Below are 57,671 nucleotides of genomic sequence, written 5' to 3' on the forward strand. Positions count from 1 at the left end.
TCGTCGGCTCTAGAACCTGCGCCCATCTGGTTCAATCGGCGGCTGGCGTCATGATCTTCGCCGAGCCACGCTTTGCCACTGCAATACTCGATGAACGCGACCTTGCCGGCCTGGCTGACGCCAACGACGAGCTCGACCGCATCGTTGCTCGGCTTCTCTCCCGCCGTCCTGATATCAAGTTGTTGTTCCTCGTCGGCTCATGTCCCTCTGAGGTCATCAAGCTTGATCTTGCGAGAGCCGCATCACGACTCTCCAAAATCCACGCGCCAAGCACGCGCGTTCTGAATTACTCTGGCAGCGGAATAGAGACGACATTCACGCAAGGCGAAGACGCGTGCCTTGCGTCGCTCGTTCCCGAGCTACCGGCTCAACATCTCTCGAGCGCCAAATCCCTGCTCGTCGTAGGTTCGCTCGCCGACGTTGTCGAAGATCAATTTCGCCGTATCTTCGATCAGCTCGGCATCCCGGTTCACTTCCTGCCGCCCCGGCGCGCTGAAGACCTTCCTCCGATCGGCCAGAACACATACTTTCTTCTCGCCCAGCCGTTTCTCGGCGAAACCGCGAAAGCGCTGGAGGAACGGGGCGCGAAGCTTCTGCCGTCGATGATGCCACTGGGCGCAGAAGGGACGACTGAGTGGTTGCGGGCTGCCGCCATTGCTTGGAAAATTCCTGACGATCGGTTCTACGGCGTTGTTGCACCTCTCGAAGAGCGTGCGCGAGCCGCAGTGAAAAGACGCGAGCCGACAGTCTCCCGCAAATCGATTTTCTTTTTCCCGGATTCCCAGCTCGAACCCGCGCTCGCCCGCTTCGTCTCGCGCGAGCTCTCGATGCGCCCGATCGAAGTGGGATCGCCCTATCTTCACCGCCAGCATACGGCCATCGATATCGGCAGGCTCCCGCAAGACGTTGTTTTGAGCGAGGGCCAGGATGTCGAACGCCAAATCGATCGCTGTCGGAAAGCCGATCCGGATATCGTCGTCTGCGGTTTGGGACTCGCCAATCCGTTCGAGGCCGAAGGCCTGACCACGAAATGGTCGATCGAGTTCCTGTTCACGCCCATCCAGGGATATGAGCAGGCCGGAGATCTCGCTGAATTGTTCGCGCGCCCGCTCGTGCGGCGAGCCAGGCTGGAGGTCTAGCCCATGCAGCTGACGCTCTGGACATACGAAGGACCACCGCACGTCGGCGCGATGCGCGTCGCCACTGCGATGAAGGGCGTGCACTTCGTTATCCATGCACCCCAGGGCGACACCTACGCCGATTTGCTTTTCACGATGATTGAACGCAACAGCGCGCGCCCGCCGGTGACATACACGACGTTCCAGGCGAGAGATCTCGGCGGCGATACCGCGAACCTCTTCAAGACCGCCGCACGCGACGCCTATGAACGCTTCAAGCCAGACATTCTTCTTGTCGGCGCATCCTGCACTGCTGAGCTTTTGCAGGACGATCCCGGTGGGCTCGCATCGGCCCTCGATTTGCCGGTGCTGGTCGTCCCGCTCGAATTGCCCGCCTACCAGAAGAAGGAAAATTGGGGCGCCGCCGAAACGTTCTATCGCCTTGTGCGGGCATGTGCGCGGCCGAAGGCAACTCCGACGGACAAGCATCCCGACGAAGCGAAACGATCCTCATCCTGCAATATTCTCGGGCCGACCGCCCTTGGCTTCCGGCATCGTGACGACGTCACGGAAATCCGGAAGCTCATCGAAAGCTTAGGCGTAAAGGTGAATTGCGTCGCACCTCTGGGCGCAACGCGAGATGATTTGGCGAGGCTTTCAGAGGCCGACTTCAACGTTGTTTTGTATCCCGAAGTCGCAGAAACAGCCGCCCGCTGGCTGCAAAGGACTTTTGGCCAACCGATGCTGCGCATGCCGCCGATCGGAGTTGGGGCCACGCGACAGTTCATCGAGGAACTCGCTCGTCTGGCAAATATCACGCCGAACGCCATCCGCGCGGCGGAAAATTGCCGACTGCCTTGGTACTCGCAGTCGGTGGACTCGAATTATCTAACCGGAAAACGTGTCTTCGTTTTCGGCGATGCCACGCACGCCATCGCTGCCGCCCGCATCTGCCATCGAGAGCTCGGTTTCTCTGTCGTGGGCCTAGGAACCTACAGCCGCGAATTCGCCCGCGAAGTACGCGACGTCGCCGCCGAATTCGGATTAGAGGCCTTGATCACCGACGATTATCTGGAAGTGGAGACCGCGATCCAGGAACTCCATCCAGAACTCGTCCTCGGCAGCCAGATGGAGCGCCATATCGCCAAACGCTTCGGTATCGCCAGCGCAGTGATCTCGGCCCCGATGCATGTGCAGGACTTCCCGGCCCGCTACTCGCCGCAGATGGGTTTCGAAGGTGCGAACGTCCTGTTCGACAGCTGGGTTCACCCCTTGATGATGGGACTGGAAGAGCACCTGCTGACGATGTTCCGCGATGACTTCGAATTCAACGATGCGAGCACGCCGTCGCATCTGGGTCACGCGTCCCCCACGTCAAAACCTGCGCCCAGGAAGAACGAAGAAAGCCACGCCGGCACGCAATCGCCACTCGCGTGGGAAGCAGACGCGGAGAACGAGCTCAAGAAAATTCCCTTCTTCGTCCGCGGCAAAGCGCGGCGAAACACGGAGCGCTACGCAGCCGAACGCGGCGTTGCGACGGTAACTCGCGAGACATTGTATGATGCAAAAGCTTACTATGCCCGCTGATATCAGCGTGGTCCCGGTCAAGTTCGTCATCATAACGCTCGACAGTCATCTGGTCGGGGCCCTGAACCGCGCGCTGCCGACGTTGCGCGCCGCCGTGCCGGGACTCGAACTCTCCCTTCACGCCGCGGCCGAATGGGCAGACAACCCACAGTCGCTCGAACGCTGCCGCGCCGACATCGCAAGCGCCGACTTCATCGTCGCCACGATGCTGTTCATGGAAGATCACATTCAAGCCGTGCTCCCTTGGCTCGAAGCGCGCAGCCCCGAATGCGACGCGATCGTCGGGGGAATGTCGGCCGGTGAAATCATTCGCCTGACGCGGCTCGGTGAATTCCGCATGGATAAACCCGAGCGCGGCGCCATGGCGTTGCTGAAGAAATTGCGGGGATCAAAGAAAAAGGGAACCAGCATCGGCGCCCAACAGGTCGCCATGCTTAAGCGCATTCCCAAGATTCTGCGTTTCATCCCCGGCATGGCGCAGGACGTGCGCTCCTATTTCCTCGCTCTTCAATACTGCATGGCGGGAACAGCCGAGAACATCGCCAACCTGGTCTTGTTCCTCATCGATCGCTATGGGCGGCGCGATCGGTCCGCGCTTCGGGGCAAGCTGAAGGTCTCTCTGCCGCTCGAGTATCCCGAGGTCGGGATCTATCACCCGCGACTGACCAAGCGCGTCACTACCCATGTTCATGAACTTCCCTCGCCCGAGAAACCAAGTCGAGGGACAGTCGGCCTCCTCGTGATGCGCTCGCAAATTCTCGCTGGCGACACGGCGCACTACGATGGCGTAATTGCTGCGATCGAGAAGCGGGGCCTACAGGTCATCCCGGCATTTGCGACTGGCCTCGATGCCCGGCCGGCCATCAAAGCGTTCTTCCAAGGTTCGCACGCGATCGACGCTCTCGTTTCGCTGACCGGATTCTCCCTGGTCGGCGGCCCCGCGTACAATGACTCGAAAGCCGCCGAGGACGTTCTCGGCGACCTCGATATTCCTTACCTTGCCGCTCAGCCCCTCGAATTTCAAACACTCGAGCAGTGGGGCGCGTCAGACCGCGGTTTGCATCCTGTCGAGGCCACGATGATGGTGGCCATTCCTGAAATCGATGGCGCAACAGGGCCGATCGTATTCGGCGGTCGCTCGGACGGATCCGGCCGGCCGTGCCAAGGTTGTAACGTCGGTTGCACGTTCTCCGTGAACGACGACGCACGGCGGATGCACGTATGCGCTGAACGTGCCGAGATGATTGCATCGCGCGTATCGAAGTTGGTCGAGCTTAAAAAAGCCTCTCGCAGAGATCGCAAGCTCGCAATCGTCCTCTTCAACTTTCCGCCGAACGGCGGCGCCACGGGCACGGCCGCCCATCTTGCCGTTTTTGAATCGCTTTGGAATACGCTCAAGGGCCTTGCCCGTGCGGGCTATCAAGTCGAGCTACCTGCGAACGTCGATGCGTTGCGCTCCGCGATCATCGAAGGCAATGCGTCTACGTACGGCATGCCCGCGAACGTCCTCGCCCGGGTTCCGACGGATAGCCATATCCGCCGGGAAGCTTGGCTGGATGAACTTGAAAAGCAGTGGGGGCCAGCCCCCGGCAAACACCAAGCCGACGGCCGATCGATCTCCATTCTCGGATGTCGCTTTGGCAATATTGTCGTCGGTGTTCAGCCTGCGTTCGGATACGAGGGCGATCCGATGCGGCTCCTGTTCGAAAAGTCGTTCGCACCAACGCATGCGTTCGCTGCGTTCTATCGCTATCTGCGCGAAGACTTCGGCGCCCACGCGTACTTGCATTTCGGCACGCACGGCGCGCTGGAGTTCATGCCGGGCAAACAAACCGGGCTCTCCGCCAGCTCGTGGTCGGACCGCCTGATCGGCGACACGCCGAACTTTTACCTGTACGCCGCCAACAACCCGTCAGAAGGCACGATCGCCAAACGCCGCTCGGCCGCGACGATCATCACCTACCTGACGCCGCCCGTGGCTCACGCTGGACTTTATCGCGGCCTTATCGATCTGAAATCGTCCCTCGATCGCTGGCGTAGCCTGTCGCCCGAGGAAGCGAACGAAAAAACCGGCCTTGCCGAACTCATTCAATCGCAAGCCGCAGCGCTCGACCTCGTTGCCGCCGAGCCTGCCTGGCCCCGCGATCCGAGCGCCGAAATCGTCCGTCTTCAAAATGAAATCACCGAGCTGGAGCAAACGCTCATTCCGCAAGGCCTTCATGTCGTCGGCGAACCCGCCTCCCTAGAAGAACGGACGTCTCTCCTCAGCGCCATTGCTGAGTCCTCCCTCGGCATCGAGCTGCCCGCTGCTGCGGCAACCGCTCTGGCCACCGGCTCCTCACCGGAAGCAGCGTTGCGCGCCGGAGAGCTGAGCAGATCGAGCGCACACCTCGAAATGTTCAAGCAGCTCGCCGACACCAACCGCCTGCTGTCGCAAGACCACGAGATTGCCGGCATCATCGCGGCGCTCGACGGGAAATTCGTGCGGCCGGTGCCGGGTGGAGACCTGCTGCGATCGCCGCAAATCCTACCGACGGGCCGCAATCTTCACGCCTTCGATCCGTTCCGCATTCCCAGCGCCTTCGCCATTGCCGATGGCGCGCGACAAGCCGACCGCCTCCTGCATCGCCATCATAAAGAGACGGGAAGCTTGCCCGAATCCATCGCCATCGTTCTATGGGGCACCGATAACCTGAAGAGCGAAGGCGGTCCGATAGCGCAGGCCCTGGCATTGATCGGCGCCAAACCTCGCTTTGACGGATATGGCCGCTTGACCGGCGCGGCGCTCATTCCGCTCGCCGAACTCGGCAGGCCGCGCGTGGATGTTCTCATGACGCTCTCGGGCATCTTCCGCGATCTGCTTCCGCTTCAGACCAAGCTTTTGGCCGAAGCGGCGTTCCTGGCAGCGAAGGCAGACGAAGCCAGCGAACAGAACTTCGTGCGCAAGCATGCGCTGGATTATCAGCTCCAGAACGGTTGCGATCTCGAAACCGCCGCGCTTCGCGTCTTCAGCAACGCGGATTCTGCCTACGGCTCGAACGTCAATCATCTGATCGACAGCGGTCATTGGACTGACGAGAACGACTTGGCCGAAACCTTCGCAAAGCGGAAATGCTTCGCTTACGGTTGCAGCGGCGGACCCGTCCAGCACGCGCAATTGTTCAACAGCATTCTCGCGGACGTCGACCTTGCCTACCAGAACCTAGAGTCCGTCGAACTCGGCGTCACGACCGTAGACCACTATTTCGACAACCTCGGCGGCGTCAGCCGCGCCATCCGCCGCGCCAAAGGCGACGCGATACCTGTCTACATCGGAGACCAGACCCGCGGCGAAGGCCAAGTGCGAACGCTCGCCGAGCAGGTCGCTCTCGAAACGCGCACACGGATGCTCAATCCGAAATGGTACGAGGCCATGCTCAAGCATGGCTACGAGGGCGTCCGCCAAATCGAGGCGCACATCACCAATACGGTTGGCTGGTCGGCGACGACGAGTCAGGTCGCGCCGTGGATCTACCAGCGGCTGGCGCAAACATTCGTGCTCGATGACGCCATGCGTCAGCGTTTGGCGGAACTCAATCCAACGGCATCCGCCAAAGTCGCCAACCGTCTTCTCGAAGCCCAGGAGCGCAACTACTGGGCACCCGACAGCGAGACGCTCGAAGCATTGCGCAAAGCAAGCGAAGAACTCGAAGATCGCGTTGAAGGTGTCGGACTGGAGGTTGCCGCATGACTGAACTACTGCGAACGGTTCCGATGGACGCGATACCGCTCAGGCGCGGCGATGGAGCGGGCAGCGTGCAAGTCGCGCTTGATCCGACCATCCAAATCGGCAATGCCAAGGTCTTTTCCGTTTACGGCAAAGGCGGGATCGGCAAGAGCACCGTTTCCTCGAACCTCTCTGCCGCATTTTCGAAACTCGGCAAACGCGTCCTTCAAATCGGCTGCGATCCCAAGCACGACTCGACGTTCACGCTGACAAAGAAGCTCGTTCCGACCGTCATCGACGTTTTGGAATCGGTAAATTTCCATAGTGAAGAACTCCGCGTCGAAGACTTCGTATTCGAAGGCTACAATGGCGTCATGTGCGTCGAGGCCGGTGGTCCGCCCGCCGGTACGGGTTGCGGCGGCTACGTCGTCGGCCAGACCGTCAAGCTCCTCAAGGAGCATCACCTTCTGGAAGATACCGACGTCGTCGTTTTCGACGTCCTAGGCGACGTTGTCTGCGGCGGCTTCGCCTCGCCTCTGCAGCACGCCGATCGCGCGCTTATCGTTACCGCCAACGATTTCGACTCCATCTTCGCGATGAACCGCATCATCGCGGCGATTCAGGCGAAGTCGAAGAACTATCCCGTTCGTCTCGCAGGCGTCATTGCCAACCGAAGCGCTGCTAGCGATCAGATCGACCGGTTCACAAGCGCGACAGGTCTACGTCGCCTAGCGCTCATTCCCGACCTCGACGTCATCCGCCGTAGCAGGTTGAAGAAATCCACCCTCTTCGAGATGGATCTCTCGCCTGAACTTGAAGCCGTACAGAACGAATACCTGCGGCTCGCGGCCACCCTTTGGGCGGGTACCGAACCGCTCGACGCTCACCCGATGAAAGATCGCGAAATCTTCGACTTCCTGGGATTCGACTGATGGAACCGCACTCCTACATTCGACGCCGCAACGAGATCGAAAGCTACTTCGACGGCACAGCCTTCGAGGCCTGGAAGCGGCTCACGTCCGAAGCGCCCTTGGGACGCATCCGTCAAACGGTGCGAGCCGGACGCGAGGAAATGCGCAAGACGCTCCTGAGCTGGCTGCCGGAAGATCTCCGCGGCGTTCGCATCCTCGACGCCGGTTGCGGAACGGGCGTCCTCGCGCAGGAAGCCGCAGCCCGCGGCGCCGACGTCACCGCGACCGATCTTTCGAAATCGCTGATCGAGATCGCCCAGAACCGCCGGCCGAAACTGTTCGGCTGCGGTCAACTCGAATTCGTCGTCGGCGACATGCTGGAGCTCGATGTCGGCACGTTCGATTACGTGGTCGCCATGGATTCGCTGATCCATTACGCCCCGGATCACATGATCGCGGCATTGGCGAAGCTGTCTCAAAAGGCCCGGCGCGGCGTGCTTTTCACATATGCTCCGAAAACGCCGGCTCTCGCCGTCATGCATGCGATCGGGCGCGCCTTCCCGCGTTCAGACCGTGCCCCGGCCATCGAGCCGATCAGCTCATTCCAGATGGAGAAGCTGCTCGAATCCGAGCCGAAACTGTCCGGTTGGTACGCATGCCGAACCAAACGAATCGCCAGCGGTTTCTACAAATCTCAAGCAATGGAGCTCCTCGCCGAATGAGCACCATCAATGACAAATTGGCGCGCAAGTGGCTTTTGCTGAGCCCCAAGCTGCTTCCGTTTGCAGACGCCGCATCTACCGAGCTGCCGCTCTCGCGCCTCCTCCGGCTGTCCCTCTTCCAGGTCTCGGTCGGCATGGCCCTCGTCCTGCTGAACGGCACGCTGAACCGGGTGATGATCGTCGAACTCGGCGTCCCGAGCTGGCTCGTCGCGCTGATGGTTTCGCTTCCGCTGGTCTTTGCCCCATTCCGTGCAGTGATCGGCTTCCGCTCAGACAACCATCGCTCGATACTTGGGTGGCGGCGCGTGCCCTACATCTGGTTCGGCACAATGCTCCAGTTCGGCGGCTTGGCGATCATGCCGTTCGCTCTCATCATTCTATCTGGCGACTCGAATGGACCCGTGTGGGCAGGCCACGCCGCATCAGCCTTAGCATTCCTTCTTGTCGGCGCAGGAATGCATACGACCCAGACAGCTGGGTTGGCTTTGGCCACAGATCTGGCACCTCCCGCCACGAGACCGCGTGTCGTCGCCTTCCTCTACGTCATGCTCCTGATTGGCATGGTCGCCAGCGCCACCGTCTTCGGCCGCGTGCTGACCCAGTTCAACGAGGTCCATCTCATCCAGGTCATCCAGGGAACCGCGCTCCTGACGATGATCCTGAACATCATCGCGCTCTGGAAACAGGAAGTTCGCGACCCTTCGCGGGCAGCTGCTTCAGACGATCAACCATCCTTCCGCGAATCGTGGAGATCGTTCCGCGAAGGCGGCCGCTCGAGCCGTATCCTCCTGGCTGTCGGTTTCGGAACCGCGGGCTTCAGCATGCAGGACATTTTGCTCGAACCCTACGGCGGCGAAATCCTGCACTTGTCGGTCGGAGCCACAACCGCCCTTACTGCACTTCTCGCATGCGGGACGCTCTGCGCCTTTGCGATCGCCGCACGCGCCCTGAAGCGCGGAGCTGACCCATATCGCCTTGCGGGATACGGAGCACTCGTCGGCGTCATCGCGTTCTCGGCCGTCATTTTTTCGGCTCCGTTTGAATCGCCCACCCTCTTTCGCATCGGCGCGACCCTCATCGGATTTGGAGGAGGCCTCTTTGCAGTGGGCACGCTGACGGGTGCCATGGCCCTCGCCGAGAACGGTGCCAGCGGATTGGCGCTCGGTGCTTGGGGCGCTGTTCAAGCGTCGGCCGCGGGCGTCGCCATCGCCCTCGGTGGCGCAATTCGCGACGCCGTCGCCGGCTTCGCAACTCAAGGCGCACTTGGACCAGCCTTGACCAGCCGAAGCGTCGGTTACGGCATGGTCTACTATTTCGAGATCATCCTGCTCTTCATCACACTAGCCATCGTTGGACCGCTCGTACGTTCCACGGCCACTCTGCCGCGGGAAAAATCGAGGTTTGGTCTAGCTGAATTCCCCGGGTGAGATGCCTTTTGGAGGTTCCACTATGAAAGGCCAGATTACACAGAACATCGACGTCGCTCAGGTCGTTCTCTACACATTCTGGGCATTCTTCGCGTATCTCATCTTTTGGCTGAGGCGTGAGGACAAGCGCGAAGGCTATCCGCTGGAGTTCGAACGTCCCGAAACCGCTCCGTATCTGAACTTCCCGCCGATCCCATCGCCTAAAAAATTCTTTCTCGCGAACGGCGAAGTCGTCCTCGCACCGCGCGGCGCCGAGAGGCGAGAACCAGAGATCCGCGCCGAACCGATCGCCCCATGGCCCGGCGCGCCGCTCGAGCCGACCGGCGACCCGATGTCATCATTCGCGGGTCCTGGTGCCTACGCGCTCCGCGCCGATGTTCCCGATGTGGCTTTGGACGGGCTTCCCAGGATCGTTCCGCTCCGCGTCGCGAGCACCGAAAGACCCGTGCATCACGATCTACCGAGAGTGGAAACCGCCGACGGCGAAGCGTCCACCGAATACAAACATTTCGAGCTCGATCCCAACGATCCTGATCCGCGCGGAATGGAGATCATCGGCGCGGATGGACTTTCCGGCGGCATCGTTGCGGACGTCTGGATCGACATATCCGAGGTCATCATCCGATACCTCGAGATCCAGCCGAAAGGCGGCAGCCGCAACGTACTGGTGCCGATCACATTCACGCGCATCGACGGCCGCAAAGGCGCGGTCTACGTCAATGCCGTTCTGTCTACGCAATTCTTGAATGCGCCGACAACGCGCGATCCGCAGAAGGTGACGCTGCGCGAGGAAGACAGGATCTGCGGCTACTACGGCGGGGGACTTCTCTACGCCACGCCGCGTCGGAGGGAGGCATTGCTGTGAGCGACCATACTCAGCGGCCAATCCCTGGCCTGCCAGAACAGCTTCCAAGCGGAGAGCACGTGCTCTGGCAGGGCTCGCCGAGTTGGTTGGGCATAGCGATGCGCGCCTTGCATGTTCGCGCCGTCGCTATCTACCTCGCACTCATCGTTCTGTGGGGAACGACGTCGGCGATTGCCAACCAAAAGCCCCCAATGGATGTGTCGATCTTCGCGTTGAAGCTCTTGGCGATATCCGCCTGCGCACTCGGCGGGCTGATGCTCTTCTCCGTGCTCGTTTCTCGGTCGACCATCTACACGATCACCAACCGCCGCGTTGTAATGCGTATCGGCGTCGCGTTGCCTGTGACGCTGAACATCCCGTTCAACACCATCCAGTCGGCCGACCTCCGGCTCTTTTCAAACGGGAGCGGCGACATTCCCTTGCAACTGGCGACTGAGCGCCGACAGCCTTTCGTGGTTCTGTGGCCGCACGTACGGCCTTGGCATACGGCGAAACCGCAACCCATGATCCGCGCCGTTGCCAATGCCAAGGACGTGGCGGCCATCCTGACGTCTGCTTTGGGCGCTCCAGCCGCGGCCAAGCCGGCCGTTTTGGTCCGCATGCCACGCACGGTGATCTCAAAACCAAGCGAGCATTCCGCCGGCGAAAAGACCGTGGCCGCGTGAGGAGTTCCGTATCGTGACGCACAATACCGCCAAAAAGATCGAGCTGCCGCCGGCACCCCTGATGGTCGCATTCACACTGTGTTTTGCAGCGCTGATCACGGCCGCTGTAGCGAGCCGCTTCGATATCGGCACGACGCATGTGGAGCACGTGGGCGTCCAGCAGAGTCGTGATCTCCTCTTCGACGATGCAAACACCGGATCGGTTCAAATCCGCGATGCCCAGAGCGGCGTCCTCATCGACGAGATCGTACCAGGCAAGGACGGCTTCGTGCGGATGGTCATGCGCGGCCTCGCTCGCGACCGCATCATGGCCGGCGGATCAAAAAGCGCGCCCTTCACTCTCGCTCGCTGGGAGGACGGACACCTGACCATTTCCGATCCGTCCACCGGACGACGCGTCGAACTCGTCGGCTTCGGAACGACCAACGAGAATGCATTTGCGAAATTGCTCGTGCAAAGGAGTAGCCAGCGATGATCTGGAGCAGCCAGTGCATCAACGTCCCATGCACCATTGAGATCGAAAATACCTTCGAGAGCCTGCACGCACACGTGAGCCTCGACGGCGATCTCGCCATGAACCCCGGCGACGAGGTCCTCGTCCACGGCGAACCCGTCCGCGTGCCATACGGCCAGAAGCTGACGCTGCGCCGCTTCGCGACGGTAACGCGCGCCAGCCCATTGGAACAGGCCTGGACGCGCCTGCTTGCACGCTTGGAATTCACGGAACTCTACGAGGTGAGTTTCTCATCTGGGAGGCAGCTATGACGATAGAAACGATCGGACGTACGAACACCGCGACCATGGAAGCTCAGAAGGACACCCTTCTCACGCCAAGATTTTACACCACCGACTTCGACGAACTCGACGCGATGAGCATCGAGGGAGTTCGCAGCGAGTGGGATCCGCTGATTGCGGAAATGCGCGCGGACCCGAACAAGGGCCATTTCCGGCGCAACGCGGAGTGGACCAAGATCGACCTCGAGAGTCTGCCCAAGGGTTTGCAGAAGGAATTTCTCGACTTCCTCGTCAGCTCCTTGACCGCTGAGTTCTCCGGCTGCGTGCTTTATGCAGAAATGAAAAAGCGCGGAAAGAACCCCGACATCGTCGAGCTGTTCCGCTTCATGAGCCGGGACGAAGCACGGCACGCGGGCTTCATCAATGATGCCCTGCGCGATTTCGGCGTGGGGGTTGATCTGGGCTTCCTGACGAAGACAAAAAAATACACGTTCTTCCGTCCGAAGTTCATCTTCTACGCAACTTATCTCTCGGAAAAGATCGGCTACGCGCGCTACATCACCATCTATCGCCATCTAGAGCGGAATCCTGACCGGCGCTTTCACCCGATCTTCAAGTGGTTCGAACAGTGGTGCAACGACGAATTCCGCCACGGCGAAGCATTCGCCTTGCTGATGCGCGCCAATCCGAAGTTTCTGACCGGCCTTAACAAACTCTGGGTCCGCTTCTTCCTTCTTGCCGTCTACGCGACGATGTACGTCCGGGATCACGCGCGGCCTGAGTTCCATAAGGCCATCGGCATCGATCCCACCGACTATGACTTCCGCGTCTTCCGGATCACGAATGAAATCTCGCGTCAGGTTTTCCCTGTCGTGCTGGACATCGATAATCCGAAGTTCTTGGCCGGGCTCGAAAGCCTTCGGGTGATCAACGACAAGCTGTCCGATCTCGAAACGCGCAAGGGAATTGGCGCGCGCATGAAACGGTCCGGCCTCAAGTGCGCCGCCGCGTTTGCGTTCCTCAAGCTTTTCCTTATTGCGCCGGCCGAGAACGCAATTCCCGACACGAGCCGTATGTCGCCAGCCTGGTAAGCCGGAGTTTCCGTTGGACCACGTGATCGCCATTGCCTTCGCAGTCTTCATCTGGTGGTTCAGCACCGGTGCAATTCTCTATTTGCTCCGGATGCCGTCGGAGACCTACGGCTTGAGCGTGGTGACGGCCTCGGCCGTTGCCTTCCTGGGTCTTGTTGGGCTTTGGGTGACAAGCGACGACACCACGGCCGCGTCGGCGTTCTGCGGCTTCACGTGCGCGCTCGCCGTTTGGGCCTGGCACGAAATCAGCTTCCTGACGGGATACGTCACCGGCGTGCGCGTGACCCGTTACGTTCCCGGCGACGATGAGTTGCCGCGCTTCATTCAAGCCACTCAGGCGCTCATCTATCACGAGTTGGCCATACTCGTAACCGCAGCTGCAATCGTCTGGCTGACGTGGGGACAACCAAACCAGGTCGGAACCGCAACCTTCATCATCCTGTGGCTCGCGCGCCTTAGCGCCAAGCTCAACATCTATCTCGGCGTACCGAATTTGACCGAGGAATTCCTGCCGCCGCGCATGAGCTACCTCAAGAGCTACTTCCGTTCGCGCTCGATGAACTTGCTGTTTCCGATATCGGTATCCATCGCGACCATAGTGACATGGCTTTGCATCGATGCCGCGCGCGATCCCAACGCATCGGCCTTCCAAGTTGCGGGCCACTCGCTGCTCGGCACGCTCATGTTTCTCGTCGTGATCGAGCATTGGTTTCTTGTTCTGCCATTGCCAGTCGCCGCGCTTTGGAATTGGCAATCAAACGCCGAATCGAGCGCCACGCTTCAGTCGTCGAGCGACCAACCTCTGGCGGCAACCATGCCCAGCAATGATCAACTGCAGATGCTTGCTCGCCGAACTTATCACTGAATGACAGAGATCCACTCCGGGAGGAAAAAGATGTACCAGGCCTCGTTTCAAAAACACCTCGACAAATTGCATTGCGAAGGCCGCTACCGGATATTCGCGGATTTGAAGCGCCGCCGTGGCGCATATCCGCTCGCCCAACTGCGCAACGCCAGCACCGAGCGCGAGGTGGCCGTTTGGTGCTCGAATGATTATCTCGGCATGAGCCAACATCCACTCGTGCTCGCCGCCATGCACGAGGCGATCGATACGGTCGGCGCCGGCTCGGGGGGAACCCGCAATATCGCCGGCACCACCCACTATCATGTCGAACTCGAGGAAGAGCTCGCCGACTTGCATGGCAAGGAAACGGCTCTCGTCTTTACGTCGGCCTACATCGCCAACGACGCGACGCTGTCCACCTTGGTAAACCTCCTGCCTGGCCTGGTGATCTTCTCCGACGAGAAAAACCACGCTTCGATGATCGAAGGCATTCGCCGCGGCCAAGGCGAAAAACACATCATTCGTCACAACGACCTCGCCGATCTCGAAGCGAAGCTGCGCAAATATCCCAAGAACACGCCCAAGCTCATCGCATTTGAGAGCGTGTATTCGATGGACGGCGATATCGCGCCCATCGCCGCCATTTGCGATCTGGCGGACAAATACAATGCGATGACTTACCTCGATGAGGTGCACGCCGTCGGCCTTTACGGACCGAGAGGCGGCGGCATTGCCGAGCGCGAAGGCGTGATGGATCGCGTCGACATCATAAACGGCACCCTGGCAAAAGGGTTTGGTGTCATGGGCGGCTACATCGCCTCGAGCCGCGCCTGCTGCGATGCCATCCGGTCTTTCGCGCCTGGCTTCATCTTCACCACGTCGTTAGCCCCGGCGGCCGCGGCTGGCGCCGTCGCCGCGATCCGCCATCTCAAGGTGAGTACGCTCGAACGTGCACGTCATCAGGAACGGGCAAAAACCTTGAAGCGCCGGCTTACGGAAGAACGGCTGCCGCATATCGAAAACCCGAGCCATATCGTCCCGGTGATGGTCGGTGATCCCATCCATTGCAAATCGATAACGGACACGCTTCTCGCCGAGCATGGCATCTACGTTCAGCCCATCAACTATCCGACGGTACCAAGGGGCACCGAGCGGATGCGGTTGACGCCTTCCCCCGTGCACACGGACGAACAAATGTCTCGTCTCATCTCAGCGCTCAAATCTCTGTGGAGCGCCTGCCCGGTTGCCGAGGGAAAGTACATTCGTCTCGCCGCCGAATGATCTCTGCAAAAGGCGCAACAAGTCTCTTCGCGTAGACAAAGGAAAGGTAATGAAATGCACAGATGGGCTTTGGCGGCTTTGATTGTTGCCGGTCTTCCAAATGCGTCGTTCGCGCAAGATGCGGAAGCCGGAAAGACGGTGTTCCACAAATGCCAGGTCTGCCATCAGATCGGCAAAGACGCGGTCGGACCCAACCTCGTCGGCGTCGTCGGTCGAAAGGCCGGCACCGAGGGGACCTACAATTATTCGAATGCGGTCAAGAATTCCGGCATCACGTGGGATGACGCGAACTTGGATTCCTGGCTCCAAGGCCCCAGCAAAAAGATCCCCGGAACGAAGATGTTGTTCCCCGGCCTCAAAGACGCCACCGACCGCGCCAACGTGATCGCATATCTCAAAACGCTGAAATGATCTAAGCGCCAACCTAAAACAATGAAGCACCGCAGGCCTGGCCTAGCGGTGCTTTTTAGTTTGCGCAGCTCCTTCTAGTGCTACCGAACCTCCGTCAAGGATTTGTCGGAGCCGGAGCTGGTGCCGGCGTGGCGGCGTTCGGGCTCGGCGCTTGAGGTTGGGCTGGTGCAGACACGCTCGGCGACGGCGTCTCGTCTGCGACGGGAGGCCCAGCGCTGTGCCTGCCAATGTAGCTCCCCACAGCCGCCGCGAAAACGGCGACGAACAAGAAGCCGACCAAAGTCAGGGCAGCGACACCTGCTCCGCTCGGCGAGTTAGTTGCTGGTCTCATCACTCGACTCCCTTTGCTACAATTATCGCTGACCACCAGTCCGAACTCGTGATCCGTACTGAAAAAAAGCGAGCGGCTGCCGGATGACCGGAGTCGCTCGAGTTGGGACAACTGCTCAGTGAACCTGTACTTACGTTAGGCTTAGGGATACGCGGTCGGAGCCAATCCGTGCCTGATACCCCATTCGAACCAATTATCCACGACCGTGCCTGTTAGAAGAATTCCGATTCCACCGCACAACGGGCAGAGGACCGCAAACCACCAGGCCCACCTGTGAATGGATTCGACGGTCGCGTTGAAACCCATCGTCCATCGCCAGAAGAGAGCCGCGCGTTCCGCTGCAGTTCCGCGGTCCGTGATCTGCTCGATCTCACGCTCGCCGCCATACCGGCCAACCGCAAGGATGGTCGCCGCATGCATCGCGAACAACAACGCCGATCCATAAAGGAAGGCGATCGAGAGCATGTGGAACGGGTTGTAGAAGAGATTGCCGTGATCGAGAGAAAACTGGTTCGTCCAATCCAAGTGCCGGAAAATCCCGAATGGCGGCGCCACGCTCCAGCTCCCCATGAGAATGGGACGGATATAGCCGAGCGACAGGAACAGCCAGATCGCCGCCGCAAAGGCCCATGCCACGTGCGTTCCCATCTTGAGCTCGCGAGCGCGCTTATACATGCGCACCCACCACAGAAGAATGGAAGTCGTGAGGAAGAACCCGGCCATCAGCCACCAGCCGCCCTCTTTCAATGGCGGAAAGATCGTGAGGCCCCACTTGGCATCCGGCGGCTCGAGCGACAGCCAGAACAAGCGTCTGACGAACTCGATCGGATTCCAGTTCACCGATGCGAGCATGTTGAGACCGATGATCTCGATCGCGATGATGCCCGACACGATCGACATAACTCCGAGCGTGCCGAGGTAGACCGGCCCGACCTGAGCATCACCGATCTTGCCCGCCCAATACGAGAAGAACGGTTGTCCTTGGCGGGGCCAGCCGCGCCGTACGTGGACCCCGAATTCAGCGGGTCCGCGTACTTGAACTTGAGTGAAGATGTTTTGATACTGCGCCATGGCTTTCACCTCTACCTCACGCCCAGATCGGGAGCTTGAGCCACCAATCCCACCAGTCGGCCCATACACTGCCTTCCGCCCAAAGCGGACCGCTGATCACGATGCAGATCGCGCTGAACAGAACGGCCGACAGCGCGAGGAACAATCCGAGCCGATGAATTCCGAGTGTTCCGATCGAATATCCGATCGTGTCGCGGAAGAACGTGTTCTCATGGTCCGGAGTCTTCACCGGCTCATCCTCGGTTTCATGACGGCCGGGATTCACGGCGGAGAGGATCACGCCTCCGTGCAGAGCAAGCGCAAAACACGTCGTGAAGAAGAACGTGATCGCGATCATATGCGCGGGGTTGTAGTGGAAATTGCCGTACGCGTAGCCGGTATTCGAAACCCAATCGAGGTGACTCATGATGCCGTACGGAAAGCCGTAGGACCATGAACCCATCAGTACAGGCCGGATCACCACGAGCGTGGCGTACGCCAGGATCGCGAAGCCGAAGGCAAAGGGCACGTGATACCCGATACCCAGCTTGCGGCAGATTTCAACTTCGCGCAAAGCCCAGGAGACGAACGACCCGAGCGCGCAAACCGTTACGATTTGCCAGATGCCGCCTTCTTTCAAAGGCGCGAAAGCCAATCCGTATTTCGCATCCGGCGGATTGATGCTCAACCTGAAGAGGCTCCAAGTCGGTCCTTGCGAAACGCCATAGAGGATCATAGCGACGCCGACGAGCACGAACAGAATCGTCGTAACGCCAAAGAATCCTACGTAGAAGGGCCCGACCCAGAAATCAAAAAGATCCCCGCCTATGAGCGTTCCGCCACGTACGCGATATTTTCTTTCGAAGCTCAACATAGCCATTGCTCGGTCCTCCCGAAGGAAAGCAGTCCAGCGCGCTTAGTGACATCGCGGGAGAGGACGGATGTCGGTGCATAGCCGGCACCTCGTCCTCCATGATCTGCGCACGTCGAGAAGAATGCTCAGGCCGGAGCGCGATCCGGAACTGTTTGCTGGATCTCCGCCTTTGGCGCAGTGCCGCGATGCGGGCCCTCGAGCCAATTGAAGCGATCCGTGCTGAGCAAGATGAAGTGAATGATCAATGCCAGCGCAAACAGAAACGTGAAGAGTGCGATCAGCGTGCGGCGCGGATCGAACAAAAGCCAAAGTCGCCACATATCGACCTCTCCTATGCCAACAATGATTTCACAAAGCTCACAGCGTCGGTGACGCCGCCAGCGGTCGCGTAGTTCACAGCATCGTGGATTCCGTCCAGGGACGCATAGCCGTTAGGACCTGGCAGCCAGGGACGCCACATCCAAACGAGGATGTGAGCGACGACCGCGATCGCCGTGAACAGGATGAAGCTAGTCATAAAGATACTGTGGAACTCTTTCGCTTCCTGTTCGGTCAAGCCGGACAATGATCCGCCTCGCCTTTCGTCTATAGCCATTTGTTTTACTCCTCATGCATGCTTCAGATTCCACCGCACTTCTTGCGCGGCAGAGACGACCGCGATGTAAGTCGCGATCTCCGCCCAGCAGCACCGGGCGAACGTTTTGGCCTATCCCATGAAGGCATAGGCCGTGCAGGTACGAGCCGCGCTCCAGGCGCCAGCGATGATCGATTTTTGTGTTTCTCTTTTTGTCTTCGACATCCAGTTCCACGGCATCAGTCGTTCGAAGACAGCTGCCGCGAGTAAGACAACGAAACTGACAGCGAAGATGAGGTAGTATTCCAGCGACTGCCTGCCGCCGGCTTTCGCATGCCCATGCGGAACATCCATCGTTGATATCGCCATCTCGTCCTCCTGCGTGCCTTTTGCAGTTACCGCAAATTTCGTGTGCGAAATCTCATGCTCGCTCCGTGAGAGAAGCGTGGCATTCGCGGATACGCCGCGCTGTAATGCTGTCTTCGCCGACGAGTCGCGCTTCGCGTTCGACGGCATCGCGAATCCGCTTCGCCGCCGAAATCCGAGTCAGAACCGGATGTGATTCCACGATCAGCGTGAGCGCATCCCGCGCCTCGTCATCCCAGGAAAGTTCTCGATGTGCCTTCACCGGTGTCGCATCGACTTTGTCGAGATCCGTCCCGAGAGGCAGAATATGGAAAAGCGCGTCGAACAGCGCGTTGCAGACTTCCTGCACGATGTAGGTCGCGCCCGAGTATCCCATGAAGGGCGTACCGGTGTGCCTGCGAATGATGGCGCCCGGGAACGACGCCGGGATATACATCGACCTGCCGCCGCTTTCGGCCAGATACATGCGTTCGTTGTAGCTTCCGAACAGGATCAGCGGCATCTTCTCTCGGATCTCGCGCCTGACCTGTTCGTTGTCGGACTTTGTTCCCTGCTGCCGCGCGACGGCAAACGAGCAAGGAAGTCCCATCTCGGCTTCGAGGAAGTTTCTGACGCCTCGGGCATACGTTTCGTTCGCGACGATGCCGAAGTTGGCCGTTCCGAAGAAATCCTGAGTGACCGATCTCCAGAGATCCCAGAGCGGCTTGATCGTCGTGTGCTTTTCGCGCGTGATGAAAGGCTCTGGATCGAGCCCCAGGAGCTCGCCGAGCGACCGCAGGAATTTCGTCGTGGAATGCAAGCCGATCGGCGCCTGCAGATATGGCCGCTCGAGCGTCTCGCAAAGCAGCCGGCCGAATTCGCGATAGAGACACACATTCACTTCGGCATCGGCGAGCTTGGCGACGTCCGCCAAATGCGAGCCGAGAGGGAAGACCATGTTGACTTCCGCACCGATACCCTCGATGAGCCTCCGGATCTCCGCCAGATCGCTCGGCATGTTGAAGGTGCCGTAAATGGGCCCGATGATATTGACTTTCGGTTTCTCGCCCTCGGCTCTCGGCTTCACGGCCGGTATTTTCTTCCGCCCGAATTCCGTCCATAGCCAATTGATGGCGCGATTGGCGCTCTGCCACTGATCTTCATCGATCGTGCGCGGCAGAAAGCGCTTGATGCTGGTGCCTTCCGGCGTCACGCCGCCGCCGATCATTTCCGCGATAGATCCCGTGACCACAACGGCCGGCAACGACGGATCGAGCGCCTTGTGCGCGCGCTTCATCGCCTGCTCGGTCCCGTGTTGCCCAAGTTCATCCTCGGACAAGCCGGTGACCACGATCGGCAACTCATGCGGCGGCAGCGCGTCCGTGTAGTGCAGCACCGACGTCACGGGCAGGTTCTCGCACCCGACCGGTCCGTCGATGATCACTTGCAAGCCTTTGATCGCGGTAAACGCGTAGACCGAACCCCAGTAGCCGCCGGCACGATCGTGATCGGAGATGAGCATCAGATCATCTCCTCGGCTTTGCGCTTCTTGGCTTCCTTGTCGAGCCGCCGCTTGTATTCGGCTCTGAATTGCGGGTTGTCGCGGGGAACGTCTTCCCAGATGCCCGCCGATACGCCGGATCCGACATCCTCGAAGAATTCACGCATGGTTTCGAAGCGCGCCTTATTGGCCAGCGCCGCATTGACGACCTGCGCCAGCGACCCAGCCCCCGCAACACCCATGAGAGGCCGTGCCGAAATGAGATTGGTGAAGTAAAGCGCCGGGATCGCCATCTCCTTGGCTTTCTGCACCACGGGTGTCGTCCCGATCGCAAGATCAGGCTGGAATTCACGCAGGGCCGCGAGATCCTGATCGAGCGATGCCCGGTAGCTGACGATGATGCCGCGCGCCGATAGCCATTCGCGATCTGCTTCGGACCACGCCGTCCGTGGGCATGCCGTACCGACATACCGGACATCGGCACCACTCTCGACGAGCAGCCGCGCGACCAGCGGTTCAGATCCTTCGTATCCCGAGATCGTGATGCGCCCCTTCACGGGCATCTTCGCCAAGGCCGCTGCAATGATCGGTAGTACAGTGGCCTTCGTTGCATCGATCTTCGCCGCAGGCACGTTCATTGCTGCGCCGACCGCATCGAGCCACGCTGCCGTTCCCTCTCGTCCCACCGGCGCCGAGCCGATGACCGCGCGGCCCGCAGCTTCGAATTCACGGATCGATGCGGTGTAGAATGGATGGATGGCGGCAACGGCCGAACAATCGAGTGCACCGTAGAGCTCACGCCATTCGCGCGTGGGGACCTGCGGGCCGGCCGCGAGGCCGAGCGGCTCGAGCAGCATGCCGATGCCGATCGGATCGGCCGGAAACATCTCACCGAGCAACGCGATCGTCGGCTTCTCATGGCGGCCGGCGCGAGGCGCCTTGACCGGTCCAGATTCGATTTCCGAGCGCGCATACTTGAGCATCGCACCGGCGAGGACATCCTTTGCCTCAGCGTGTGTAGGAACGCCGAAACCAGGAACATCGATGCCGATGATCCGCACACCATTGATCTCCGCCGGCAGAAGCTGAAGGGGAATGCCTGACGCGGTGGGAACGCAAAGATTGATGATGACGACGGCGTCGTACTTTTCAGGATCGGCGACCTTGTGAACCGCGTCGCGGATGTCCTCGAAAAGCTTGCCCGTGACGAGCGTTTCCGAATTGAATGGCACATAGCCCACAGTGCGGCGCGCACCATAGAAGTGCGAAGTAAAGGTCAGCCCATATACGCAGCACGCGGAACCGGAAAGAATAGTTGCCGTTCGCCGCATGCGCAGTCCGACACGCAGCGATCCAAAGGCCGGGCACATGCTCTGAGGCTGATCGTGCGGCCCCTGCGGGTAATCCTTGGCATATTGCGCGAGCGTTTCGCTCTTGCCGGACGCTTCCGCCATGCGCCGCAGTTCATCTTTTCCTGAGTGACATCCAACGCCATCATTGAGCGCGACAGGCGCGCATGCCTCAGCTGGCGCCGCCTCTTCGATGACCGACAAAGAAGCGGACGACGCCAAGTCGTAGACGACTTCTGACGTCGACCGCAGTGCTGAGCTATCGTGCTCGGAGGAAGTCATTGCACACTTCTTTTTAAGCGTTGTCAGATCGTCTCGTAGATGACCTCAAGCGATGGCTTGCTCGCCGCGGAGGCGCCGCACATGTCCTCGGAGGTCGCCGGTTCAAGTACGTAGTCGCGGCCCGTCGCCTCTCCGGAGAAGAGTCCGAGCAGCTGATCCTGATTCAGGGGCTTTGGCCTTAGCGGCGGGGCATTCGCGACGTTGAACGCCAACTCTTCGAACAGCGGCGCCCAGCGGCCACCCGGTCGGCCGATGATCTCGTAGCTTGCGCTCTTTCTGCGAATTTCCTCGTGCGCTGGAATGGCAGCAAGCACTGGAATTCCTGCGGCATCGCAGAACGCTCCGGCTTCGCCCGTACCGTCGTCCTTGTTGATGACCATGCCCGCGATGCCGACATTGCCGCCAAGCTTGCGGAAATACTCGACAGCCGAACAGACGTTGTTCGCGACGTAGAGCGATTGCAGATCGTTCGAGCCAACCACGATCACCTTCTGGCACATGTCTCGTGCAATCGGCAGACCGAAGCCGCCGCACACGACGTCGCCCAGGAAATCGAGCAGCACATAATCAAAGCCCCACTCGTGGAAGCCGAGTTTTTCCAGAAGCTCGAAGCCATGAATGATGCCGCGACCGCCGCACCCGCGGCCCACTTCCGGCCCGCCGAGCTCCATCGCGAAAACGCCGTCGCGCTTGAAGCAGACGTCGCCGATCTTGACGTCCTCTCCGGCAAGCTTCTTCTTCGATGAGGTCTCGATGATGGTTGGGCATGCGCGGCCGCCGAACAGCAACGACGTCGTATCGCTCTTCGGGTCACAACCGATGAGCAAGGTCCGCTTGCCTTGCTGCGCCATCATGTAGGACAGGTTCGCAAGGGTGAAGCTTTTGCCGATACCGCCCTTGCCGTAGATCGCAATGATCTGCGTTTCTTTTTTAGGTGCGTCCGTCGCCACGGGATCGGGCTCGATCTCCGCTTCCGCGCGGAGGAAATCGTGCATGTTTCGCCCCGGCGAATGCTGAGCCCGATTGCCGCAATCGCTCATGGCTTTCTCCAATCCAGGATCATTTTCAAACACGAAGGGTCTCCGAATGCGGTGCGATACGCCGTATCAGCGTCTCGCGCCGCCATTCGATGGGTGATGAGGCCGTCAAGCGACAGGCGGCCGTCTTCAATGAGCTGCGCAACCTGCGCGATGTCTTCCTTGCGCCACTCGGCGGCAACACGAATCCGCGCCTCTCTCATGAAGGCCGGCGGAAACTTGAACGACAGCGGTTCGGAGTAAAAACCTGCCAGCACGACTTCGCCCGCTGGCGCGAGGCGGCTTATGAGAGTGTCGAGAAGCCGTGCATCGCCGCTCGCGTCGTAAATCGAACGGAACCCCTTATGAGCTTGGTCCGGCGCCGCGACCTCATAGCCGATCGCACCGTTGCGCCGCGTATCGTCAACCTCCCAAACAAGCGGGGCCTGATGACCAAGCGCGATCACAATGCGTGCGAGAAGCCGGCCCAGGACCCCGTGCCCGACGATCAAATCCGGAGCGGTATGACCGCTCACCGCGTGGTAAGCTGTTGCTGCGAGCGCGATAAGTACGCCGCGTTCTCCAAGATCTTCGGAAATCGGGACGACACGCCGGCCCGGCACGACGACACGCGAAGCGGCGCCTCCGAACAATCCGCGCACATCGCCGTAGCACTGAGCTCCAGGAACGAAGACGCAATGCCCTTCGGTCAAACCGGATGCCGATCCGGCAACGCGCACGCGGCCAACGGATTCATAACCAGGCACGAGCGGATAGCCGAGACCCGGGAACGGCGGCATGCGGCCCGACCAGAGAAGACGCTCGGTGCCTGTGCTGATGCCGCTCCAATCGATATCGACAACGACGTCCTCGTCGCCAGCGGAAGCAAGCGGCAGCGTATCAAGCGCGAGATGCTCCGGCTTCTGCAAGACTACGGCGAGGGCGTCCATGCGATCACTCACCTTCCGTGGCGGCTGGTCCGCCCAAAAGTTGATGTACTATTTACGCGACAGTTATGAGTGTCAACTTAAATATACACTTCTTAGGCAATCGCGATGACAACGCCCGTCTGAAGTGCCCCTCGGCCATTGCGAAAGCTGACTTTTTGAAAGCCGGCCTCGCGCAATAATTGTTCAAATTTTTGTCGCGTGCGTACCCGGCCACGCCCCATCGCCATCAGATAGATGCCGAAATAAGCGGAAACCATCGGCGCGTATCCAGAGCCAGCCACAGGCTCCGCGATCAAAAGGGTGCCGCCTGCAGGAAGTGCCGCGCGGATCGACTTCAATAGGGTCAGGACTTTTGAGTCGTCGTGATCCAATGCAATGCGCACGAGGGAGACAACGTCCGCGCCTCGAGGCAACGAATCGGAAAAGAAATCGCCGCCATAGATGGAGACGCGCTGCGAAATCCCGGCACGCTCCACGAAAGCGCCCGCACGCTCAACGACCGCGGGCAAATCGAAAACCATCAAGCGCAGATTTGGAAATCTCGCTGCCGCTTCTGCAATGAAGGCGCCCTCGCCGCCGCCAACATCAAGAAGGCACTGATGAGCATCGAGCGGATAGCAATCCAAAACTTCGTCGGCGACGATCGGCTGTGACGCCGCCATCAGGGCACTGTAATCCGCGATGTCGTTCTGGCCAAGATCGCGCGCGCTCGCCGTCTCCGCATACGGCCAGTATTTACTCAGTTGGGTATCAGCCGCCTCGTTCCGCAGAAGCGCCACAGGATCGTTCAGATCAACATACAGGTGGCGATGATGATCGATCATCGCGATAAGGCCCGGGTTTCCCAACACCGCAGCGCCGAGCGGGCCGAGGCCAAACCTCTCGCCCGAACGCTTCTCAAGAAGACGCAGCGACGATGCTGCTTCGAGAAGGCGCGACGCGGCTTCCGGCGACAGGCCGCATCGCCTCGCAATGTCCCGAACACTCATCGGGCCATCGCGAACCTGCTGAAAAATTTCGAGCTGGACGCATGCGCTCAAAACCTGTGAATAAACGAAACCGGCACACAGGTCGAAGACGTCCCGGGCGCGGCGTCGCGCGATTGCGCGCGTGAGAAAGAACCTCGACGCGCGCCGCTGAAACGCCGGATTTACATAGATTCTGTCGCGCAAACGCTTCCATTTGTCCGCGAACATTCTGATCGCCGATCCATATTCGTTCGGCGCCAAAAGACGGACCATGTCGCGCATGGCGCCTCGCTACGCCGCAACAAGCAACTCTTTGGGAAGATAAGGCAAAGCCGACCGCTCGATGTGCGCGCGAAGGGCGTCCGCGCCGGGACAATCGGGAACGGCTTCCGTCGCTTCGGCGAGCAGCGCGCGAAGCCGTCTGACAGCACCGTGCACGCCAAGCTCCTGCGCCGCATTCGGCCTGCCGAGCGCGCTATCCCGCTTCGATGGCTTACCTCGCGTCGCGGGATCCGCCACCATGTCGCAAATGTCGTCCGCGATCTGGTAGGCCTCTCCCACAAGATCCCCGAGACGCCGCCACGGCTCCGATTCATAACCAGCGGCCTCTGCGCCGGAAACGGTGGCCGCAGAAAATAGCGAGCCTGTCTTCGCCCTGTGATATTCCGACAGGACGACCTGATCCTCGGATTCCCACGCCTGCCCCGCAACAATGCCGCTCGGACCGCCCACCGCCGCCGCGACGGCCGTCAGAATGCGAGCGCCATGCAGAGGGGCCATCGGCAGACAAAGACCGATCGTTTGAAATGCAGCGACGATCAACGCGTCGCCGGCCAGAACTGCGATAGGCTCGCCAAAAGCCTTGTGAACGGACGGCACGCCGCGCCGTTCATCTGCATCGTCGAAACACGGCAAATCATCGTGCACGAGCGATGCGCAATGCAGAAGCTCGATCGCGGCGGCCGCACCGTCGGCAAGATCGGGGTTTTCATCCCCGCAGGCTGCCGCTACTGCTAGGCACAAACGCGGACGGACGCGCGCTCCGCCTGGAAACACCGCGTGCTGCATGGCGTAGCGCAATCGCGGTGGACAAGGCGCTTCGCACGCAAACTGAAGGGTGGCCTTCAAAGCAAATTCAATGCGCTGCTGCGTGCTCATGTGGGGCATCCTGTAGTACTATGTGATTGTCATTTACAGGTGTCAGTTTATATTGACACTTCAGATCGCCGTACGCAACGCAAATATTGGATCAGCATGAATTCAGGTTCCCGCGCGGTCATCATTGGAGCCGGAATTGGCGGATTGGTCGCTGCCATCGACCTGGCGATAGAAGGCTTCGACGTGACCGTCCTGGAGCGCTCCGGCAAAGTGGGCGGCAAGATGGGGACGGTCGCAATCGGTGCGGATATTCTGGACGCGGGCCCCACCGTTTTCACGATGCGATGGGTTTTCGACAGTATCTTCGAGCGCGCGGGCGCGTCGCTGGAAAGCTACGTCAGCCTCGCGCCGGTCGATGTGCTTGCACGCCATGCTTGGAACGAGAGATCGTACCTCGATCTCTATGCAGACATGGCAAGATCGTCCGATGCCATCGGCGATCTTTTCGGCGCTGCCGACGCTCGCGGCTACTTGCAATTCTGCAAACGTGCGCAGGAGACCTATGAGACGCTGAGGGATTCCTACATCCTTTCAGCCAAACCAACCCCCTTATCCCTCGCCGCGGGAGCGGGATTGAAGGGCTTCGGCGCCCTCTGGCGCATATCGCCGTTCACCACGTTGTGGAACGCGCTCGGCGAATACTTCCAGGATCAACGTTTGCGGCAGCTGTTCGGGCGCTACGCCACCTATTGCGGCTCGTCCCCTTTCGAAGCGCCTGCAACGCTCATGCTGATCTCCCATGTCGAACGCGAAGGCGTTTGGCTCATTGACGGCGGCATGCATCGGCTCGCGGAAGCCTTAATGGCGCTCGCGCAACGTCATTCGGTCACCTTTCGCTTCGGCGCCGACGTCCGCCAAATTACTGTTCGCGGGGGCCGCGCCTCGGGTGTGACGCTCGCGTCAGGCGAACACATCGAAGCTGACGTCGTCGTCACGAATGGAGACGTAGCCGCCCTCACGCAAGGGCTGCTCGGACCGGAGGCGAAAAACAGCATCAAAACTTCGCCCGGAGAGCGCTCCCTTTCGGCGGTGACCTGGGCGATGTCGGCAAAAGCCTCCGGATTTCCCCTCAAGCGGCACAACGTGTTTTTTTCGAGCGATTACCGCGCTGAATTCGATCAGATCTTCTCAAAACGGCAGCTCCCGGCGCAACCGACGGTCTACGTCTGCGCCCAAGACCGCGACGGCACATTCGAAGCACAAGGTTCGGAACGAATCTTCGCGCTCGTGAACGCGCCAGCCATTGGCGATGTCCACCCATTCGATGAGTTGGAGATTCAATCATGCGCGAAAAGCGTATTCGAGCTCTTGCGGAAGTGCGGTCTCGAACTGGATGTCGAGCCGAACCGGACGGTGATAACCACGCCGAACGAGTTCGCGCAGCGCTTCCCGGCAACGGGCGGCTCACTCTACGGAAGGGCATCGCACGGCTGGGCAGCGTCGTTCGCCCGGCCTACGGCGAAAACGCTTCTCAAGGGCCTGTATGTGGCGGGGGGGAGCGCTCATCCGGGAGCCGGCGTTCCGATGGCGGCAATATCAGGACAATTGGCGGCGGCCCAAATCGTCTCGGACACCCGTTTGACGCGGCGGTTCCACCCAACGGTTATGCCTGGTGGTACCTCGACGCGCTGAGTTCCGATGGAGCCCGGGGACTGACGATCATCGCCATGCTGGGCAACGTCTTTTCGCCGTACTATGCGCTTGCCCGGCGGCGAGGCCCCGCCCAGCCCCTCAATCACTGCGCGATGAACGTGGCGATCTACGAGCCGCGCGCGAAGCGATGGGCGATGACCGAGCGGCCGAACGGCGACCTTCATCGCACCGCAACCGAACTCCACATCGGAAGAAGCTCGGCCAGTTGGGATGGCGATTGCCTGACCTTCAGCCTGCATGAAATGTGCGTCCCGATCCCGTCTCGGATCAAGGGCCAAGTGCGCGTCTATCCGGACCGCCTTTTCAACGTCGCTTTCCCGCTAGACCCCTCCGGAGCTCATTCATGGATGCCGATCGCGCCGCGCGCGCGAATTGAGGTTGACTTGGCCGAACCGGACGTTCGCTGGACGGGAGAAGCCTACGTCGATTGCAATTTCGGGTCGGAACCTCTGGAGGCTTCATTCGATCGGTGGAATTGGGCGCGCGCACACACCGATGCCGGCACCTTGATCGCATACGATACGGAAATGCGCGACGGCAGAAAACAGTCGATCTTCCGTGTCTTCGATACTTCCGGAGCGATATCGGATGTCCCCGCGCCGCCGTTGCGCGATCTTCCTGTCGGTTCCGTATGGCGCGTCCCGCGTCGTGCGCGTTGCGATGCCGGGGGGATTTTACGCATAAAGAAGACGCTCGAAGACACGCCCTTTTACACCCGCTCAATTGTAGCAAGCGTCATCGATGGACGGTCGATAACGATGATGCACGAGAGCTTGTCGCTGTCGCGCTTCTCCAAACCGATCGTGCAGGCGATGCTGCCGTTTCGGATGCCCCGATGGGCAGTCCGAGGCCGCGCATAACGCCCGCCATGCTGCACTGCAAATTCAACGCGCTTCAACGTGCGCGAGCCCTTGCCTTCCAATTACATATCTGATTACGCCGACATTGGATCTTCCATCGTCAAGTCCGTCTACTGTCGCAGAGTCTTGACAAAGCAATTCGACATGCGGACGATGCATCAGCCCCGAGAAGAGGGCACTGGTGGAGGAGGACGCCGTGCACCTGCTTGGCTGCGCATTCGGCGGCTTGCGCGAAATATCGATAGCAGCAATCGCAGGGTTCGGTCATGAACCCGGCTGAAAAGCGCAAAGCGTCGACTATCGTTACTGCGAAGAACGTCGACCTCTCGAACTGCGATCGCGAGCTGGTTCAATTTCCCGGCGCCGTCCAGCCGCACGGCGTGATGATGATCGTTGACGAGCCCGCCTATGTCATTCGTCAGGTCAGCGAGAATTGCGTCAAGTTCCTGGGCCGTCCCGCCGAGCAACTCCTCGGCAAATCGATCGAAGAGGTCTTCGATCGCAGCGCGCCGCAAATGCTCAACCGATTGCGGCGGGTGTCCCTCGAGAACGGACCCGTTCACGTCGTGCGTGAGTCGTTTGCCGGCTCGACGCGAGGCGTCAATATTTTCGCTCATCGCTGCGACGGCGCTCTGATCCTCGAAATCGAGGCGGCCGGCACGCGCGCGGATGCCCCCAATGCACACCTTTATTCCGATGTCCGGGAAGCAGTCACGGCTTTGGAGAATACCCACGGGTTGCAGAAGTTTCTCGACCTCGCCGTCGACAGGATCCGAAACTTCACCGGCTATGACCGCGTGATGGCATATAAGTTCGCCGAAGATGGAAGCGGCCACGTCGTCTCGGAAGCCAAGCGCCAGGATCTCGAACCGTATCTTGGCCTCCACTATCCGGCGTCCGACATACCGGCGCCGGCGCGCCGGCTGTTTGGCTTGAGCTGGCTGAGACATCTGCCGGACGTCGATTACGTTCCGGTTCGCCTTTACCCGGAATTTCACCCGGCATCCCACAAGCCGGTCGACATGAGTTTCTCGATCCTTCGCAGCGTCTCGGTGATGTACACCGGATACCTCAAAAACATGGGCGTTCGATCGACGATGGTGATGCCTCTCATGAAAGAGGGGCAGCTCTGGGGTTTGATTTCCGCGATGCACCATAGCGGTCCACGGCAGGTCGCCTACGAAGCGCGAATGGCCACCGAGTTTCTCTCGCACATGGTCTCGCTCCTACTCGGAGCCAAGGAAGACGCCGATGGTTACAGCGAACGGTTGCGTATGGCCGCCGTCACCGATCAACTCGTCGAAAAATTGAGCCGCAACAGCGATTTTCACGATGCTCTGGGGCAAGCAGAACGGTCTCCCAACCTGCTGACGCTGATCCCCGCAACCGGCGCAGCTATCGTCTCGCGCGGGAACATTTCTCAGATCGGCTCGACGCCTTCGAAACAGGAACTCGAAGCCCTCGCGACATGGCTCACGGCGCAACCGGAAACAGTGTTCGCAACAAACCGCCTGCCAGAGATCTATCCGCCTGCGCTTACGTATAAATCTCTGGCAAGCGGCGTGCTGGCCGTTCAAGTAGCTCCAGAGACGCAAGAATTCCTCATGTGGTTCCGGCCTGAGCACATCGAAATCGTCAATTGGGCGGGCGATCCCAAGAAGCCGGTCAAAGTCAGCCAAACCGACGGTGAGCTGCGCCTGCAGCCGAGAAGCTCGTTCGCGCTTTGGAAGGAAAGTGTCGAAGGTCGCTCCGAGCCGTGGCGCAACGACGAAAAGGAAGTGGCCGCCAACCTCCGCCAGGCCATCAACGAAGTCGTATTGACCCGAGCCCGGCAGATCGAACGCATCAATCGCGAGTTAGCAGATGCGAATGTCGAGCTCGACAGCTTCGCTTATGTTGCGTCGCACGATTTGAAAGAACCCTTGCGCGGCGTCCACCTTCTCGCGAGTTTCCTCCAGCGCGGCCTTGAGGGAAAAATTGACGAGCAAGGGCGCGAGCAGCTCGACAACATCCTGAAGCTTACGCGCCGAATGGACGATCTCATCGAGTCCCTGTTGCAATATTCGCGAACGGGACGCCTGGAGCTGAACCTCACGACGGCCAACATGGACGAGATCGTCGACGAAGCAATATCGGACTGCCGCCACTCCGCCGGCCAGCAGAACGTCGACATTCGGCGGCCCAAGGCTATTGGCTTCGTCACCTGCGATCGCGTACGAGTACGCGAAATTTGGGCGAACCTGATTACCAATGCCAAGAAGTATAACGATAAGATAAATCGCTGGATCGAGATCGGATCGGAAGATTCCTCGCCTCCCCGATATTACGTGCGCGACAATGGCATTGGTATTCCGGAAGACGCGCGCGAACGCGTGTTCGAAATCTTCCGGCGCATGCATGGCAAGAACGAATACGGCGGCGGCGTTGGCGCCGGCTTAACGATTGCACGAAGAGCTGTCGAACGCCACGGCGGCAAGATTTGGGTCGAGTCTAAGGTGGGCGAAGGCTCGACATTTTATTTCACACTCGCACCGGAGGGCCTGTCATGACGCCCGAACTGGGACCTGTTTTATCCATTGAGGACAACGACACGGATTTCATGACGCTCGAGCACGCGTTGCGCTCGGCGGGCGTGAAAAATCCCGTCAAACGCTGGGAAGATGGCCGCATCGCCATGAATTCATTGTCGGCGGATGCGGGCAATTCCGTAGCCATGAAGGCGGCGCTCATTCTCCTCGACCTCAATCTTCCGGGCGTCGACGGTCTTCAGTTGCTGAGGGCCCTCCGCGCCCTGGATCGAGACCGCAGGATCCCGGTTCTGATACTCTCGACATCGTCGCACTCCCGGGACATCGACGCCTGCTACCTCGCCGGCGCCAACGGCTACGTCATCAAGCCGTTGGAACTTAACGCGTGGGAGACAAGGGTCGGCGACCTCGCCGAAAAATGGCTGCGCCGCAGCCTGAAGTCGCCGGAGGCACAACCCAAAGCCATCCCCACGCCAAAGGCCGAAAAGACACGCGCAACCAAGCGCATGCGCGAAAAATTTGCCCGTGACATGCGCCGGGCGCAACTCACCCGCACGATTGAATGCGAGATCATTCCGCGCCTCCTCCTCGCCCATGGCTGTTCGGCTCAAATGGGCCAAAACATTGCGCCGATCGGAGCTGAGGAGGCGAGAGACGAAGTCGCCGAACTCGTGCAGCTCGTGCTGGCGAGCGAGATGACGGTCGCGGCCTCGTACGTTGAGAGCAAGCGCATTCAAGGCGCGACGCTGGAAACGCTGTTCCAGGCCCTTATCGTTCCGGCGGCGAGGTTGATCGGGGACATGTGGAAGGCTGACATTTGCAGCTTCCATGAATTTTCAGAAGCGCTGTCCAGGCTGCAGGTCATGTTGGCAGAACTCACCCCCGCAACCGAGAAAGGCACGCTGCACTGACGACGGGCCTGCCTCTCCGTCAGCGACAGAGCGCAGTTAAGGGAGTACAGGCGTCCACGCTCATATTTAAGTTGACGTTTGATGGTGTCTAATTTCTATTACACTCCGTGATTGCCTCACCGCTGCCGGACGGGCAGCGCCTTTTCCGCTTCGAGGGCATGTCGGATGCGTGCGACCTTTCCCTTCACCGCCATCCTCGGTCAGGATGAAATGAAGCTTGCGCTTCTCATTTCTGCCGTGGACCCTTCCATCGGTGGCGTGCTCGTATTCGGCGATCGTGGAACCGGCAAGTCGACCGCCGTTCGGGCGCTCGCCGATCTGCTTCCGCCCATGCGCGTCGTATCGGGGTGTCAATATCATTGCGACCCCGGCGCAAACGGCTCCGGCTGCGAGGATTGCCAGCGCCGCGGCCGCGAAGAACCCCTGCCGAGCGAGCTTGCCGCCGTACCGGTCGTGGACCTTCCGCTCGGGGCCACGGAAGACCGCATCGTCGGCGCGCTCGATATCGAGAGGGCTTTGACGCGCGGAGAAAAGCGTTTTGAACTCGGCCTCTTGGCTCGGGCCCATCGTGGATTTCTATACATCGACGAGGTAAACCTGCTCGAGGACCATTTGGTCGACCTCCTGCTCGATGTCGCCGCTTCCGGCGAAAACCTCGTCGAACGCGAAGGCCTGAGCGTCCGGCACCCGGCGCGATTTGTCCTGATCGGCAGCGGCAATCCCGAGGAGGGCGAGCTGCGGCCGCAGCTCCTCGATCGCTTTGGCTTATCTGTAGAAGTCAGCGCGCCGGACGACATTCCAACGCGCGTCGAGATCGTCAAACGCCGGGACGCATTCGAACGCGATCCTGCCGGTTTCATCTCGCAATGGATGCCTGAGACTCAAGCCCTGCGCGATAGAATCAAGGAAGCGCGCGAAAAACTCGCGTCAGTTACGCTCTCCCAGGACGCGATGGAGCGTATTACCGGCCTCTGCATCAAGATCGGAACCGACGGCATGCGTGGCGAACTCACCATGCTGCGCGCGGCACGCGCTCTGGCCGCGCTCGAAGGCTGCGACGTCGTTACGAACCGTCATCTGCGATCGATTGCGCCATCGGCCCTTCGCCATCGCTTGCGCCGCAACCCGCTTGACGAAAGCGGTTCCTCCGCACGTATCCATCGGACCATGGAGGATGTCTTTTGTGCATGCTGACGCCGCAGGAGTAGAGGACCTCCCGCGTCACGACGCCATTCTGGCGGCGGAGGTCTTCGCGACCGATCCCGTCAGGTTCGGTGGCATCGTCGTCCGCGCGCCGGCCGGCCACGCCCGCGACGCCTGGATGAACTATCTCGCTTCGCTTCTATCCGCTGGAACTCCGCTTCGGCGTATCCCCCTTCACATTTCCGATGAGAGGCTTCTCGGCGGGCTTGATTTGAGCGCGACGCTCGCGGCGGGACGGCCCGTGGCAATGCGGGGCATCCTCGAAGAGGCCAACGGCGGGGTCATCGTCCTGCCATGCGCAGAACGGCTGGACCCAGCGCTTGCAAGCCGCATCACGAGCGCCATCGACCTTGGCGCCATCGCCGTTGAGCGCGACGGTTTCGCCCGAAAGGTGACGACGCGATTTGCATTCATAGCCCTGGATGAAGGTTGCTCCGAGGACGAGCGCCTGCCTTCTGCCATCATGGATCGCGCAGCGCTTCACATAGATCTCGGCGCGGCGGATGCCAAAGATTTTGAAGCCGATCCAGTGTCACGCTCGCGCGTGACCAGCGCGGCATCGAAGGCCATATCGGCGATGATGCCCCCCGATATCATCGAGGTGCTTGTCGAAACGGCCGCCGCAATCGGCATCTCATCGACAAACGCTCTTCTTCAAGCGCTTCATGTCGCGCGAGCGATCGCCGCCCTAAATGATCGTGACCTTGTCTCGGAAGCCGACGCTGCGGCCGCAGCCCGGTTGGTCTTTGCCCCGCGCGCAACACAGCTCCCGCAATGCCAAGAACCGGCGCCAGACCTGGAGAATTCCCACCCGAACGAGCGAGAAGCACCGGCCGACCATGATCCACAGAACCAGCCTGCGGAGACCCTGACCGCCGCAACGAAAGCCGCGATCCCTCCGCATCTTCTCGAAACACTGCGCGCGGCGAGCGCAGGCCGAAGCCGTAAACAGTCGTCCGGCAAGGTCGGCGAAAAAAAGAAGTCCGAGAAGCGCGGGCGACGTGTGGGCGTTCGTTCGGGCGCGATGCGTACCCATTCCCGCTTGAACCTCGTCGAGACACTCCGCGCCGCCGCTCCATGGCAGCCGATACGAAAAGTCGCGCAGAACTCCACGGACGATGGAACTGGTCGGCGCGTTCTGGTGACCTCCTCAGACTTCCGTCTTTGGAAGCTCAAAGCCCGAAGCGAGACGATGACGGTATTCGTTGTTGATGCTTCCGGCTCGACGGCGAACCACCGATTGGGCGAAGCGAAGGGCGCGGTCGAACTGCTGCTCGCCGAGTGCTACAGTCGTCGCGACCAGGTCGCGTTGATCACGTTCGGCGGCCGCGGCGCCAACCTCGTGCTTGCACCAACGCGCTCGCTGACCCGCGCGAAGCGCAACCTCGCCGAGATGCCGGGCGGCGGCGGAACCCCGCTCGCATCGGGAATAGATGCAGCGATTTCCGTTTGCGCTGCCGCCAAGCGCAAAGGCCAGACACCGTGCGTGGTCGTTCTGACGGACGGACGCGCAAACCTCAACCGCGAAGGCAAGTCGGGCCGGTCAATGGCCGAGCAGGATGCCGTCGATGCCTCGCATGATCTCCGCGCGTTGAACGTCGCAACCCTACTTATCGATACGTCACCGAAGCCGGGCCCTGCCGCCTCGCGATTTGCCGACGCGATGAACGCCAAGTACCTGGCGCTTCCCTACGCCGACGCCTCGATCCTATCCGGCGCTGTAAAGTCGACGCAATGGCGGAGTCCGGCCTTGTGAGCCAGCGGCTGGATTGGTCCCGAGATGGCGCCGATTGGCCGAACCGCGAGCTGAGCCGTTTCGTCGAAACACCCCGATTGAGATGGCACGTTCAGATCGGTGGCAGTGGCCCGGTGATCCTCCTCCTTCACGGCACGGGAGCATCAACCCATTCTTGGGGACCGTTGCTTCCTCACCTGACATCTCGCTTCACCGTGGTTGCGCCCGACCTTCCCGGTCACGCATTCACGTCAATGCCGAACTCCGATGGTCTGACACTTGCCGGTATGGCACGCGAAACGACTGCGTTGATGCACAAGCTCGCTCTGGAGCCCCGTCTCATTGTCGGACACTCCGCCGGCGCGGCTGTCGCAATCAAGACGGCACTTGATCGGGGGCTAGCGCCCTCCACCATCGTCAGCATCAACGGCGCGCTTGTGCCGTTTGGAACAACCGTCAGCCGGTTCTTTTCGCCGCTCGCCAAAATGATCGCGTCCGCGCCATTGCTCACCAATTTCTTTGCCTGGCGCGCCAAAGACCGCAAAGCGGTTGAACGCGTCATAGAGGGCACAGGCTCACACCTCGGTAGCAAGGAATTGGATTATTATTGGCGGCTGTTTCGCAATCCCGGCCACGTCGAGGGCGCAGTGAAAATGATGGCGAATTGGGATCTCAGTTCGCTCGATCGCGAACTTCCTTCCCTCGCTGCTCGCCTGGCACTGATCGCAGCGACCGGCGACAGCGCAGTCCCACCATCCGTGGCCATAAAAATCGCGAGCCTCGCACCCCATGCAACGGTCGTCACACTAACGGGAGCCGGGCACCTCGCACATGAGGAAAAACCCACTGAAGTTGCGAACATTATCGTAAATGCCGCCGACCAGACCCAGTGCCGTTGAAAAGAAAATCTGTGTCTGCGCGCGATCGCCCTTGATCTATTTCAATTTACGTTATTGTATGTCCAATAATCTGGACACTAGTGGGCAGGTTGCATGCTGGCTCCGCACCGCGATCGACCTCATGCCGTAGTCATCGGAAGCGGCTTCGGTGGCCTTGCCGCCGGGGTACGGCTAGGTGCCCGCGGCTATCGCACGACCATTCTCGAAAAACTTGAAGGCCCCGGCGGCAGGGCTAGGGTTTTCCATCAGGATGGCTTCACGTTCGATGCCGGTCCGACGATCGTAACCGCTCCGTTCCTTTTCGAAGAGCTGTGGCAGCTCTGCGGACGCAAATTATCCGATGACGTGGATCTTAGATCCTTGTCGCCCTTCTATCGCATCAGGTTTGACAGCGGCGAGACGTTCGACTGCAGCGGTGACGCCGATGCGATGCGTGCCGAGGTCGCCCGTCTTTCGCCCGCTGACGTCGAGGGATACGAGCGCTTCATGCAGCTCGCCGAGAAGATCTATGCCGTCGGCTTCGAGCGGCTCGGCGACGTACCGTTTTCGTCGATGCAGGACATGATCCGGGTTATTCCCGAGCTGATACGACTGCAGAGCTATCGCAGCGTCCATGGCCTGGTTTCAAAGTACGTGCGCGATCCGCGCATTCGCCTGGTTCTAAGCTTCCACTCGCTCTTCATCGGCGGCAATCCCTTCAGCGTGACGTCGATCTACGGGCTCATCTCCTTTTTGGAGCGTCGATGGGGCGTCCACTTCCCGATCGGCGGAATGGGCAAGCTGGTCGATGGCCTCGTGAGCCTCGTCCAAGGCCAGGGCGGCGAAATTCGATATGGCTGCGAGGTTGAGCAAATCATCGTCCAGAATGGAGCGGCAAAAGGCGTCCGGCTGGCGAGCGGCGAGATCATCAAGTCTGACATTGTCGTCTCCAATGCCGACTCTGCTTGGACCTATCGGCATCTGATTCCGGAGAATGCGCTCAGGCGCTGGACGCCCCGCAAGATCGAGCAAGCGCGCTATTCTATGGGCTTGTTCGTTTGGTATTTCGGAACCTCGCGACGCTACCCCAACATTCCCCATCACACGATATTGCTCGGGCCGCGTTATAAAGATCTGCTGCGCGATATCTTCAAGAAAAAGCATCTCGCCGAGGACATGAGCCTCTACCTGCATCGGCCGACGGCGACGGACCCATCGTTGGCGCCCGAAGGTTGCGATGCATTTTATGTCCTCTCCCCCGTCCCGAACCTCGACGGCGCAACTGACTGGCGGCAGATGGCCGAGCCATACCGGCAGGCGGTCGCCCGGCGCTTGAGCGAGATCGCTTTGCCGGGCTTCGAGGACCACATCGTCACGTCCCGTATGATCTCGCCGCTCGATTTCGAAACCAACCTCTTGTCCTTCAAAGGTGCGGGCTTCGGGCTCGAGCCTGTGCTGACCCAAAGCGCTTGGTTCAGACCTCACAACAAGAGTGAAGACATCGAGAACCTATTCCTCGTCGGTGCGGGAACCCATCCGGGCGCGGGCGTGCCCGGAGTGCTCTCGTCCGCACGAATTCTGGAGAAACTGGTGCCGCATGCAGCAACATTTGCCTGAAGAACGATACGAGCGAAAATCGGATATGGCGGATTGCCGAGCGCTCCTGCGCGGCGGTTCCCGCAGTTTCTATATGGCATCGTTCCTGCTTCCGCGCGAAACCCGCGAGGCGGCCTCGGCACTTTATGCGTTTTGCCGCCTCGCCGATGACGCGATCGACGTCGGCGGCGGCAGTCACTCCGCAATCGAGAAGCTTCGCACCCGCCTTGATCTTGCCTACGACGGCCGGCCTCTGCCTGACCCGGTCGACCGCGCGTTTGCGGCAACGGTGGAGAAATACGAAATCCCCAAGGACTTGCCGAACGGCCTCATAACCGGCCTCGAATGGGACGCAGCATCGCGCACCTACGAAACCCTTGCCGATCTCCGCGCCTATGCCACGCGTGTCGCGGGCACGGTCGGAGCAATGATGGCGCTCGTCATGGGCGCGCGCCAAACCGAGATGGTCGCCCGCGCATGCGACCTGGGCGTCGCCATGCAATTGACCAACATCGCCCGAGACGTCGGCGAGGATGCAAGAATGGGCCGCATCTATCTGCCGCTCTCCTGGATGCGAGAGGCTGGGATCGATATCGATGCTTGGTCACACAATCCCAGTCACTCTACGGAATTGAAAGGCGTGATCGGCCGGCTTCTCGATGCAGCCGATGAACTCTACCGCCAATCCGATCCCGCCATTCGGGCATTGCCGCTTACCTGCCGCCCCGGAATCCACGCCGCCCGGCTGATCTATGCGGAGATCGGCCACGAGCTGCGCCGCAGCGGCTGCGATTCCGTTTCCGCCCGCGCTGTCGTTTCGACCCGCCGTAAACTCCAGCTGTTGCCGGCGTCACTTAACGTCCTGTCGATCCGTCGACCGAAAATCTCAGGCTCGTGCATGCGCGAAGCACGCTTCCTCGTCGAGGCCATAACCCCCGCAGCGACATCGGCGTCCTTCAGGCGCCTGCCGAAATGGTGGGATCTCCACGGCCGCGTATTACGCCTCATCCACATCTTCGAACAATTGGAACGCCGGCAACTCGCCGCGCGCACTTAGCTTGCAAGCGGACTACGACTCCGGCGAACCGGAGAAAGGTGTCGACAATGAAAACCACCGAGACGCTATCCGGAACATCCGCCACGCCCCTGCTCGATACGGTCGAGATCCCCGCCGATTTGCGGCGCTTGCCCCAATCCGTGCTGACGCAGGTCGCTGATGAATTGCGCTACGAAACGATCTCGGCTGTATCTGTTACCGGCGGCCACCTCGGCGCGGGCTTGGGGGTGGTCGAGCTGACCGTCGCCCTGCACTACGTATTCAACACACCGGAAGACCGCATCATCTGGGATGTCGGTCATCAAGCCTATCCCCACAAGATCCTGACGGGCCGGCGCGACCGCATACGGACGCTGCGTCAGGCGGGTGGCCTGTCCGGCTTCACCAAACGCAGCGAAAGCGAATACGATCCTTTCGGAGCTGCGCATTCTTCGACCTCGATCTCAGCCGGACTGGGCATGAGCGTCGCGCGTGATCTGCTAGACAAGAAGAACAATGTCGTCTGCGTGATCGGCGATGGCGCCATGAGCGCGGGAATGGCTTACGAAGCCATGAACAATGCCGGCGCGCAGGATGCGCGGCTGATCGTAATTCTCAACGATAACGACATGTCTATCGCGCCGGCGACCGGCGCGCTTTCGAAGTATCTCGCACGCACGACCTCCAGCGGCACCTACATTCACCTGCGCGATATTGCCAAGCAGCTAGCGAAGAAGTTGCCGCGTCAATGGGAGCGCCGCGCCGCGCGCCTCGAAGAACTGTCGAGAACCTATTGGACCGGCGGCGCCATATTCGAGGAACTGGGTTTCTATTATGTCGGCCCCGTCGACGGGCACGACATCAACCAGCTGCTTCCGGTCCTCAAGAACGTCAGGGACACCAAGCAAGGCCCTATTCTGGTGCACGTCGTCACCAAGAAGGGCAAAGGCTATAAGCCCGCCGAAGCCGCCGCCGACAAATATCATGGCGTGGTCAAGTTCGATATCGTTTCGGGAACTCAGGCAAAGCCTAAGCAGCAGGCGCCGACGTTCACCCAGGTGTTCGGCGAGAGCCTCTGCGCGGAGGCAAGACGCGATCCTCGCATCGTCGCGATAACTGCTGCGATGCCCGACGGCACCGGAGTCGATATCTTCGCAAAAGAGTTTCCTCGACGCGCGTTCGACGTTGGAATTGCCGAGCAGCACGCGGTGACCTTTGCGGCGGGACTGGCGTCCGAAGGCATGAAGCCGTTCGTCGCCATCTACTCGACGTTCCTTCAGCGTGCTTACGACCAGATCGTCCATGACGTGGCGATCCAGCGCTTACCGGTAAGATTCGCCATCGATCGCGCCGGATATGTCGGCGCTGACGGCCCGACACATGCCGGATCCTTCGACCTCACATACCTCGGCTGTCTCCCCGGCTTTACACTGATGTCGCCCGCCGACGAGGCCGAACTTCGCCACATGATCGCAACCGCCGTCACGATCGATGATAGCCCCTCCGCTATTCGCTATCCGCGCGGCGAAGGCACCGGCATCGCGCTTCCCATCGAAGGTGTCCCGATTGAAATCGGCAAGGGACGGATCATTCGCGAAGGCTCGACCATTGCGCTCCTCTCACTCGGAAGCAGGCTTCAGGAATGTGAGAGAGCCGCCGACCTGCTGGCGGCGGCTGGATTATCGACGACGGTGGCCGACGCGCGATTTGCCAAGCCCGTCGATAACAACCTCATCCGGAAATTGGCGCGCCATCACGAGGTGCTCATAACGGTCGAAGAGGGCGCCATCGGCGGTTTTGGCACACAGGTCATGCAGTCTCTCAATGCGGAAGGCCTGCTCGACGGCAAGTTCCGCATGCGTGCTCTCTTCATGCCCGATCTCTTCCTCGATCAGGACAAGCCAGCGGCGATGTATGCCACGGCTGGACTTGACGCCCGGACCATTGTTGCGACCGCATTTCAAATGCTGGGACGTGAACCAGCCGCGGCCGTTCTCCGAGCGTGATGATGGGATGGGGTCGAACTTCGGATTGATCGAACTCGGGCTTGTGTTTGGCGTCGCGTTGGCGTTCGGCATTTGGGATATCTATAGGACACGCAAATCTATGGCTCGAGACTCTGATGCGGCGCACACAACCCCGCCACCTGAGGTTTCGGATACGTCCCCCAAAAAAGAGGAAGCAGATTGAGATTCTTCGAGCTTTACGTGGTGCTTACGTTCGCGGCCGCTTGGGGCGTGCTGGAACTCGTCGCCCGGCGGCTCGATAAATCAAAAGCCGAAACGGGAGAGCCGCCATCAAAGCAGCCATCTTGTGCCGGAGACAACCGCCCGGAAATTGATCAATGAGGTATTGACTGACGCGACGTATTCGGACGAGCCTAAGCCAATGCCATTGTCCGTCGCAGGAGTACGCAACATGACATTTGCTACGACTTACAATCTCTGGAGCATCGCGGGCATGGTTTACGCGCTGGCCGGAGCTGCTCTGCTCTGCAATGCGGCCTTTTCTATTCCCTCGGGATTTTCGTTCGCGACGGCTTCTGCGGATAAGCCGCTCCCCAGGCACGACGCGAGGCGATTGAACGGACGATGGCTCGATTTGCGGACCGGCAGCAGCCTTTTGGTCATCGGCTTTTTTCTGCAAATGACCGGAGCCGTCGGCACCGCGAGCTTGAATGTGCCCGCCGTATTCGTGCTGCTCGCGCTTGCGCTTTTCGCTGGTTATTACGCATTAACGAAAGATCTAATTGCGGATCGTCTGGTGGCGGAGTCTGAACCGCAGGTCGACACTCCGCTCTTGGCGCCCCCTGCCCGCACCGCAGCGCCAGAAGCGCAGGCTGCACCTGCTGAGACACATCCCGCTCCAGCGGCCCCCGAAACTGCGCCGGCAGAGTCCCCTGCAGTAGCGGTCATCGCCCACGTCGTCGAAATTGTCGAAGCCAAACACGACAGCGCCGCATAACCAAACTGAGCGGCTGCCTGCGATGCGTCTTCGATCGAGGCCGTAACAAACATTTGACAGCCCGAGCGTTGCAGGAGCTTGACGACAGACCTCATTCGTCTCTGACTGTAGGGACCAGAGTGCCCATACGGGTTGCCAATTAGAGAAAGCCGATGAAGGTCGCAGACATTCTGAAAGTCAAAGGCTCCGACGTCATCTCCGTGAAGCCGAGCGACACTGTTCGGGACGTCGCCCATAAGCTGATGCAGTCAAAGGTCGGCGCTCTGGTCGTGAGCGCGGACGGATCTTCTCTCGACGGCATTATCTCAGAGCGCGACATCGCAAGGGCCGTTGGCTCGCACCACCGCGATATTGGAATTTTGCATGCCTCCGATCTGATGACTCGTTCGGTTATCACCTGCGGGCCGGGAGACACGATTAGAGACGTCGCGAAGCTGATGACCGAAAATCGAATTCGTCACGTGCCTGTAAGTGACGGAACCAGATTGATCGGCCTCGTAAGCATCGGCGATATCCTGAAGCACCGGCTCGATGAGGTCATGCTCGAGACGCGCGTGCTTCGAGATATCGCCATTTCAAATCGCTAATAGCTAGTGGCGATCCGCGTAGGTCATCCCGCTGTTGCTCATGGCGCTGGTATCGCCGCCGACGCGGTTGAGGAACAATAGTCCAATCGCGTTGCCGATCAGGATGAATACCCAGACGTAGAGCCCCAGAGAACTATCGCCGCTGTCGCTCATGCGAGCGTTGGGGGTAGCGCCGTCCGATGACCCCAATGGCTCGACGGTTTTGGCGCCCACGATATCACCCTGCGCATCGATAGCGACCGGCTTCTCCTTGCCGTCCGCAAACGCGGTAGCGTGCCAGATGCCCTGCGCGTCGAGTTGCAAGTTTTGGGGATTCTTGAAGCCGCTCGCCTCGAACTTCTTGCGAGCATCTTCCTCCGTCAACGCGCTCTTGCTCGGCGTCAGATCGCCTTTGCCGAAATCCTTGGTGTTGGCCGGACTTTCCGTATTCACGTTGGTGATCGAGGCCTTGCAGTACGACAAGAACTCATCGCGCGATGCCTGATCGGGCTTGACGAGCTGAACGCCACTTTTCTGGATGGCCGAGACATAGCCTTTAGAGTCCTCACTCTTCTCCAGCGCGCCGTTGGCGTTGACGTCGAGGGTCTTCCAAAGGCTTGCGCATTCCTGATCGGTTGCAGCGAAGCTGGCGGTCGCCGGCAGGAAAGAGATGAGAAACAGTCCCACAGAGAGACGCATGCGAAAACTCCTAAATGAAAATGGAATGGATGCACGCCACGCGAGGGACTAAAGCTCCTCGGGTTCCTCATCATTACGCGTTGGCCATTCTTCAGTTCCAAGATCGTTGGCCCGAAGTCATCAGCAGGCGCCGCGTATTCACCGTGCTGCGGGCGCGAACAAACGCGTCGCGATGCGCGAGCTAGTCACCCATCAAGCCGGTAGCCCCCAGTGATCCAAACGACGGTTCGCCACGTTCAATGCTGGAGAATTTCGGGAGAGCGCGCATGTTCAAACAGCTGTTCGGTTTGGCTGCCATCTTGGTCTCGTTCTGCGCATCGGCTGGGGCAGAGGAACGATCCGCGTTTGGATTCGAATTCACCTCGATCGATGGCAAGCCGCTCCCGCTCAAGCAGTTTGAAGGGCGCGTGCTGCTCGTGGTGAACACCGCATCATTTTGTGGTTACACCCCCCAATATCAGGGCCTAGAGGAACTTTACAGCCGCTACCAGACACAGGGACTGACTGTCATCGGCGTGCCGGCAAACGACTTCGGTCAGCAGGAACCGAAAAAGGAAGCCGAGATTAAGAAATTCTGTCAGGGCGCGTTCGGCGTGACGTTTCCCCTGACGAGCAAGCAAGTGGTTGTCGGCGACGGCGCGCACCCGTTTTACCGATGGGCCGCCACGACGCTGGGCAAGGAGAACGTGCCTGCCTGGAATTTTCATAAGTATCTCGTTGCTCGCGGTGGGCATCTGATTGGTAGCTTCCGGTCGGAAGTTACCCCCGACAGCACCGAATTGCGGGGCGCTATCGAACGCGCGCTGTCCGATAAAATGACCGCCGCTAAGTGAAATATCTTGCGCGCACGTGCGCCTTTTTGGCAGCTGCGGTCTTCGCCGGATCGGATGCCGCGGCCACCGGCCCGGCCCAGCAGATAGCGATCTCACCCATTATCGAAATGCAGGGCGACAACATCATCGCCTGCGGTCAACGCGTGCGTTTCGAACCATCCCATGTGCAAATCGATCTCGCGCTGAGGAAGGAGGACGCCCGGCCCCTGCTCGCGGTCATCGCGCATCAGGACGGCGAGAGGCTGGAGGGGCTCGCCCTTAAAACCGCGACGATCTCCGCTTCCGATATTTTTGGCCACGAAATCATCTTGCCCGATGGGGGAGTTAAGCGCGTTGCCGCGCCGACGAGCGATAAGGCCACGGTGTTTCTGCGGGAATATTTCGTGTCGGGCTTCGAGCTTGGGCTCCGCGCCAGCGATGGCAAAACCATCGAACTCCAGCTGGATGGTCCGAGCCCGAATTCGGTGCGTGCCGCGTACCTCAACTGCGCGGGAGACTTCTTCCGATGATTTTCAGGCTGCTTCGCCTTCGATTTCGTACGCGCGGAGAAGCATGACGGTAACCCTGCGCCTCGTATTGGGCGATCAGCTGAGCGAGACGATCGCATCGCTCCGCGGTATCGATGCCGCAAACGACGTCGTCTTGATGGCCGAAGTCAAGGCAGAGGGCACGTACGTTCCGCATCATCCGCAGAAGCTCGTGTTCTTCCTCGCGGCAATGCGATGCTTCGCCCAGTCGCTGCGATCGCGCGGCATCCGCGTCCGCTACGTGACGCTCGATGACGCGCAGAATACGCATACTCTCATTGGCGAAGTGCGCCGCGCTGTCCACGAGGAAAAGCCGCGCCGTGTGCTAGCGACATGGCCCGGCGAATGGCGGGTCTTGGACATGCTCACCAAGCTCAAGGCCAGCTTGCATATCCCGTTCGACCTTTTGGAGGACGACCGGTACTTCTGCAGCTTGCCCCAATTTCGCGAGTGGGCGGGAAACCGCAAGCAATTGCGGATGGAATACTTCTACCGTGAAATGCGCCAGAAGACCGGCCTCCTGATGCGCGGGGTCAAAACACCCGATGGCGGCCGATGGAATTTCGACGCCTCCAATCGGGAGCCGTTCGCCGGTGGACCGCTTGCCTTGCCCGAAGCACCCCGTGCGCACCACAAGGCGAACACAGCAGAAGCCGTCGAAACCGTGAAAGAAGCGGTTGCCCGTCACTTCCCCAACCACTTCGGATCGATCGAAGATTTCCGCTGGGCCGTCGACCGCGAGGGAGCGCTGCGCGCTCTCGACCATTTCATATCCGATCGCCTGCCCGAATTCGGGCGCTATCAGGACGCGATGGTCACCGGATCCGACACGATGTTCCACTCCCTGCTCTCGCCCTATCTCAATGTCGGCCTGCTTGGCCCCGAGGAAGTCTGCCGCGCCGCCGAGTCCGCCTATCGCGACGGCCGCGCGCCGATCGAATCCGTCGAAGGCTTCATTCGTCAGATCCTGGGCTGGCGCGAATATGTTCGCGGCATCTACTGGTTGTTTATGCCCGACTACGCCAAGCACAACTTCTTTCACGCCCGGCGCCGGCTTCCCGACTTCTATTGGGACGAGACGAAGACTGAGATGGCCTGCCTTCGCGAATGTATCGGCGCGACGCGGCGCAATGCCTACGCACACCACATTCAGCGTCTCATGGTGACGGGAAACTTCGCGCTGCTCTCCGGCGTGCACGTCAAGGAAGTGACCGATTGGTACCTGTCGGTATATGCCGACGCCGTTGAATGGGTCGAATTGCCCAATACGCTCGGCATGTCCCTGTTTGCCGACGGCGGGCTGATGGCGAGCAAACCGTACGCCGCTGGCGGGCGTTACATCGACAAGATGAGCGATTACTGCACGAATTGCCGTTACCGGCCGGACCGTAGAACAGGAGAAAACGCCTGTCCCTTCACGATGCTGTATTGGGATTTCATGATCCGAAATTCCGGTCAGCTCGCCATGATCGCCCGCTTGAAACCCATCCTCGCTCAGATCAAAACGATGTCTCTCGCGACGCGTGCTGAAATCCAATCACAAGCTCAGGAGTTTCTCGACCGCGTCGCGCCGGTTATGAAGAGCGGATAGAAAGGCTCCACTGAACTTGGCTTCGTCCGGCCTTCAGCCCGATCGACCCATGATCCAATCCGCCTTATCCCTCGTATTTCATGTTTGGAGGCCAGCGCATGTCCGTTATCGCCGGGTAATTACCTTCCTCGTGGTCTTTGGTGCGATGGACGCCGTTTGGCTCAGCATCATGGTGCCGCGCATATACCTTCCGACCATCGGCGACATGGCAGCGAGCCCGATGCGGATTCTTCCCGCGATAATCTTTTATCTGCTTTACGCGGCAGGGGCGCTTTTCTTCACGTCGGCGCGCGCCGAACAGACCGGGGCCGCGTTCGTCTACGGTGTACTCTTCGGAGCCGTTGCTTACGCGACCTACGACCTCACGAACTACGCCACGCTGCGCAACTGGAATTTGTCCCTCACGCTCATCGATATGTTTTGGGGCGCCACTGCGACCGGCGTCGCCGCAACGGCCGCCTACATGGTCATGCGCTATGTTGCAGAGCGGTAGGTGATCGCGAAAGCGACCATTGAACGCGATTAAATAGCCTCGGGCGCGCTTCTAGCGCGTGCCTTGGGGAAAAAGTCCATTCGGAACCGATCTTTAGATAGATTTCGGTGATCCGATGCCCTTTGCGCGTCGTAGAACATCATCAGGGCGTAAAGGGGGGCGCGTATCGATGTCACGAGCAGCGGCACCGCTCAAAATAGCAATCATCGGCAGTGGCATAGCCGGCATCTCTGCGGCCTGGCTTTTGAGCCGCCGCCACGACGTTACAGTGTTCGAGAAGGACGCCCGGCTCGGCGGGCACGTGAATACCGTTCCCGTCCCTGACCTGCCTCAGACCTGTTTTGTCGACACCGGGTTCATCGTTTACAACGAGCCAGCGTATCCGAACCTCACGGCACTGTTCAAGCACCTCTCGGTTCCAACGCAGCCGGCCGACATGTCTCTGGCTGTTTCCCTTCCCCGCAGCGATCTCGAATATTCCGGCACCAGTTTGCTTGGCCTCTTCGCGCGAGGCAGGAATGTGGTGAGCCCGCGATTTTGGTCGATGCTGCGGGACCTCGTCCGATTTTACCGCGAGGCCTCGCGTGATGCCGGTTCGCTCGATGCATCGATAACGCTTGGCGACTACCTCCGCCGGAACCACTATGGCCCGGCATTCATCGACGACCACCTCTTGCCGATGGCGAGCGCGATCTGGTCGGCGCCCGTTTCGTCGATCCTCGACTACCCGGCGCGGAGCTTCATCAACTTCAACGTCAACCATGGTCTGCTGAAGCTTACAGGCCGCCCTATTTGGCGGACGGTGACGGGCGGGTCGCGAAACTACCTCGACGCCATCACCGCCTCGTTCCGCAGCAGCCTCTATCCTGGCAGGGCAGCTGTAGCGGTCATCGGCTCGGACGACGGCGCTCGCGTTGTCGATGCCGGTGGCGAGACAAGTTCCTTCGACCACGTCGTCCTTGCCACGCACGCAGATCAGGCCCTGGCTTTGCTGCGCAATCCCGACGCATCGGCAAGGAAATTGCTCGGCGCCTTCCGCTACAGCGACAATCGCGCGGTCCTGCATTCAGACCCCACATTGATGCCGAGACGGCGCCGGGTGTGGGCAAGCTGGAATTTCATCGGCTCAGCCGACGTGCAAAGCCCCCCCACCGTGACATACTGGATGAACCGCTTGCAAAGTCTTCCCCAAAGAAGACAATTCTTTCTGACACTGAACCCCTCTACGGCGCCGCGGGCAACCGTATATGAAACAGAATATTCGCATCCATTGTTCGATAGCGCCGCTCTGGCCGCTCAGCAGTCGTTATGGGGAATACAAGGCCAGAACGGCCTGTGGTACTGCGGGTCCTACTTCGGATCGGGCTTTCATGAGGACGCCTTGCAGTCCGGGCTCGCCGTCGCCGAGGCGATCGATCCGCTCTGCCGTAGGCCTTGGAGCGTACCCGATGAATCCGGACGCATCGTCATGCGCTCTCCGAACGCCGCCGATAACAGGATAGCTGCATGAGTCTCCACTCCTGCCTATATCTTGGAAACGTCGTGCACCGCCGCCTCCGGCCGAAGACGCATGTGCTGCGCTACCGCGTTTTTTGGCTGCTCGTCGATTTGGACGAGATCGAGAAGCTCGCCGGTCGATTTTGGCTGTTCTCGCACAACCGCTTCAACGCCATCAGCTTCTACGATGACGATCACGGCTCCGCTGGCGGTCAACTCCGCGCCCAAGTCGAAGGATTGGTCCGTGCCGCGCAGTTGCCCGGCGGCGGCCCGATCATGCTTCTGACGATGCCGCGCATCTTCAACTACGTGTTCAATCCGCTCAGCGTCTATTTCTGCCACGATCCAAACGGGACGCTCTCGGCAATCGTCTATGAGGTCCACAACACCTTCGGCGAGCGTCATTGGTATGTGCTTCCCGCGACGTCGGAAAACGGCCATATAGATCACGAGACGGATAAGGCCTTCTACGTTTCGCCGTTCCTGGACATGAAAATGCGCTATGCGTTTCGCGTCTTTCCACCGGCACACAATGTGCGTGTCGCCATTCGCGGCTTCGATTCTCTCGGAGGTATCATCTCGACCGCGCTGAACGGTCAGCGCCAGGAATTGACCGATTTCGCGCTGCTCATGGCGCTTCTGAAATTCCCGTTTCTAACTCTCAAAGTGACGGCAGCCATTCACTGGCACGCGCTTCTCCTTTGGCTAAAGGGAATAAGGGTTCGCGCCCATCAACCGCGTCCCGCCCAATAGCAGCATCGATGCGGATAGAAGTTGATGAATGTCCTGACAACGCCTCTTTCGATCACCGACAACCTCCGGCGACGCTTCTTCGCGACTGTCGCAAGGGGAATTCCCTTGCTCGTCGCCGGAGAACTGATCGTTCGTCTTCCGGACGGCACAGAGATCCGCCGCGGCGGCAGAGCGCCGGGGCCGCATGCTGAGATCGAGTTTCATTCCTGGCGCGCGATCCGCCGCATCGTCGTCGACGGCGAAGATGGCTTCGCCGACAGCTACCTCGCTGGAGAATGGTCGTCACCCGATTTGCTCCAGGTATTGGAACTCGCCATGTGCCACGAGAGCGCCGTCGCGCGCCGCGGCGAGAGTTCGTGGCTAACGCTCGCTGTCAACAGGCTCCGGCATCGCGCCAGAAGCAACACGCCTCGCGGAAGCCGCAGAAACATCGCCGCGCACTACGACCTGGGTAATGCGTTCTACGGCGCATGGCTGGATGCCAGCATGAGTTATTCGTCCGGACTATATGCGCCCGGCGATACGTTGGAGCAGGCCCAAGACCGCAAACTCGATCGGATCATGGATCTCTTGGATCTCGGTGGTGGCGCCCGCGTGCTGGAAATTGGCTGCGGCTGGGGTGCACTTGCCGAACGCCTCGCGCGTCAAGGGGCCCACGTGACGGGAATTACCCTCTCCTCGGAGCAACTCGCCTTCACGCAATCGCGACTGGCCGCTGCCCATCCTTCCGCGTCGGCCGACATCAGGCTCGAGGACTATCGCGTCGTCGACGGCAGGTACGATCGTATTGTATCGATCGAAATGCTCGAGGCCGTCGGTGAACGCTACTGGCCTACGTATTTCCGCAAACTTCGGACTTGCCTCGTGGACGGCGGCATCGCGGTTCTGCAGGCGATAACAATCGACGAAAAGCGGTTCGAGGACTACCGGAGACGTCCAGACTTCATCCAGCGATACATCTTCCCCGGTGGAATGCTCCCGACCAAAGCTAAAATCGAGGCTTACGCTGCCCAAGCCGGACTGACGCTCGTCCATCGCCAGGACTTCGGCATGAGCTACGCGCAAACCCTCGCCTCTTGGCGGCACCGGTTCCTCGCGGCATGGCCGAGCATAGAGGCCATGGGCTTCGACAAGCGCTTCAAGCGCATGTGGGAATATTACCTGGCTTACTGCGAGACAGGATTTCGCACCGGCAGCGTTGACGTGAGCCTTTTCAAGTTGTCGGGCTGACGACACCCTACTTCCTGGGCCCAGGAAAGAAAGCGTTCGTCCGGCGCTGGTAATCGCGGAAGGCATCCCCGCGCGTCCTCAGCATGTGCTCTTCGAGCGGCGGTATTCCCGATATGTGCACAAGCAGCCAGTAAATAGTTGCTGGCCCCGCCAGAGCGAGCCAGCCCCAGGGCTCGTTGAGCGAAACGGCGAGAAGCGGATACGCGCACCAGCTTAGGAATTCGAAGAAATAATTTGGATGCCGCGAATAGCGCCATAACCCGATGTCGCAAACGCCGTTGCGTTCGCCTCTGCCACGATAGCGTCGAAGCTGATCGTCCGCGACGGCCTCGCCAATCAACGCAACGGCCATCACCGCCACCGCAAGCACATCGACCCACCGCCACAACGCTTGCGGATTGAGGGCGGCAAGAACGATGGATAACACGAGGGGAAGTCCGGCCCAGGCTTGATATTGTAGAAACCAGAACATTTGCCGCGGCGCGTCCTGGCCCCAATCGGAAATGAGCGCGGCATAGCGCGGGTCGTCTGCTTTTCCCCGCGTGCGCTGCCCAAGATGCACACCGAGCCGCAACGACCAGAGCGCAGCGAAGGCCGCCACCAACACCGCCCGAGGCGACAAGTCAGCAAACCAAAGGGCGCCTGCCACGCCTGTGATGCCGCATGACAAACTCCATGCGGTATCCACCCAGCCCGAGTTACGCGTCCGAAGCCACGCGAGCCAGGCCAGCGTCATGAATAGCGTGAGCGATACGAAGATGTAGCCGACAATTAAGAGGAACGTTTGCCAAGTCATGCCGGCTCCGTTGCGCGTTCGAACGCCGCTACACAAACCTGATAGCCAGAAGGATCAAGACGAGCATCCCGAGACAGCTCAGCGTCACCCCGAGCCCGATAACGCGGGGCGTCATCCAGCGATTTCGCGTTTCGGCGACAAGCAACCCATAGGCATGGCTCAACCGCCCAACGACAAACGCCACCCCAAGGCCGTGGACGGCCCAGACGGCCAAGCCTTGCAGTTCCGCCATCAAAAGGAGGAGCAGAAAGAACGGCGCATATTCGGCAAAGTTTGCGTGCGCACGTATGCGTGCCTTCATATCGGCGACATCGCCGTCTCCGAGCGCGACGCTGTGCGTCCTGCGGCCGCGAATGACATTGATCGTGAGGAACATGTAAAGCGCGGCGAGGAGCGCTGCATAGAGAGATGTCGCAAGTGCCATCTGATCCGCCCGCAAAACATCCATGCGTCACAATACGTTGAATCGAAAGGCTTGGATCAGGGCGCGTCGTCCAGCATGAACTGCTCGAAGGCAGCAGTCGCACCCGCAATGACGATTTCGGGATTGGCCTGCGCCGGGGCCGACGCTTCAAGTCTCGCCAGGAACGTCTGCCAAAGGGGCTTACCGTGACCGTGCGACAGGTAGCTCGTCGGCCCGCTGAAGCCGGACAGTCCACGCAGGATCATCCGAGCGCCAAGCCGCGATCCTTCGAGCACATAGAGAGTGCCGAGCTGATACGCTTCATCCCGCAGCAACGCTTGATCCGCAACGGGACGCGGCTCAGGAACGGCGAGCCCCAGCGCTTCCAGGTCGGCAATCAAAGCCGACGATCGCGCACGATCGGGCCAATCAGGCATAACCTGCGCCACACCGGCCGCCTCGAGTTCTCGTTCCAGCGGCAACAACGCCGCAGCGCTCGCGAGGAGAAACTGCCCATACCCCTCGTCGCCGGATCGCAGATGCTGTTCCATCGAGCGATCGAGCCGCGCATGCAGCGCCGACGTCGACGTGCGAAGCCGATCACGAAGCGTCAGGCGCTCACCTAATCCCGGCCGGAATACTTCGCTCACCAATTCACCCCCGATCGCAATTCGAACCATTCTCTACGCTCGCTCGGCAACCGTAAAGGATCGAATTTTGGCTAAGTTGAGGGGCGCTCGAAAACCATGTTTAAGCCCAATGCACGGCCCGGCAGCCGAACTCGGTGATTACGCCGTGCCGCATTGCTGGTAAGTTCCTACGGGCAACATGCCGTGCCCAGTTCTCCTGCCTGCCAAAGGAGCCGCAATGAAATCCATCATCGACCCGCGCAACGGCGATGTCGAGGACGATGGATCGAGCACGAAGCGGCGAACGCTCTTATCGCTCGCAGGGAGCCTTCTTTCCGAAATCAGTCTGCCGAAATTGCTTGCTGCGTGGGCGGTGCTGATCGTGGTGCCGGCCATCACGCTGGGCGCCGGACCGCTACTTGTTTCGATCTGGCTCGGTACGGTCTCCGCGAAGACGGCAGCACTCTATACCGGGCTTTTTGCGCCGACGCTGCTCATTGCGCTTCTCCTCCTGGCGTGGTTCGGAGGCAAACCGTTATGGCGTCTCATCGAGACGAATTTCTGGTCGCTGAATGCGCTCGCGGTTCAGCCGGCCTATGCGCTCGCACGTGAAGCGCTCAGGCAAATAGCCGAGCTGTTTATTCCTACAGACACCGACCAAGCGAAGCGCGGACGAGTACGCGCGTTCAGCGCGGCAGCTGCCGGCCTACTGATTTGCGTCGTTTCCCTCCTGCTCTTCACGCTTGTTTGGCCCCAAACGCGGTGGACCGGGTCCGCAAGCGATCTCGCCTCTCCGATCACATTGATGAGGACTGCGCTCTTCAACAGTGTCGCCATCATCACGGCATATCTCGCCGCGGCCGGATTGATCTGGGCGCTGGCCGACAGCCTTATGGAACAACCGCGAGATGCTCCGATGGCGCCCCCCGCATCAGGCAAGCGTCAGTGGAGAGTCGTCCATCTATCAGACATTCACACCGTCGGCGAACGGTATGGGTTCCGCATCGAGGGCGGCCGCTCAGGCCCCCGCGGGAATCAGCGCTTAGCGCAATTGCTCGCCGAGCTTGACAACATCGACGCGCAACGTCCCCTCGATGCCATCATAATCACAGGAGACATCACGGATGCCGGACGCTCGGCCGAATGGGCGGAATTTCTTGACGCCTTAGCCAAATATCCGCGCTTGGCAGAGCTGATGACCCTGCTTCCGGGCAACCATGACATCAATGTTGTCGACCGGGCCAATCCCGCGCGCCTGGACCTGCCTTTAAGTCCCAAGAAGCGGCTTCGCGAAATGCGCGCCCTCTGCGCAATTGCCTCGGTTCAGGGCGGGCGCGTGCATATCGCTCAGGCCTCGGAGGAAAAGCTCGGACCCGCTCTGGAACAGGCGCTCGCGCCATGGTCGGAGAGAATTGCCGAATTCGCCGACACGGGCACTCTCTTTGAATCCTGGCATCTTGCCGATCTTTGGCCGCAGAGCTTCCCGATGGTGCTGCCGCCGTCCACGCCGGATGGACTTGGAATAATTCTGCTCGATTCAAACGCGGAAACGCATTTCTCATTCACGAACGCGCTTGGGCTGGTGACAACCGAGCAGACGCGCTCCACTGAGAAAACGATGGCGCTGTTTCCGGACGCCTACTGGATCGTTGCGCTTCACCATCACGTCGTCGAATATCCCAAAGCTTCAAAAGCTCTCTCAGAGCGCATCGGCACGGCATTGATCAACGGAAGCTGGTTCGTCCGCCGCATGCAAAGGTACAGCAGAAAAATCATCGTCATGCACGGGCACCGCCACATTGATTGGCTTGGACGCTGCGGAGACCTACAGATCGTGTCGGCCCCATCACCCGTCATGGACGTGACCGACGAGAAGGATACCTACTTCTACGTTCACAACCTCGGGCTCGACGCCCACGGAAGACTGACCCTCTACGCCCCCGAAAAAATTGTTCTGCGCGGAACTGTCAGCCCGGAACCGGATCGTCCTTCGGTCGCGACCCTCCGAGAAGATCGGCGATCCGCCGGGTCGATGGATACGCCTCGCACAACGATAGCAGAACTATGACGATGGGAACGCCGATGAAAGCGCCCGGCAATCCCCATAGGAACGTCCAGAAAAAGACCGAGAACAAAACGACGATCGGCGACATCGAAAGAGCGTTGCCGACGAACCGGGGCTCGAGATAGCTTCCGACGACAAACTGGATGATGTTGAGGCACGTAAAGATCGCGACGACTGCAGGCAACGATGCGAATTGTGCCGCGGCAAATATCGTTGGAAACAACGTCGCGATGAACGGTCCAATGAACGGGATGAAGTTTAAGCCGAAGGCCAAGACGCCCCATTGAAGCGCGAGAGGCAGCCCGGCGAGCAGCGCAAACCCATAAACCAAGAGACCCGTGATGATACTCATCTGGGTGCGAACCTGCATGTATCGCCGCAACTTGAATGCCGCGTTTGCTCCGCCCACCAGCAGCACCGTGCCGAGGCTCCCGTGCCGCCACTCGCGGAGTTTCGCAACCGTGGCATCCACCTCGAGCAAACCGAGCAGCACGTAAACAAAGACCACGATCAGAAAACTAAGCAGCGTGTTGAGACGAGACGAGAGCTCTTGTGCCAGTCGGATGAGCCGATTTGAATTGAAGTAGTCGGCCCATGTTCCCCCGATCTCGATCCCATGACCTTGCAGCCAGGAAGTCGCCGACCCATAGAGCGCCTGCAAACGTTCCGCATCGCCGACGATGAAGCGCCCGACCTGCCCCACAGCCCCTGCCAGCAAGAGCGCCAATGCGCATACCGTGACGACGATGGCTCCCGTCGTCAGCGCGAGAGCCGCAAGTTGGGGCATCCTGGTTTGCAGCGTCTTCTGCAATGGCCATGCGATGGCGATCGTAAACAGTGCGAAAGCCAAAGGGGCAAAGACCGTCTCGGCTGCGGAAAGCGCCGCGCCGACGAACACTGCGGTGCAGATTGCCAGCATTGCCGTCAGCGTGCGTGATGCGGGCGGCCGATGAGGGATGTTCATTTCGAATGTTTTCGGTTCTCAGGACGCCATGACTATCGAGCGGAAGTCTAAATTGTTCGCCCAACTCGAGAAACACGATTTCATAACCGCCAACAACAATTGCATAGTTAATAGAGACAATTGAAAGCACCGCGGCGTGGCATCGGATGAGAAGCTGCCGCCTGCTGCACACCTTTCACGTAAGCCGAAAATTTGCCGAGCCGCGAGGCGATCCGTTCGCCGTCAGACAAATTTGGCAGGCGAAAGTCCCCAATATTCTCTATACTGCGCATCAGACGGGGGACACTTGGCATCAACGACCAAGGAGTCCAAGAAATGAAATTCGTTCTCGCAATAGCCGCTACGGCAGTATCGCTCGCCATCAGCGCATCGCCGTTGTTCGCAGAAGACCAGGCAGATCCCACGCGTCACACGATGGGTGATTCAGGCAAACTCCCGGCAAGCGGCGCTGTCAGCACGCGCGTGCCCGATATGGGCGCGGGCACCGGCACAAGCACCGGCACCGATGGCACCTCCAAAAGAATGGGTGACGAGGGCAAACTCCCAGCCACCAATTCCATGAGCAACGAAGTGCCGAAAATGTCCGCCCCCAGCGGAACGGACAAATAAGCGCGCATCCATCAGCTACTCGGAGATGCGTGTTTCGCTTCCGGCGAAGCCTGCGTCTCCCACGAGACCATTCGTTCGAACAGGTTTCTGGAGTTTGCCATGACAGCCAAATCCGTACCCTTGACCCATGAAGCGGCGGCCGATCCAAGTTGGTGGGGCGCCATGCTTGTTGGTGCCGTCTTCGTTTTCGCAGGCCTCTTTGTGCTTGGCGATGTGGTTGCCGCCACGGTGATCAGCGCCTTCCTCATCGGCATTTTAATCGCAGTGGCAGGCGTCGCCGAAGTGTTTCAGGCATTTTATGCGCAGCACTGGCGCGGCTTTGCCCTGCGCATGCTGATCGGCGCGCTGTACATTATCTGCGGGCTCATGCTCATCAGTGATCCGGCACGGGCCTCCGTCGTGTTAGCCCTCGTATTCGCGCTATCTCTTGTGGCGTCCGGGATAGTCCGGATTTTTCAAGCCATCCAGTATTGGGAATGGTTCGGTCCCCTGCTGCTCGTCTCCGGCATCGTCGGTATCGCTGCCGGTCTCGTCATTCTCGCAAATTGGCCTATCAGCGGACTTTGGGTGCTGGGACTCGTGGTCGGAGTAGATCTCATCCTTCATGGATTGTGGTGGATCTCGCTCGGCGGGCGCTTGCGGCAGGAAAGACGCTCGGCTCCAAGCTGACCGCGCGAAGCCCTGTTCGACAGTCTACGGCTGACGGCCGAGCTCCTGCTTCGCCGCCAGCCCTCCTATTGCTGACTTGCCCGACGATACGCCGAGCGAACGCGGCGCGTCCGAGCGCTCGCTGCGAGAAGGAAGTTGTAATTGGCTGGCAGAATGGCTCCGCGCTCTGCGAAGCCCTGATCATGGCGTCATCTGGCGATGCCTTGATTCTGGTGGTGAGCCCGGTTGGGATCGAACCAACGACCCTCTGATTAAAAGTCAGATGCTCTACCGCTGAGCTACGGGCCCTTTTATACCACCAAATCAATGGCTTACCAGGAAACCGCCGGCAAGCATGATCTCGGCCCAAAGCCTCTGCCCGAATGCACCACGGGAGAAGGCACGTTGCGCGCCGAAGCGTGCTTATAGAAACCGTCCCCCGAACCCGCAACCCTCATTCCATGACCCTCCCTGACTGATGGTCGCAGGCCATGCAGAAACGTGGTTGGTTTGGCATCCGCCGACGCGCTATACCCAGCGCGAATCCTCGGCCCGACAACGCGGGCCAACTCAAAAGAACACAGGAATGACCATGGCTGACAAGGAACTCCTCGCCGAACTCAATCAGCGGATTGAGATCATTCGCGACAATCTCCGCCAGCTCGTCGAGCAGGCAGCTGGTTATTCGGGTGCCGAAGACGAGGAGCGCAATGCCGATCGCATCGCCGAGCAGCAGGCCGAGCTCGATGCCCTCCTCGCCAAACGCGACGCACTGACGAACCAGAAGTAGCTACCCTTCACCGTCCCGGCCGCACCGGGACTTTCCCAGCAGCAGACACGAACCGCACGCGCCCCGTCTCGGCTGCGGCCCGTCTACCGCATATCGCCGGAAAAGCGTCTCACATGCCTGATCGCCTCAAGGCCATTTTCCTGGTGTGTGCCGGGGTGACGCTTTTCTCTGTTCTCGATACCACCGCCAAATACCTCGGCACGCGGCTGGGCGTGCCCGTTGCGCAAATCGTTTGGATGCGCTTCGCAACGCAGATCTTCTGGATCACGGTGCTCATGAGCCCGGCAAAGATGCCGGCGCTGATGAAAACCAAGAACTTGAAACTTCAGCTGACACGGTCTGCCCTTATGGCGATGACCACGTTGCTGAACTTCGTCGCCGTCAAGTATCTGCGCCTCGATCAGACGCTGTCGATAACATTCCTGACGCCCCTCGTCGTCGCCGCGCTCGCCGTGCCATTGCTCGGCGAACACGTCGGCTGGCACCGCGCGGCCGCAATTGCCGTCGGCTTCATCGGCATTCTTATTGTCGTGCGGCCGGGGGTTACGTCGATCCAGCCGGCTTTCGCCTGGGCGTTCGGATCGATGATCTCGTATTCCCTGCTTTTGATCGTGACGCGCAAGCTATCCGCATTCGACCCGCCGATGGTGACGCTGAACTATGGGTCGGTCGTCGGCGTCGTCGCTTCCCTTCCCTTTATCTTCGCCGATTGGATCTGGTTTCCGAGCGCGGAGATCTGGATCTTGCTCCTGCTGCTCGGCGCTCTCGGCGGCGGCGGCCACTTCCTCATGATCCAGGCCTACCGCTTTGCACCAGCCTCAGCCGTGACGCCCTTCATCTACGTCGAGCTGATCAGCATGATCACGCTGAGCTACGTGATCTTCGGCGACGAGCCCGATCGCTGGAGCTTTATCGGCTCGATGGTCATCGTCGCATCGGGCCTCTACCTCATCCACCGCGAGCGCATCGCGCACCGAGAAGCCCTGATGGCGATGGAGCCTACCGATCCTGCCGAGGAGAGGCGATGATGCGGGCCTTCGTCTCGGCCGCCCAATCATCGAAGCGGCCTTCCGCGATCGCTTTCCGCATCGCCGCCATCAGGTCCTGATAGAAGACGGTATTGACCCACGACAGGATCATGGCGCCGAGGTATTCGCCCGACTTGATCAGGTGATGGATGTAAGCGCGCGAAAACTCCCGCGCCGCCGGACATGAGCTGAATTCGTCCAAGGGCCCGGCGTCTTCCGCAAACTTCGCATTGCGCAGATTGAGCGGCCCGCCCCAGGTGAATGCGTAGCCATGGCGGCCATTGCGCGTCGGCATCACGCAATCGAACATGTCGACCCCGAGACGCACGCTTTCGATCAGATCGAGCGGCGTGCCGACCCCCATCAAATATCTCGGCTTGTCGACCGGCAGATGCGGCAGCGTCTCGGCCAGCGTCGCGATCATC

General features: G+C 60.1%; 56 protein-coding genes and 1 tRNA gene (1 of these 57 only partly in view). 39 read left to right on the forward strand and 18 right to left on the reverse strand.

Annotated features, from left to right (window positions below; all coding sequences use genetic code 11):
• The 14 genes from EKK30_RS00395 to EKK30_RS00460 all read left to right on the forward strand — a co-directional run.
• Positions 1-1,139: ferredoxin:protochlorophyllide reductase (ATP-dependent) subunit N (locus EKK30_RS00395; protein WP_290978564.1), on the forward strand; the 1,139-nt coding region annotated here is incomplete at its 5' end.
• A gap of 3 nt (positions 1,140-1,142) precedes the next feature.
• Positions 1,143-2,705, forward strand: coding sequence for a ferredoxin:protochlorophyllide reductase (ATP-dependent) subunit B (gene bchB / locus EKK30_RS00400; RefSeq protein WP_290978566.1), 1,563 nt, complete (start codon positions 1,143-1,145; stop codon positions 2,703-2,705).
• Positions 2,680-6,435, forward strand: coding sequence for a magnesium chelatase subunit H (locus EKK30_RS00405; protein WP_290979052.1), 3,756 nt, complete (start codon positions 2,680-2,682; stop codon positions 6,433-6,435). The genes bchB and EKK30_RS00405 overlap by 26 nt, the downstream gene beginning before the upstream one ends.
• Complete coding sequence (gene bchL, locus EKK30_RS00410) at positions 6,432-7,343, forward strand: ferredoxin:protochlorophyllide reductase (ATP-dependent) iron-sulfur ATP-binding protein (protein ID WP_290978568.1); 912 nt, start codon at positions 6,432-6,434, stop codon at positions 7,341-7,343. The genes EKK30_RS00405 and bchL overlap by 4 nt, the downstream gene beginning before the upstream one ends.
• Positions 7,343-8,044 (forward strand): magnesium protoporphyrin IX methyltransferase, encoded by a 702-nt coding sequence (gene bchM / locus EKK30_RS00415; RefSeq protein ID WP_290978570.1) that lies wholly within the window; start codon positions 7,343-7,345, stop codon positions 8,042-8,044. The genes bchL and bchM overlap by 1 nt, the downstream gene beginning before the upstream one ends.
• Positions 8,041-9,471: a PucC family protein gene (locus tag EKK30_RS00420; protein ID WP_290978572.1), complete on the forward strand. Its 1,431-nt coding sequence runs from the start codon at positions 8,041-8,043 to the stop codon at positions 9,469-9,471. Before bchM ends, EKK30_RS00420 begins: the two co-directional genes overlap by 4 nt.
• A 22-nt stretch (positions 9,472-9,493) precedes the next feature.
• Entirely contained in the window at positions 9,494-10,336 is an 843-nt protein-coding gene (locus tag EKK30_RS00425) for a PRC-barrel domain-containing protein (protein WP_290978574.1), read from the forward strand.
• Entirely contained in the window at positions 10,333-11,001 is a 669-nt protein-coding gene (gene puhB, locus EKK30_RS00430; protein ID WP_290978576.1) for a photosynthetic complex putative assembly protein PuhB, read from the forward strand. The genes EKK30_RS00425 and puhB overlap by 4 nt, the downstream gene beginning before the upstream one ends.
• A 13-nt stretch (positions 11,002-11,014) precedes the next feature.
• Positions 11,015-11,476, forward strand: coding sequence for a photosynthetic complex assembly protein PuhC (gene puhC, locus EKK30_RS00435; protein ID WP_290978579.1), 462 nt, complete (start codon positions 11,015-11,017; stop codon positions 11,474-11,476).
• Positions 11,473-11,766 (forward strand): hypothetical protein, encoded by a 294-nt coding sequence (locus EKK30_RS00440; RefSeq protein WP_290978582.1) that lies wholly within the window; start codon positions 11,473-11,475, stop codon positions 11,764-11,766. Before puhC ends, EKK30_RS00440 begins: the two co-directional genes overlap by 4 nt.
• Entirely contained in the window at positions 11,763-12,827 is a 1,065-nt protein-coding gene (gene acsF, locus EKK30_RS00445; protein WP_290978584.1) for a magnesium-protoporphyrin IX monomethyl ester (oxidative) cyclase, read from the forward strand. Before EKK30_RS00440 ends, acsF begins: the two co-directional genes overlap by 4 nt.
• 22 nt (positions 12,828-12,849) lie before the next feature.
• Positions 12,850-13,692, forward strand: a complete 843-nt coding sequence (gene puhE / locus EKK30_RS00450) for a putative photosynthetic complex assembly protein PuhE (RefSeq protein WP_290979056.1) — start codon at positions 12,850-12,852, stop codon at positions 13,690-13,692.
• A gap of 30 nt (positions 13,693-13,722) precedes the next feature.
• Positions 13,723-14,952: a 5-aminolevulinate synthase gene (gene hemA / locus EKK30_RS00455; RefSeq protein ID WP_290978587.1), complete on the forward strand. Its 1,230-nt coding sequence runs from the start codon at positions 13,723-13,725 to the stop codon at positions 14,950-14,952.
• 54 nt (positions 14,953-15,006) lie between these two features.
• The gene (locus EKK30_RS00460; protein WP_290978590.1) at positions 15,007-15,363 is read left to right on the forward strand and encodes a cytochrome c family protein; all 357 of its coding nucleotides are present in this window, start codon (positions 15,007-15,009) and stop codon (positions 15,361-15,363) included.
• A 472-nt stretch (positions 15,364-15,835) separates the two neighbouring features.
• Here EKK30_RS00460 and pufM read toward each other — a convergent pair whose 3' ends face one another.
• The 11 genes from pufM to EKK30_RS00515 all read right to left on the reverse strand — a co-directional run bounded on the left by pufM (position 15,836) and on the right by EKK30_RS00515 (position 25,761).
• Positions 15,836-16,765, reverse strand: a complete 930-nt coding sequence (gene pufM, locus EKK30_RS00465; RefSeq protein WP_290978593.1) for a photosynthetic reaction center subunit M — start codon at positions 16,763-16,765, stop codon at positions 15,836-15,838.
• A gap of 16 nt (positions 16,766-16,781) precedes the next feature.
• Positions 16,782-17,624, reverse strand: a complete 843-nt coding sequence (gene pufL, locus EKK30_RS00470) for a photosynthetic reaction center subunit L (RefSeq protein ID WP_290978596.1) — start codon at positions 17,622-17,624, stop codon at positions 16,782-16,784.
• Between the two features lie 119 nt (positions 17,625-17,743).
• Positions 17,744-17,938, reverse strand: a complete 195-nt coding sequence (gene pufA, locus EKK30_RS00475; protein ID WP_290978599.1) for a light-harvesting antenna LH1, alpha subunit — start codon at positions 17,936-17,938, stop codon at positions 17,744-17,746.
• 11 nt (positions 17,939-17,949) lie between these two features.
• A complete protein-coding gene (gene pufB / locus EKK30_RS00480; protein ID WP_290978602.1) occupies positions 17,950-18,213 on the reverse strand; it encodes a light-harvesting antenna LH1, beta subunit in 264 nt (87 codons plus the stop codon).
• A 111-nt stretch (positions 18,214-18,324) separates the two neighbouring features.
• Complete coding sequence (locus EKK30_RS00485) at positions 18,325-18,561, reverse strand: hypothetical protein (protein ID WP_290978605.1); 237 nt, start codon at positions 18,559-18,561, stop codon at positions 18,325-18,327.
• 52 nt (positions 18,562-18,613) lie between these two features.
• The gene (bchZ, locus tag EKK30_RS00490; protein ID WP_290978607.1) at positions 18,614-20,059 is read right to left on the reverse strand and encodes a chlorophyllide a reductase subunit Z; all 1,446 of its coding nucleotides are present in this window, start codon (positions 20,057-20,059) and stop codon (positions 18,614-18,616) included.
• The gene (gene bchY / locus EKK30_RS00495) at positions 20,059-21,669 is read right to left on the reverse strand and encodes a chlorophyllide a reductase subunit Y (RefSeq protein WP_290978610.1); all 1,611 of its coding nucleotides are present in this window, start codon (positions 21,667-21,669) and stop codon (positions 20,059-20,061) included. Before bchY ends, bchZ begins: the two co-directional genes overlap by 1 nt.
• A gap of 23 nt (positions 21,670-21,692) precedes the next feature.
• Entirely contained in the window at positions 21,693-22,709 is a 1,017-nt protein-coding gene (locus tag EKK30_RS00500) for a chlorophyllide a reductase iron protein subunit X (RefSeq protein WP_290979059.1), read from the reverse strand.
• A complete protein-coding gene (gene bchC / locus EKK30_RS00505; protein ID WP_290978613.1) occupies positions 22,706-23,635 on the reverse strand; it encodes a chlorophyll synthesis pathway protein BchC in 930 nt (309 codons plus the stop codon). The genes EKK30_RS00500 and bchC overlap by 4 nt, the downstream gene beginning before the upstream one ends.
• Positions 23,636-23,727: 92 nt before the next feature.
• Entirely contained in the window at positions 23,728-24,885 is a 1,158-nt protein-coding gene (locus EKK30_RS00510) for a methyltransferase (RefSeq protein ID WP_366927309.1), read from the reverse strand.
• Positions 24,886-24,894: 9 nt separating this feature from the next.
• Positions 24,895-25,761: a polyprenyl synthetase family protein gene (locus tag EKK30_RS00515; RefSeq protein WP_290978615.1), complete on the reverse strand. Its 867-nt coding sequence runs from the start codon at positions 25,759-25,761 to the stop codon at positions 24,895-24,897.
• A 96-nt stretch (positions 25,762-25,857) separates the two neighbouring features.
• Here EKK30_RS00515 and crtD point away from each other — a divergent pair, with 96 nt between their 5' ends.
• From crtD to EKK30_RS00580, 13 genes are all read left to right on the forward strand, one after another.
• Positions 25,858-27,393 (forward strand): 1-hydroxycarotenoid 3,4-desaturase CrtD, encoded by a 1,536-nt coding sequence (gene crtD, locus EKK30_RS00520; RefSeq protein ID WP_290978618.1) that lies wholly within the window; start codon positions 25,858-25,860, stop codon positions 27,391-27,393.
• A gap of 35 nt (positions 27,394-27,428) precedes the next feature.
• Positions 27,429-28,274 carry a hydratase gene (locus tag EKK30_RS00525; protein ID WP_290978621.1) on the forward strand — a complete coding sequence of 282 codons (846 nt, stop codon included), beginning with the start codon at positions 27,429-27,431 and terminating at the stop codon, positions 28,272-28,274.
• A gap of 266 nt (positions 28,275-28,540) precedes the next feature.
• Entirely contained in the window at positions 28,541-30,823 is a 2,283-nt protein-coding gene (locus EKK30_RS00530; protein WP_290978624.1) for an ATP-binding protein, read from the forward strand.
• Complete coding sequence (locus EKK30_RS00535; protein WP_290978627.1) at positions 30,820-31,713, forward strand: response regulator; 894 nt, start codon at positions 30,820-30,822, stop codon at positions 31,711-31,713. The genes EKK30_RS00530 and EKK30_RS00535 overlap by 4 nt, the downstream gene beginning before the upstream one ends.
• Positions 31,714-31,878: 165 nt before the next feature.
• On the forward strand, positions 31,879-32,907 hold the full coding sequence (gene bchI, locus EKK30_RS00540; RefSeq protein ID WP_290978630.1) for a magnesium chelatase ATPase subunit I: 1,029 nt from the start codon (positions 31,879-31,881) through the stop codon (positions 32,905-32,907).
• Positions 32,888-34,672, forward strand: a complete 1,785-nt coding sequence (locus EKK30_RS00545) for a magnesium chelatase subunit D (RefSeq protein WP_290978633.1) — start codon at positions 32,888-32,890, stop codon at positions 34,670-34,672. Before bchI ends, EKK30_RS00545 begins: the two co-directional genes overlap by 20 nt.
• Complete coding sequence (bchO, locus tag EKK30_RS00550) at positions 34,669-35,550, forward strand: alpha/beta fold hydrolase BchO (protein WP_290978636.1); 882 nt, start codon at positions 34,669-34,671, stop codon at positions 35,548-35,550. The genes EKK30_RS00545 and bchO overlap by 4 nt, the downstream gene beginning before the upstream one ends.
• A 93-nt stretch (positions 35,551-35,643) precedes the next feature.
• Entirely contained in the window at positions 35,644-37,146 is a 1,503-nt protein-coding gene (locus EKK30_RS00555) for a phytoene desaturase (protein ID WP_290978639.1), read from the forward strand.
• Entirely contained in the window at positions 37,127-38,182 is a 1,056-nt protein-coding gene (locus EKK30_RS00560) for a phytoene/squalene synthase family protein (RefSeq protein ID WP_290978642.1), read from the forward strand. The genes EKK30_RS00555 and EKK30_RS00560 overlap by 20 nt, the downstream gene beginning before the upstream one ends.
• Positions 38,183-38,229: 47 nt before the next feature.
• Positions 38,230-40,167 carry a 1-deoxy-D-xylulose-5-phosphate synthase gene (gene dxs, locus EKK30_RS00565; RefSeq protein ID WP_290978645.1) on the forward strand — a complete coding sequence of 646 codons (1,938 nt, stop codon included), beginning with the start codon at positions 38,230-38,232 and terminating at the stop codon, positions 40,165-40,167.
• A 180-nt stretch (positions 40,168-40,347) separates the two neighbouring features.
• Positions 40,348-40,509, forward strand: a complete 162-nt coding sequence (locus EKK30_RS00570; RefSeq protein ID WP_290978648.1) for a hypothetical protein — start codon at positions 40,348-40,350, stop codon at positions 40,507-40,509.
• Positions 40,510-40,579: 70 nt separating this feature from the next.
• A complete protein-coding gene (locus EKK30_RS00575; protein ID WP_290978651.1) occupies positions 40,580-41,125 on the forward strand; it encodes a hypothetical protein in 546 nt (181 codons plus the stop codon).
• 152 nt (positions 41,126-41,277) lie between these two features.
• Complete coding sequence (locus tag EKK30_RS00580; protein WP_290978654.1) at positions 41,278-41,712, forward strand: CBS domain-containing protein; 435 nt, start codon at positions 41,278-41,280, stop codon at positions 41,710-41,712.
• 3 nt (positions 41,713-41,715) lie between these two features.
• Here the strand turns inward: EKK30_RS00580 and EKK30_RS00585 are convergent, their stop codons facing one another.
• Positions 41,716-42,390: a hypothetical protein gene (locus EKK30_RS00585; RefSeq protein ID WP_290978657.1), complete on the reverse strand. Its 675-nt coding sequence runs from the start codon at positions 42,388-42,390 to the stop codon at positions 41,716-41,718.
• A 266-nt stretch (positions 42,391-42,656) separates the two neighbouring features.
• On the opposite strand from EKK30_RS00585, the gene EKK30_RS00590 reads away from it, so the two are divergent.
• From EKK30_RS00590 to EKK30_RS00620, 7 genes are all read left to right on the forward strand, one after another.
• Positions 42,657-43,223, forward strand: coding sequence for a glutathione peroxidase (locus EKK30_RS00590; protein ID WP_290978660.1), 567 nt, complete (start codon positions 42,657-42,659; stop codon positions 43,221-43,223).
• Positions 43,220-43,732, forward strand: a complete 513-nt coding sequence (locus EKK30_RS00595) for a hypothetical protein (protein WP_290978663.1) — start codon at positions 43,220-43,222, stop codon at positions 43,730-43,732. The genes EKK30_RS00590 and EKK30_RS00595 overlap by 4 nt, the downstream gene beginning before the upstream one ends.
• A gap of 43 nt (positions 43,733-43,775) precedes the next feature.
• The gene (locus EKK30_RS00600) at positions 43,776-45,341 is read left to right on the forward strand and encodes a cryptochrome/photolyase family protein (RefSeq protein WP_290978666.1); all 1,566 of its coding nucleotides are present in this window, start codon (positions 43,776-43,778) and stop codon (positions 45,339-45,341) included.
• Positions 45,342-45,390: 49 nt separating this feature from the next.
• Positions 45,391-45,834 carry a DUF2177 family protein gene (locus EKK30_RS00605; protein ID WP_290978669.1) on the forward strand — a complete coding sequence of 148 codons (444 nt, stop codon included), beginning with the start codon at positions 45,391-45,393 and terminating at the stop codon, positions 45,832-45,834.
• A 169-nt stretch (positions 45,835-46,003) separates the two neighbouring features.
• A complete protein-coding gene (locus tag EKK30_RS00610; protein WP_290978672.1) occupies positions 46,004-47,344 on the forward strand; it encodes an FAD-dependent oxidoreductase in 1,341 nt (446 codons plus the stop codon).
• Positions 47,341-48,084 carry a DUF1365 domain-containing protein gene (locus EKK30_RS00615; protein ID WP_290978675.1) on the forward strand — a complete coding sequence of 248 codons (744 nt, stop codon included), beginning with the start codon at positions 47,341-47,343 and terminating at the stop codon, positions 48,082-48,084. Before EKK30_RS00610 ends, EKK30_RS00615 begins: the two co-directional genes overlap by 4 nt.
• A gap of 24 nt (positions 48,085-48,108) precedes the next feature.
• Positions 48,109-49,314 carry a cyclopropane-fatty-acyl-phospholipid synthase family protein gene (locus EKK30_RS00620; protein ID WP_290978677.1) on the forward strand — a complete coding sequence of 402 codons (1,206 nt, stop codon included), beginning with the start codon at positions 48,109-48,111 and terminating at the stop codon, positions 49,312-49,314.
• 7 nt (positions 49,315-49,321) lie between these two features.
• On the opposite strand, the gene EKK30_RS00625 is transcribed toward EKK30_RS00620, so the two are convergent.
• The 3 genes from EKK30_RS00625 to EKK30_RS00635 are packed head-to-tail and all read right to left on the reverse strand — an operon-like array spanning position 49,322 to position 51,163.
• The gene (locus EKK30_RS00625) at positions 49,322-50,110 is read right to left on the reverse strand and encodes a DUF1295 domain-containing protein (protein WP_290978680.1); all 789 of its coding nucleotides are present in this window, start codon (positions 50,108-50,110) and stop codon (positions 49,322-49,324) included.
• Positions 50,111-50,138: 28 nt separating this feature from the next.
• Positions 50,139-50,534: an MAPEG family protein gene (locus EKK30_RS00630; protein WP_290978683.1), complete on the reverse strand. Its 396-nt coding sequence runs from the start codon at positions 50,532-50,534 to the stop codon at positions 50,139-50,141.
• Positions 50,535-50,590: 56 nt separating this feature from the next.
• Positions 50,591-51,163, reverse strand: coding sequence for a biliverdin-producing heme oxygenase (locus tag EKK30_RS00635; RefSeq protein ID WP_290978686.1), 573 nt, complete (start codon positions 51,161-51,163; stop codon positions 50,591-50,593).
• Positions 51,164-51,380: 217 nt separating this feature from the next.
• Between EKK30_RS00635 and EKK30_RS00640 the strand changes: the two genes are divergently transcribed.
• On the forward strand, positions 51,381-53,210 hold the full coding sequence (locus tag EKK30_RS00640) for a metallophosphoesterase (protein WP_290978689.1): 1,830 nt from the start codon (positions 51,381-51,383) through the stop codon (positions 53,208-53,210).
• Here the strand turns inward: EKK30_RS00640 and EKK30_RS00645 are convergent.
• Positions 53,110-54,171 carry an AI-2E family transporter gene (locus EKK30_RS00645; RefSeq protein ID WP_290978692.1) on the reverse strand — a complete coding sequence of 354 codons (1,062 nt, stop codon included), beginning with the start codon at positions 54,169-54,171 and terminating at the stop codon, positions 53,110-53,112. The two genes, EKK30_RS00640 and EKK30_RS00645, sit on opposite strands and share 101 nt — an antisense overlap.
• A 315-nt stretch (positions 54,172-54,486) precedes the next feature.
• Between EKK30_RS00645 and EKK30_RS00650 the strand changes: the two genes are divergently transcribed.
• Both EKK30_RS00650 and EKK30_RS00655 read left to right on the forward strand, forming a co-directional pair.
• Positions 54,487-54,780, forward strand: coding sequence for a hypothetical protein (locus tag EKK30_RS00650; protein ID WP_290978695.1), 294 nt, complete (start codon positions 54,487-54,489; stop codon positions 54,778-54,780).
• 99 nt (positions 54,781-54,879) lie between these two features.
• On the forward strand, positions 54,880-55,449 hold the full coding sequence (locus tag EKK30_RS00655) for an HdeD family acid-resistance protein (RefSeq protein ID WP_290978698.1): 570 nt from the start codon (positions 54,880-54,882) through the stop codon (positions 55,447-55,449).
• A gap of 213 nt (positions 55,450-55,662) precedes the next feature.
• Here the strand turns inward: EKK30_RS00655 and EKK30_RS00660 are convergent.
• Positions 55,663-55,737, reverse strand: a tRNA-Lys gene (locus EKK30_RS00660).
• Positions 55,738-56,020: 283 nt separating this feature from the next.
• Between EKK30_RS00660 and EKK30_RS00665 the strand changes: the two genes are divergently transcribed.
• Together EKK30_RS00665 and EKK30_RS00670 are read left to right on the forward strand one after the other, a co-directional pair.
• Positions 56,021-56,218 carry a hypothetical protein gene (locus tag EKK30_RS00665; protein ID WP_290978701.1) on the forward strand — a complete coding sequence of 66 codons (198 nt, stop codon included), beginning with the start codon at positions 56,021-56,023 and terminating at the stop codon, positions 56,216-56,218.
• 113 nt (positions 56,219-56,331) lie between these two features.
• On the forward strand, positions 56,332-57,246 hold the full coding sequence (locus EKK30_RS00670) for a DMT family transporter (protein ID WP_290978703.1): 915 nt from the start codon (positions 56,332-56,334) through the stop codon (positions 57,244-57,246).
• Here EKK30_RS00670 and tgt read toward each other — a convergent pair.
• Positions 57,218-57,671: the end of a tRNA guanosine(34) transglycosylase Tgt gene (gene tgt, locus EKK30_RS00675; RefSeq protein WP_290978706.1), read on the reverse strand. It continues 737 nt past the right edge of the window; only the last 454 of its 1,191 coding nucleotides appear in the window; its start codon lies beyond the right edge, outside the window; it ends in the stop codon at positions 57,218-57,220. The genes EKK30_RS00670 and tgt overlap by 29 nt on opposite strands.

This window comes from Hyphomicrobium sp., assembly GCF_003987855.1.
Lineage (GTDB): Bacteria > Pseudomonadota > Alphaproteobacteria > Rhizobiales > Hyphomicrobiaceae > Hyphomicrobium_B.

Bases quoted from the DNA above. Each gene is read 5' to 3' on its own strand.
- acsF (WP_290978584.1), top strand. From the start codon at position 11,763: ATGACGATAGAAACGATCGGACGTACGAACACCGCGACCATGGAAGCT.
- EKK30_RS00555 (WP_290978639.1), top strand. From the start codon at position 35,644: ATGCTGGCTCCGCACCGCGATCGACCTCATGCCGTAGTCATCGGAAGC.
- bchL (WP_290978568.1), top strand. From the start codon at position 6,432: ATGACTGAACTACTGCGAACGGTTCCGATGGACGCGATACCGCTCAGG.
- EKK30_RS00615 (WP_290978675.1), top strand. From the start codon at position 47,341: ATGAGTCTCCACTCCTGCCTATATCTTGGAAACGTCGTGCACCGCCGC.
- hemA (WP_290978587.1), top strand. From the start codon at position 13,723: ATGTACCAGGCCTCGTTTCAAAAACACCTCGACAAATTGCATTGCGAA.
- EKK30_RS00405 (WP_290979052.1), top strand. From the start codon at position 2,680: ATGCAAAAGCTTACTATGCCCGCTGATATCAGCGTGGTCCCGGTCAAG.
- EKK30_RS00650 (WP_290978695.1), top strand. From the start codon at position 54,487: ATGAAATTCGTTCTCGCAATAGCCGCTACGGCAGTATCGCTCGCCATC.
- EKK30_RS00440 (WP_290978582.1), top strand. From the start codon at position 11,473: ATGATCTGGAGCAGCCAGTGCATCAACGTCCCATGCACCATTGAGATC.
- EKK30_RS00610 (WP_290978672.1), top strand. From the start codon at position 46,004: ATGTCACGAGCAGCGGCACCGCTCAAAATAGCAATCATCGGCAGTGGC.
- bchI (WP_290978630.1), top strand. From the start codon at position 31,879: ATGCGTGCGACCTTTCCCTTCACCGCCATCCTCGGTCAGGATGAAATG.
- EKK30_RS00485 (WP_290978605.1), bottom strand. From the start codon at position 18,561: ATGGCGATATCAACGATGGATGTTCCGCATGGGCATGCGAAAGCCGGC.
- EKK30_RS00535 (WP_290978627.1), top strand. From the start codon at position 30,820: ATGACGCCCGAACTGGGACCTGTTTTATCCATTGAGGACAACGACACG.
- EKK30_RS00545 (WP_290978633.1), top strand. From the start codon at position 32,888: ATGTCTTTTGTGCATGCTGACGCCGCAGGAGTAGAGGACCTCCCGCGT.
- EKK30_RS00590 (WP_290978660.1), top strand. From the start codon at position 42,657: ATGTTCAAACAGCTGTTCGGTTTGGCTGCCATCTTGGTCTCGTTCTGC.
- EKK30_RS00420 (WP_290978572.1), top strand. From the start codon at position 8,041: ATGAGCACCATCAATGACAAATTGGCGCGCAAGTGGCTTTTGCTGAGC.
- pufB (WP_290978602.1), bottom strand. From the start codon at position 18,213: ATGGCTATAGACGAAAGGCGAGGCGGATCATTGTCCGGCTTGACCGAA.
- EKK30_RS00630 (WP_290978683.1), bottom strand. From the start codon at position 50,534: ATGGCACTTGCGACATCTCTCTATGCAGCGCTCCTCGCCGCGCTTTAC.
- pufM (WP_290978593.1), bottom strand. From the start codon at position 16,765: ATGGCGCAGTATCAAAACATCTTCACTCAAGTTCAAGTACGCGGACCC.
- EKK30_RS00510 (WP_366927309.1), bottom strand. From the start codon at position 24,885: ATGCGCGACATGGTCCGTCTTTTGGCGCCGAACGAATATGGATCGGCG.
- bchM (WP_290978570.1), top strand. From the start codon at position 7,343: ATGGAACCGCACTCCTACATTCGACGCCGCAACGAGATCGAAAGCTAC.
- pufL (WP_290978596.1), bottom strand. From the start codon at position 17,624: ATGGCTATGTTGAGCTTCGAAAGAAAATATCGCGTACGTGGCGGAACG.
- pufA (WP_290978599.1), bottom strand. From the start codon at position 17,938: ATGTGGCGACTTTGGCTTTTGTTCGATCCGCGCCGCACGCTGATCGCA.
- EKK30_RS00500 (WP_290979059.1), bottom strand. From the start codon at position 22,709: ATGAGCGATTGCGGCAATCGGGCTCAGCATTCGCCGGGGCGAAACATG.
- EKK30_RS00580 (WP_290978654.1), top strand. From the start codon at position 41,278: ATGAAGGTCGCAGACATTCTGAAAGTCAAAGGCTCCGACGTCATCTCC.
- crtD (WP_290978618.1), top strand. From the start codon at position 25,858: ATGAATTCAGGTTCCCGCGCGGTCATCATTGGAGCCGGAATTGGCGGA.
- EKK30_RS00620 (WP_290978677.1), top strand. From the start codon at position 48,109: ATGAATGTCCTGACAACGCCTCTTTCGATCACCGACAACCTCCGGCGA.
- EKK30_RS00585 (WP_290978657.1), bottom strand. From the start codon at position 42,390: ATGCGTCTCTCTGTGGGACTGTTTCTCATCTCTTTCCTGCCGGCGACC.
- EKK30_RS00530 (WP_290978624.1), top strand. From the start codon at position 28,541: ATGAACCCGGCTGAAAAGCGCAAAGCGTCGACTATCGTTACTGCGAAG.
- bchC (WP_290978613.1), bottom strand. From the start codon at position 23,635: ATGGACGCCCTCGCCGTAGTCTTGCAGAAGCCGGAGCATCTCGCGCTT.
- bchB (WP_290978566.1), top strand. From the start codon at position 1,143: ATGCAGCTGACGCTCTGGACATACGAAGGACCACCGCACGTCGGCGCG.
- EKK30_RS00525 (WP_290978621.1), top strand. From the start codon at position 27,429: ATGCTGGGCAACGTCTTTTCGCCGTACTATGCGCTTGCCCGGCGGCGA.
- EKK30_RS00640 (WP_290978689.1), top strand. From the start codon at position 51,381: ATGAAATCCATCATCGACCCGCGCAACGGCGATGTCGAGGACGATGGA.
- EKK30_RS00670 (WP_290978703.1), top strand. From the start codon at position 56,332: ATGCCTGATCGCCTCAAGGCCATTTTCCTGGTGTGTGCCGGGGTGACG.
- dxs (WP_290978645.1), top strand. From the start codon at position 38,230: ATGAAAACCACCGAGACGCTATCCGGAACATCCGCCACGCCCCTGCTC.
- EKK30_RS00625 (WP_290978680.1), bottom strand. From the start codon at position 50,110: ATGACTTGGCAAACGTTCCTCTTAATTGTCGGCTACATCTTCGTATCG.
- bchY (WP_290978610.1), bottom strand. From the start codon at position 21,669: ATGACTTCCTCCGAGCACGATAGCTCAGCACTGCGGTCGACGTCAGAA.
- EKK30_RS00425 (WP_290978574.1), top strand. From the start codon at position 9,494: ATGAAAGGCCAGATTACACAGAACATCGACGTCGCTCAGGTCGTTCTC.
- bchZ (WP_290978607.1), bottom strand. From the start codon at position 20,059: ATGCTCATCTCCGATCACGATCGTGCCGGCGGCTACTGGGGTTCGGTC.
- EKK30_RS00560 (WP_290978642.1), top strand. From the start codon at position 37,127: ATGCAGCAACATTTGCCTGAAGAACGATACGAGCGAAAATCGGATATG.
- EKK30_RS00600 (WP_290978666.1), top strand. From the start codon at position 43,776: ATGACGGTAACCCTGCGCCTCGTATTGGGCGATCAGCTGAGCGAGACG.
- EKK30_RS00665 (WP_290978701.1), top strand. From the start codon at position 56,021: ATGGCTGACAAGGAACTCCTCGCCGAACTCAATCAGCGGATTGAGATC.
- EKK30_RS00645 (WP_290978692.1), bottom strand. From the start codon at position 54,171: ATGAACATCCCTCATCGGCCGCCCGCATCACGCACGCTGACGGCAATG.
- EKK30_RS00575 (WP_290978651.1), top strand. From the start codon at position 40,580: ATGACATTTGCTACGACTTACAATCTCTGGAGCATCGCGGGCATGGTT.
- EKK30_RS00460 (WP_290978590.1), top strand. From the start codon at position 15,007: ATGCACAGATGGGCTTTGGCGGCTTTGATTGTTGCCGGTCTTCCAAAT.
- EKK30_RS00605 (WP_290978669.1), top strand. From the start codon at position 45,391: ATGATCCAATCCGCCTTATCCCTCGTATTTCATGTTTGGAGGCCAGCG.
- EKK30_RS00515 (WP_290978615.1), bottom strand. From the start codon at position 25,761: ATGAGCACGCAGCAGCGCATTGAATTTGCTTTGAAGGCCACCCTTCAG.
- EKK30_RS00655 (WP_290978698.1), top strand. From the start codon at position 54,880: ATGACAGCCAAATCCGTACCCTTGACCCATGAAGCGGCGGCCGATCCA.